Raw genomic sequence first — 56,719 nt, 5'->3', positions numbered from 1 at the left:
CCGGGCGCTCCTGCAAGGCGCGGGCAATCAGGCTGGTGCTGCCAACGACGACGATGCTCATGGCTGATCCCAGAAGAACGAGTGCATGCTCAACCGGCGCCGCCAACCGAGCGGCAACAGGTGATAGCGTTCGCCCAGTGAGTAGCCGAAATACTTCCCGGCGGTTCGCAATAGAATTGGCACCAACGCCAGCGGCTGCTTGCGCTGCAGGGCGGCAGCAATCTCGCTTTTGACAAAACGCATGCCTTCGCCGGACGCCGCCAGCCGGGCCCTGCTCAGTTCGCTGTCCATGGCGATCAGGGTGCCGATATCGAAATAACGTTTGAGCTCCTGGACAATGCTGTAGTCGTGACTGTGAATCGCACGTGCGGCAGGTTGGTATACCCGCGCGTAGCCGCCTTTGAGCAAGCGCGCGGCAACCGCCATGTCTTCGCCCAGGGGTAAGTGTTCGGGAAAACCGCCGACTTTTTCCAACGCCTCGCGCCGGTAGGCGGCAAAAGAATTGGAGCAGAACACCGCCTTGATCCCGGTATGAGCGATATCGGCCAGCGTGGTGCGCTCTGCGCGGGCCGGGTAATTGAACTCACGGGCAAAACGTTCGGCCTCGGTTGCCTCGACACGCGGCAACTGACGCCCATACACCAACGCTACCTGCGGGTCGGCGAAAGGCTGCAGTAATTGCGCCAGCCAGTCGCTGCCCTGCGGGCAGGCATCCTGCGTCAGGTACACCAGGTAGTCGCTATCGGCACATAACTGCGCCGCCAGATTGCGGGTCTTGCCGTGCCCGAACTCACGGCGCTGGATGCTCTGGACGTTGTAACCGCTACCCAGCACCAACGAGACGGTTTCGTCGGTCGAAGCCGAGTCAACAAACAGCACCCGTTGGGGCGCATGTTCCAATGCCGCCAGCGCAGGCAACAATGCGCGCAAGTGCTCGGCGGCATTGAGGGTCAGAATCACGATACTGGTGCGCTCGACCAGTGAGACAAGGGCCTGTTGGTCATCAGAATGCATTAGCACCTCCGAAACCGCCGAACATGGTCTTGAACACGATCCACAGGTCCAGTTCCGGCGACCAGTTCTCGATGTACTGCACGTCGTAGACAAAACGTTCGGTCAGTGACTCTTCCGTAAACGTGTTGCCGCGCAGGCCATTGACCTGGGCCCAGCCGGTAATGCCGGGGCGCACCTTATAACGTTCGACGAAATCCACAATAACGGTTTCATAGGTCCGATCGCCGGCCATGACCCCGGGAGGGTGCGGCCGAGGGCCGATGACCGACATATGGCCGAGCAATACATTTATAAACTGCGGAAACTCATCGAGGCTGGTACGCCGCAAGAAATTGCCCACGCGTGTGACCCGACTGTCCGTGCGCTGTGTCAGGTTGATGGCCTTGCTGGCGGAGTCGGCGTCAAAACGCATACTGCGGAATTTGTAGATATCGAACATACAGTTGCGCAAGCCGTAGCGTTTCTGGGTAAACAACACCGGGCCGGGCGACTCGAGACGGATTAGCGCCGCGATAATCAAACCCAATGGCAGGAACAGTGTCAGCACACAAAAAGCGAAGGTGATATCGAAAACACGCTTGATCAGCCGTGCTTCGATCGGCAGCGGATTCATCCCCAGCAACAGCATATTGCCCGGCCCCTGTGTCGGCCGATTGACGAACGCGTGCCCCAGCACTGGCTCGTCCGGCGCCAGATAGACATTGCCCAGTTGTCCGCGCAGACGTGTGGCCAGCGAGCTGACCCGGTCACCGGCCTGATTGGGTAGAGCGATGACGACTCCATCCACGTCCGCCGGCAATTGCTCAAGTTGCGCGGTGCCTCCGGCCAGCATTGGAAACGGCAGGTTGCTGCAATCGATCCGGGACTGGCGATCATCGATGAACCCGATAACCTCGATCCCCGACTCGTGCTCGGTCATGTAGCGCGAAATAGCCACGCCCTGTTCGCCGGCTCCGACAATCACCAGACGCACCTTGCGATCCCAGCCTCGCGTCAGTTTATCGACGACCCACCCTGCGAGTAGCCACAACAGCACCAGTGCCAAGGTGAGCTCCAAGTACATCACCGCCGGGAGCAGCGGTAAGTTGCCAACCCACATGAACAGCACGATAAACAGCGTCACTAGCACGCTGCCGAGCACCGCATAGACGATGCGCAGTGCTCGAACGTCATGCTTGGCGAAACCCTTGTAACCCCGTACCGGCAGCAAACTCATGCTGCACACCAGAGCCAGCCCGACCAGCCAGACACCAGGCCAGTGAGCACCGTTGAGCAACCAGTACTGGCTGGCCAGAAGCAACGTTGCCAGAGCCCCGCCACAGGCCCGGGCCAGGCGCACCAATAAGATCTCAAGACCATCCAGGGCCGCCGCTTCGAAACGTCGCGTCGGTTTTCCCCGGGCTCGGGCACAAGTGTCCCCCTCCTTCTGGGCTACGCCCAGAAGCGGTTCCGATACTGTCATTGCATCCTCCCCAGCCCCGTAAACTACGGGTATGGCCTACGAAGATCAGGAGTCGAGAGGTCCGAACGGACCGGGTCGTTGTTCAACCTGCGGCGCAGTAAATGTGTCGCTCTCAAGCTCCATCCGCTCACGCACGAGTACAGGCCCGAACAACTCCGAATAGCGCTCGAAATTGTTACGATACCAATCGACCAGCAGCGGGATGTCTGTATGCAGGCTGTGCCGTGGCGACCAGCCCATGGCCTGGAGCTTTTCCCACGAGACCGAGTAGCGGCCATCGTTGAAAGGACGATCCGGCACAAAATCGACCAACTCGGACGAGTCCTTGCCAAAGGCGTTGCTGATCAACTCGGCTACCTCCAGGTTGGTGTATTCCTCGGTGGTGCCGATGTTGTAGACCTCGCCCACCACACCGTGCTCGGCAACGAATACCACCGCTTCGGCGAAGTCCACGGCACTGAGGTAGTGGCGTCGATAGCTGCCATTTCCGTGCAAGGGCAGGCGTCTTTCGGTCAACAGGTGGCTGATGAATCGCGGAATGATTTTTTCCGGGAACTGGCGGATGCCGTAGAGGTTGTTGGCTCGAATGATCACGATGGGCTCGTGATAGGACTGGACATAGCCTTGCAGAATCATCTCTGCCGCTGCCTTGGACGACGAGTAGGGGTTGGTCGGGCGCAAGACTTCATCCTCGCTCGCCGCACCACTCATGATCTGACCGTAAACCTCGTCGGTGCTGACATGAATGATCTTTTTTACCTTTTCCTGACGGCAAGCCTCCACCAGGCTGTGGGTCCCGAGGACATTGGTCCGGGTAAACTCCAGGGAGTTGCCAAAAGAGTTGTCGACATGGCTTTCGGCAGCCGCGTGAATGACCAGATCGGCCCCCTTCACGACACGCCGACACAAATCGAGATCTGTCACATCGCCAACCAGCAGCTGGACGCGATTGGAAAAAACGTGATGGGAGATATTCCTGAAATCCCCGGCATACGTCATCTTGTCAAGGACCACTACCTTCGAACTCGGAAAACGCCGACACACCTCATCAACAATATGCGACCCAGCAAAGCCCGCCCCGCCTGTAATGACTATTTTGCGCATAACCCGAATCTCCCCGATCACAGGACCGTTTAAGAATTCAACGTTTTAGACCCAGCCATAAGCCCCTTCTGGATACTGCGCAAACGGGGGCATGTCTCCACGCTTACTACTGCATTGACTGCCACACCAAAGGGCGGCACTTCAATATCAAAATACCATCACCAACGCTTCTGAACTTTAGCTGCTCGCTATTGATTCGCCAGTTGCACCATGGTTATTTTTTTTAAAAAATTGCAGTAATCCCAGCAACATCAAAAGGCCGGCAACATTTGAACCAAGGTATATCTGGGCCAGGGTGACAAGTGACAGACGGTCACGCCAGAAGTAAGCCAAAACCACCAGTACCAGCAGGATGGAGCCATGGTAGAACACGTTACTGACCGGAGCGCGAAGGGCCAGAAGGCCCAGTTGCACAGGCGCGGCACAGGCGACAGCTAACAGGCCGAGGGCCAGGAATACCAGCGCGGGAGCACCTGCGGTAAAGGGTTCGCCATACAGCTGACGCAGCAATGTGCCACCTTCAAAGGTGACCACCAGTAACAACACCAGAGAGGGAATCAGAAATAGCAACGCACGCCTGAACACATACGCCACAAAATCGCGTCCCTGCGCCTCTTTATAGTGCGCAATGAAGCGTGGGCGAAAATAATTGGTCAGGGCAATGAGCAGCGGATTGATCAGGTTGGTCAGCGCAACACAGGCGGCGTAGAGCCCGGCCTGGCCTTGTCCGCCACCTAGCAGCGCCAGCCATGGATACAATTGGACACTGGCCACATGGCAAAGTCCGCCACCCACCAGCCAGGCGCCATAGCCAAAAAACTCACGCAAGCTCTTGCAGAGTTTCCCCGGGCCAATGGCCACAAAGCGCTCTTGTGCCATCGGCAGGAACACAACAAATGCGATCCCGGAGACTGCGCCGATGGTCCAGAAAACGTTGTTGGCGTTCAGTCGATCGCTGGCCAGCAGCCAGCCCAGCAACACCAGTTGGCCAGCAGCCGTGAGCAGGTCAAGCAACAAGGCCGAAACAGAGCGGCCGATGACATAGAAATGCCGACGCAGAAACTCGCGCAGCACCAAACAGCAAACCGCAACCGGCAAGGCCGGCCAGAGCTCGGCCAGTATTCCCGTGCCGAGAACATGAAACAGCGTCAGGCCCAGCGCAACCACCAGACCCAGCAATAGCGTACCCAGCAAGGCCGCCGGAAACAGTTGCGCCTGCTCACCTTCCTGACGCGCTCGAAAATAGGTGTAGGGGGTAGCGATCAGCGTATCGCCCAGGGAAATAATCAAAAAGCAGAAGGTATAACCCAAGGCATATGCGCCCAGTGCCTCCTGCGAAACCCATCGACCGAGTGCCAGACCTGTAAGAAAGCTGGCCAGGCTTTGCGCGGCCTGCCCCCCGATCACCCACAGGATGTCGTACACACGACCGAACCGGCGACTCACTGAGCGAATGCTTTGCATAGACCCGACCCCAAGAAGAGCTATTCCATCCCCGAACAACATCAAAAAAAGATGCTGGCCCAGTGACAGTAACTCCCACTCAGAATGAATAGCTCCTCAGGCCCAGATTGGCAAACCATGCACGGCGCAAAACAGCCGAACGGTCAGTTTCTGAGTTTGAAAACCGAGTGGATACCGACTGTGGGCTACATGACTGCCCAAGAAGCACACCGAGACATCAGCCTACCCGCCTGATCAACCGCACATACACCGCTATATTGATCAACAACACCAGGGCGCCCAGGCCCAGTTGGATCTGCGGGGTCAGCCCTGCGGGATAAATCAACGTCAGGATGTAGTGCTCGATAAAACCGCCGCCATAACCGTCTTGCCCGGCGAGGTGTCGGAACAGGTTTTCCCAGCGGGTCAGCGGGCAGGGCAGGTGGAAGACTTCAACGGCGACGCCCCATGCGGCGGCGGGCAGGTGCAGCCAGATGACGGGGCGCCACTTGAGGGCCAGCAGTCCGCCAAACAGCACGAACAGGATAAAGGACAGGTGAAACAGCACCAGGCTGTCGGCGGCTAGGCGATAAAGCATCATGAGTTCCGTTTGCAGTGCAATTATTCGATCACGCAGGGCATGGATCAGGCGAGTGCAAGCGAATGATATCAATATGATATTATTGTTCGCCGGCCGCTACTCGTCGAGCAGTGGTTGAAGCAATCATCAGACAAGGAAGCCGCAATGGCTCACGAAGTTAGCGTCAATTTTCACCAGAAAGTCGTCCTGAGCAAAGATATTGAAGTCGAGGTCAAGGCTGACGGCGCAAGGCTTGGGAAGATCCTGATCAGCAAGGGCAATATTGAATGGGTGCCTGCTGGTAATAGTGTCAACAAGCACCGTCTGAGCTGGAAGCAGTTTGCCGCACTGATGGAAGATGAAGGTCAGGTTAAGAAAATCAAATAATCGTCTGTCTCTTGCGCCGTTATTAGCGCCGCGTTGTTTTGATGCTTGTGCTCGCTTGAGATAAGCGAGCCATGGCGTTCCAGCTGATAGGTAGTGACTTCAGGCATCCGCTACCTTTCTGGTCGCAGATCCTTAACGGTTGCTTACAGGCAACCCCGGCCGTTATTGTGCTGAATCCTTTTAGTCTTCAACGTCTGCGGCGTGCTGCTGCGCCGACGTCCCTGCCAACGGATCTGTTGTGATGAACGCACCGCGTACTGCTGTCGGCCCGATCAAGGCCGTGATTTTCGATATGGACGGGTTGTTGCTGGACACTGAAGGCATCTACACCGAAGTCACGCAAATCATCGCCGAACGCTACGGTCGTACCTATGACTGGAGTATCAAGCAGCACATCATCGGGCGTGGCGCCCAGGACTTGGCTGAGTACGTGGTCAAGGCCCTGGAATTGCCGATTACACCCGCAGAATTCCTGGTGATCCGCGAGCCGCTGATGAGCGCGCGCTTCCCCAAAGCCCTCGGCATGCCGGGCGCCGAAGCGCTGGTGCGGCACTTGAAGGCCCACAACATTCCGATTGCCGTGGGCACCAGTTCATCGCGTAATTCCTTTGGCCACAAGACCACCCTGCACAAGGAATGGTTCAGCCTGTTCGACACCATCGTCACCGCCGACGACCCAGAAGTTGGTGCCGCCAAGCCTGCGCCGGACATCTTCCTCACTGCTGCCCGCCGTCTGGGCATAGCGCCCGAGGATTGCCTGGTGTTTGAAGATTCGCCCTTCGGCGTCACCGCCGCCAAAGCCGCGAACATGACCGCCATCGCCGTGCCGGATGAAGCCATGGCCGACAGCAAGTACCACCACGCCGACCAGATCATCCGCCAGCTGGCGGACTTTGATCTTGCCGCTTACGGCTTGCCGCCGTTGCGCTGATCCACCTGGCTAAACCGGCATCCTTGCTGGTTTACCCACTGCACAGCACCTGTGTTCAGCCTCTGGCTTTATGGGCAGGCAGATCAAGAGCCAGCGCCAATCTGCTTTTCTGTAGGAGCGAGGGGGACGCCTAGTTCTTGCTCGCGAAGAGCCTGAGGGCACCGCGTTCATCCAGGAAGCCAGCGTCATCGTTAACGGCCATCGCGAGCAAGCTCGCTCCTACAGGTGGCATGGGATCCGCTCTTGCTTCTCACCACTCAGGTCGGCTACCAGGCCGCCGTGCTTTTGATCTTGATCTTGATCTTGATCTAAGGCGCCCCGTTAACCACGATGGCTGAACGCAGGTATTGATCCGTGGGTAAACCGGCAGGACGCCGGTTTAGCCGCGCTGGGCCAAGGATGGCCCATCGCGGCGGCCCACGGAGCAATGCCGGAGTGAGGGCATGCCGAGCCTAAGCGAGGCACCAAGTGGTGGGGCAAGAGCGCTTTGGTTACTTTGCCGCTTTTGCAAAGTGACACGCCGTAAGGGCGTAACCCTAATCCGCCCTGACCAAAATAACGGATATGTCCCCAACCCAACCCAACCCAACCCAACCCAACAAGCCAGCTCCCACATCTGATCTCTGTCAGATCAAAGAGTGCATTTCAGACCGATCAAGCACTGAACCCACCGTCAATCGTCAAACTCGCGCCAGTGATATACCCAGCTTCCGGCCCCACCAGATACGCCACAAAACTGGCAATCTCTTCTACGCGGCCATAACGCCCAACCGCCATGAGCCCGATCAGGCTCTCGGCAAAATCACCGTTGGCCGGGTTCATATCAGTATCCACCGGGCCCGGCTGCACGTTGTTGATGGTAATCCCCCGAGGCCCCAGGTCTCGCGCCAGGCCTTTGGTCAAGCCCACCAGCGCCGCCTTGCTCATGGCATACGGACCACCACCGGCAAATGGCATGCGCTCGGCGTTGGTGCTGCCGATGTTGATGATGCGGCCACCTTCGCCCATATGCTTGGCTGCTTCCTGAGTGGCGATAAACACGCTGCGCACGTTGATGGCCAGGGTCTGGTCAAAGTCTTCCAGTTTGAAGTCTTCCAGCGGCCCCACTGCCAGTACGCCGGCGTTGTTCACCAGGATATCCAGGCGCCCGAATGCTTCGACGGTAGCGCTGACCGCATTGCGAATGGCTGTGGCATCGGCGCTGTCAGCATGTATCGCCAGGGCTTTGCCGCCGTCGCTGATCACGCTGTTTTGCAAGTCTTGGGCCTTGGCCGCAGAGCTGACGTAGGTGAAGGCAACTGCTGCGCCTTGCGCCGCGAGGCGTTTGACGATGGCGGCACCGATGCCTCGGGAACCGCCCTGGATCAAGGCGACTTTGCCGCTGAGGTTTTGTGTGGTCATGTTGATCTCCCAATTATTCAAGGCGGGGCTGCCTTGGTGTTGGCGCCGAGTATCGACCACACAACCCTGCCTCGGTAGCCCGTGATTGTTATAGTCTGTGTAAACCAAAAGTTTAGAATGTGATGATATGGAAAGCTTTGGCAGTATCGAATGCTTCGTGCGCAGCGCTGAAGGCGGCAGCTTTGCCGAAGCCGCCCGGCACCTGAGCCTGACCCCGGCTGCCGTCGGCAAAAGCGTTGCCAAGCTGGAAGCGCGCCTGGGCGTGCGCTTGTTCCAGCGCAGCACCCGGCGCTTGACCCTGACCGAAGCCGGCAAGTTGTTTCTGGAAGAGGTCAGCAGCAGCCTCACCATCATCCAAAACGCCGTGGCCAACCTGGCCAGCGCCGAAGGACGGCCGGTGGGCACGCTCAAGGTCAGCATGGGCACCGTGTTCGGTAACCGCTATGTGATGCCGTTGCTGGCGGAGTTTCTGAAACGTTTTCCCGATATCAGCCCGGATTGGCATTTCGACAATCGCCAGGTGGACCTGATCGGCCAAGGCTTCGACGCCGCCATTGGCGGTGGTTTTGACCTGCCTCAAGGGGTGGTCGCGCGCAAATTGACCCCGGCTCACCGGATTTTGGTGGCCTCCCCGGATTACCTGGCGCGACGCCTGCCGGTACTGTCGCCCGAGGACCTGGCACGGTGCAACGGCATCCTGATTCGCTCGCCACAAACCGGGCGAGTGCGTTCCTGGCAACTGACCAGTCGCAGTCACGAGCACCGGCCATTGGTGCTCAAGCCGCGAATGACCATGAGTGACTCCGAAGCCGCCTGCTGCGCCAGCGCCCAAGGCCTTGGCATTGCCTTGGTGAGCATGCCGATGGCGGTGCCATTCCTCGACAGCGGCGAGTTGCAACGAGTCCTGCCGGACTGGTACGTCGACGACGGCAACATCTCTCTCTACTACGCCGAACACAAACTGCTGCCCGGCAAGACCCGGGCCTTCGTCGACTTCATCATCGAGCAATTTGCCGAACAGCAACTGGGGCAGCGGTTCAGCGCGGTGTGAGGTGCCCACTGCCGGGACGTGTTGTCCACTTCTGTTCTAAGCTGATACAGGCCGATATGGCCTGCGACTTGAGAGACGGATCATGTCTAAATCACGCGCGTTGCTAGTGTTTACCAGCCTGGCGTTGATCGCAGGTTCCCCGGCGCTGCTGGCCGATCCGGGCAACGGGAACGGTAGCGGCAAGGGTAATGCCCACGGCAACAAGGGTAACCAGGGCCAGGGCGCAGGTAAAAAGGGTGGTGACGCCTATTACGGTGGGCCGCAGATTGACATCGGTGGTGTGCGAGTGATTCTGGGAGATAGCCGGGAGTATTGGCGGGGTGGTTCTTCCTTGCCGCCGGGTATCCAGAAAAACCTCGCCCGTGGCAAGCCGTTGCCGCCGGGCATTGCCAAAAAACTCGACGGGCGCCTGCTCGGGCGCTTGCCCCGTTACGAGGGTTACGAATGGCAGCAGGCCGGTACGGACTTGATCCTGGTGACCATCGCCACCGGGATCATTTATGAGGTCCTGAACAACGTTCTGGACTGATCCCGAGCTTGAAGCTTGCACCATCACAAATGTGAGGCGGGTTTCACCCCTTGCTGATGATATTCCCCGCGTGCAACCCGCATTCCTTTTGGGTTGCTTCTTCCCACCACCAACGGCCTTCGCGCTCGTGCTGGTTCGGCAACACCGGGCGGGTGCAAGGCTCGCAGCCGATGCTGATAAAGCCGCGCTCGTGCAGGCTGTTGTACGGTAATTCCAGCATGCGGATGTAGCCCCAGATCTCCTCGCTGGTCATTTGTGCCAGCGGGTTGAATTTGTACAGGGTACGTTCCGGGGTGGAGAAGGCCGTGTCGATTTCCAGCGCGGCCACTTGGCTGCGGGTGCCGGGGCTCTGGTCGCGGCGCTGGCCGGTGGCCCAGGCGCTGACGCTGGAGAGCTTGCGGCGCAGCGGCTCGATCTTGCGCACGCCGCAGCACTCGCCATGGCCGTCCTTGTAGAAGCTGAATAGGCCCTTTTCCTTGACGAAAGGTTCCAGCTTGCTTTGGTCCGGGGAGATCAATTCGATATCGATTTTGTAGAAATCCCGCACCTGCTCGATAAACCGGTAGGTCTCCGGGTGCAGGCGGCCGGTGTCGAGGCTGAACACCTTGACGTTTTTGTTCAGCTTCCAGGCCATGTCCACCAGCACCACGTCCTCGGCACCGCTGAAAGAGATCCACAAGTCGTCGCCGAACTGGCTGAACGCCAGTTTGAGGATGTCCTGGGCGGATTTTTTGGCATAAGTCGCGGCGAGTTCAGCGACGTCGAAGGCTTGGTTCATCAGGACGGTTCCTACAGGTCAGTGGCGCTGAGCGCTCTATAGGAGGCGATGGTAACAAAATCTGCTCTGCGTTGCGGCGGCGAGCATGAATCGCTAGAGTTCGGCAGTCCTTTTTGTGCTCGCTCAACTTAATAATATCAATGGGAGTGTCTTGTGGAAATTGCCTGTCTCGACCTGGAAGGGGTACTGGTTCCGGAAATCTGGATCGCCTTCGCCGAAAAAACCGGTATTGAATCCCTGCGGGCCACCACCCGGGACATTCCCGACTACGACGTGCTGATGAAGCAACGCCTGCGGATTCTCGACGAGCACGGCCTCAAACTCTCCGACATCCAGGAAGTGATCACCACCCTCAAGCCGCTGGACGGCGCCATTGACTTCGTCAACTGGCTGCGCGAGCGCTTCCAGGTAGTGATTCTGTCGGATACGTTCTATGAGTTTTCCCAGCCGCTGATGCGCCAGTTGGGCTTCCCGACCTTGCTCTGCCATCGGTTGATTACTGACGAGAATGATCGGGTGGTGAGTTACCAGCTGCGTCAGAAAGATCCCAAGCGTCAGTCGGTGTTGGCCTTCAAGAGCCTGTACTACCGAGTGATTGCTGCCGGGGATTCCTACAACGACACCACCATGCTGGGTGAGGCCGACCAGGGCATCCTGTTTCACGCACCGGAGAATGTGATTCGAGAGTTCCCGCAGTTTCCGGCGGTGCATACGTTTGAGGATTTGAAGCGGGAATTCATCAAGGCGTCGAATCGGCCGTTGAGCCTGTGATTCTCTGGTGATGGGAAGCGAATAGACCTACGAACTTTGTAGGCTTCAATTTTGTGTCGAGGGGGCAAGCCCCCTCGCCACAGGGTATTTGGTTACAGCCCTTCCAGGGTTTCCAGCAACACCCGCACCTTGGTCATCGACTCTTGATACTCCGCCTGCCACTCGGAGTCGGCGACAATCCCGCCACCGCCCCAGCAACACACCTGACCATCCTTGACCAACAAGCTGCGAATGGCGATGGAGCTGTCCATCTCTCCGCGCACGTCCAGGTACAACAATGAGCCGCAGTACAGCCCGCGCCGGGTCGGTTCCAGTTCGTCAATAATCTGCATCGCGCGAATCTTCGGCGCGCCGGTGATCGAGCCGCCGGGGAAGCTGCCGGCGATCAGGTCCAGGGCGTCCTTATCAATCGCCAATTCGCCAGTGACGCTGCTGACCAGGTGGTGAACGTTGGGATAACTTTCCAGGCTGAACAACTCTGGCACCTTCACCGAGCCAGTGCGGCAGGTGCGGCCCAGATCGTTGCGCAGCAGGTCGACGATCATCAGGTTTTCTGCACGATCCTTGGCGCTGGCCAGGAGCTCGGTGGCGTTGGCGGCGTCTTCGCTGGGTGTCAGCCCGCGCGGGCGCGTGCCCTTGATCGGCCGGGTTTCTACCTGGCGTTCGCTGACTTTGACGAAACGCTCGGGCGACAAGCTCAGTACCGCGCCATCGTCCGGCAGGCTCTGGAACCCCGAAAACGGCGTCGGACAGGCTTCGCGCAGAGCGCAATAAGCCACCCACGGATCGCCGATGCAAGGCGCGCGAAAGCGTTGGGCGAAGTTGACCTGATAGCAGTCGCCAGCCTGGATGTAGTCCTGGATGCGGGCCAGGGCCTGTTCGTACTCTTCGGCGGTCAGGTCCGGGGTCATTGCGCCGTGCAGTTTGAAGGTGGCGGGCGCACTGACGGCGGGTTGGCTGAATAGTGTCGTCAGGCGTTGCCGCTCGCTTTCGCTGAGTTTGGGGTGAAACACCAACTGGCTGGTAAGCGCCTGATGGTCGCTGATCAATGCCCAGGCATACAGGCCAAAGCGCGCATCGGGCAGGCGCAGATCATCCACGGCCTGATGCGGCAGCTGTTCCAGGTGGCGGCCAAAGTCGTAGCTCAGGTAACCAATCAGTCCGCCGGCAAACGGCAGTTCATAAGGGGCGGGCAGGGAGGCTTCACCCAGTAGTGTCAGGTTCTCCCGCAGCCGTTGCAGGAAATCGCTGCCGCCTTCATCCGGCCAGACCGCCAATGTCGCTTCCGGCCAGGCACTGAGCAAATCATAGCGGCCACGCTCGGCACTCGGCCGGCCACTGTCCAGCAGCACCGCACCGGGGGCATGTCGAATCGCCGCGAAATACTCGGCAGGGTTGGCCCGGTAGGGCAGCGGGTGTACGGAACAGGTCAACATGCTGTGTGGATCAGCCTTGGGGGGTAGCTCCAAGCTCCAAGCTTCAAGCCACGAGTTAAATGACACAGCTGCTCTTTCTTGCAGCTTGCAGCTTGCCGCTTGTAGCTGCCTTTATCCTTCCACCGCCGGAATATGCCCAAACAGCTCCTGCGCAAACTTCACTCGTTCTTCAGGCGTTTCCGTCACGCCGGCCGCCTTCAGCTCTTCCAGTCGTGCTTCCACTGCGTGGGTACGCAAGGTCAGGCCGCAGTCGTTGGCGATCTGGATATTCAGCCCCGGTCGGGCATTGAGTTCCAGGATCAACGGACCTTTTTCCTGGTCCAGTACCATGTCCACGCCGATATACCCCAGCCCGCATAGCTCATAGCAGCCTGCCGCGAGCTTCATGAAGCCGTCCCAGTTGGGCAACTGCACGCCATCCACCGCGTTGGTGGTGTCGGGGTGTTTGGTGATGATGTTGTTCAGCCAGGTACCGCGCAGGGTCAGGCCGGTGGCCAAGTCTACGCCGACGCCGATGGCGCCCTGGTGCAGGTTGGCCTTGCCGCCGGACTGACGGGTCGGCAGGCGCAGCATGGCCATCACCGGGTAGCCCATCAGCACGATGATGCGGATGTCTGGCACGCCTTCGTAGCTGATGCTTTTGAAAATCTGGTCTGGGACCACCCGGTATTCGATCAGCGCGCGATCGCGGTGGCCGCCCAGGGAATACAGGCCGGTGAGGATGCTGGAAATCTGGTGTTCGATTTCTTCATGGCTGATGATCTTGCCGGACACCGTGCGATAACGGCCTTCAAAGCGGTCGGCAATCACCAGGATGCCGTCACCGCCGGCGCCCTGGGCCGGCTTGATCACGAAGTCGCTGCGCCCGCCGATGATCTCGTCGAGTTTGTCGATTTCCTTCTCGGTGGAGATCACCCCGTATAGCTCCGGTACATGAATGCCGGCGGCGATGGCCCGTTCCTTGGTGATGATTTTGTCATCGACGATGGGATACAGGCTGCGCTTGTTGTACTTGAGCACGTAGTCGGCGTTACGCCGGTTGATGCCCATGATGCCCCGCGCTTCCAGGGCCTTCCAGGTCTTCCAGAAGCCGAACATTACGAGTCAGCCTTGATGAAGGCCTTGAAACGCACCAGTTCGGTCAGGCGGTAGCCGCGATAACGACCCATGGCCAGCATAAAGCCCACCAGGATCAGCAGGATCGCCGGGAAGGTGAAGACGAAGTAGATCAACTCCGGCACGCTCATGATCAGGTGCGCCAGGGACGCGGCAAACAGCGTGCCGATCGCCACTTTCATGGCATGGCCGCCACCGCGCTCTTCCCAGGTAATAGACAGGCGTTCGATGGTCATGGTCAGGATCACCATCGGGAACAGCGCAACCGACAGCCCGCGTTCCAGGCCCAGCTTATGGCTGAACAGGCTGATGGCCGCGATCAGCACCACCACGAAGGTCAGCACCACCGACAACCTGGGCAGCATCTGCAGCTTCAAGTGTTCCAGGTACGACCTGAGGGATAACCCCAGCGCGGTAATAATGGTGAACAACACGATACCGAAGCCCAACTGCGTCTCACGGAACGCCAGGGCAATCAGCACCGGCGTAAACGTGCCCAGGGTCTGCAGGCCAATCAGGTTGCGCAGGATTAGGATCACCAGCACGCCAATCGGGATCATCACCATGATCATGAAGGTCTGCTGGGTTTGCAGCGGCAGGCCGTAGAGCGAGTATTCGAGGAAGTTGGCGTCAGTGTTTTCGTCGGTCAGCTTGGCCAGGCGAATGGCGTTCATTTCGCTGTTGTTCAGGCTGAAGGTCACCATGGCCTTCTTGCCGCCGTCGACGGTGATCAGGTTTTCGTCACCGGTCCACCACAGCAGGCGGTCAGAGGGCAGGCCTTGTTCGCCGGTGTCCGGGTTGAAGTACAGCCAGTCATTGCCATTGAAGCTGCGCAGCCACAGTTCCGGGGTTTGCGGCTGGTCGGCGACGAGGCGGATGGTGTGGACCTTTTCCACCGGCACGTGGGCGATGGACAGCAGCAGTTCGACAATCTTGGCTTTGTGCGGCGTCGAGGGGTCGCCCGCGAGCAGCAGCTTGACGTTGTCGTCGCTGAGGTTATTGGTGCGCTTGATGGCTTCGCTGATAAAGGTTTCGACGTCCGCCGAGTGCTGGCGGATTGGCGCAAGCAGGGCTTCGGCGGCGATTTTTTCCGGGCCTTCGACGGCGATGCTGTCGCGGAAAGTCGGGCCCTTGACCTTGATCTTCTCGCCGCTGTAGCGCTTGGTCAGCACCAGGCGGTAGTAGAGGGTCTGGTTACCCTTGGCGCGCCGCGCCGACCAGGTGACCTTGCGATTGCCGTCGACGCGATTGACGCTTACTCCGTAGTTATTGGAGATGAAGCTTTCATTGAGGCTGACGTAATCGCGGCTCAGGGGCGGCACGAACATCTGGATTTTCACCGGGTCCTTGGCGTTGGCGACGAACTCGACCTTGGCGTCGATGTTCCACAGGTCGTCGGTGGCATCTTCGGTCACCGGGATGCCCAGGACGAAAATCTGATAGGCCGTGATCGAAATGCCCAGCACCACCAGGACAGCGATCAGGATTTTCAGGTGCAGATTAAGAGCGCGCATTGGGATTACTCGGCGGTATGAGCGTCGGTGGCGCAGGCAGGTTTGCCCGCCGCGTATTTAAGACTGGGGTCGACCAGCGCATCAAAGCGTTTCAAGGCTTCGGAGCCGATCAGCAGTGGATATTGGAAAGCGCTGCGGTCAGTCAAGTTCACTTCGATGCTGCGTAAAGCGGTGCCCATGCAGATGTCCAGGGCAATCACTGGACGGGCGGTGTAGTTTTTGTCCTCATCGGGGTCGTAATCGCCGGCGCGGCGCTTGATCTTGCTGACGCGGGCCAGAGGACGTTCGATGGGGTGGGAGTGAGCGGTATCGATGGCGAGGTAGAAACGCACCCAGGATTCACCGTTGCGCTTGAAACGCTTGATGTCGCGGGCACTCAGGGAGGCGGTCTTGGCGCCGGTGTCGAGCTTGGCGGCGACTTCCAGGTCAATGCCGGCCAGTTTGGCGTATTCATTGAGGCCATACACGGTCTTCTCGGCGGCAGAGCCAAGGCCCGGAATAAACAGTAGGCAAAACAATAGGGGGAAGGGCTTGAGTCTCATAAATCCTGAGGCGGTCAGTGCGATGTTTGATTCAAGGCGACTGGCATTGCTGCGCAAGCTCCCTCGTGCGCCTTTTCATCTTTGGATGTCAGGCAAATACGGCGGGCATTCTAGCATGAAGGTTTTCTGACGCCAGCGCTGGCAGGCGGCCATGCCCTGATAAAGAGTAAGGAGGGTTATTAGACGATTGTCGACAATGTTTATTTAATCTTTGACTATTTTGGGTTGATTGGCTAGTTTTTGCGGCATTGCTTTTAAAGGTGTCGACAATATGCTGGATCAGCTGGAAATTCCGGTCGCGGCGCAGGACGATTCCCAGACCATGTCGGAGAACGTCTTCCGGCGAATCCAGGCCGCCATCGTCAAGGGCGAAATCGCCCCCGGCAGCAAGATCTCCGAGCCGGAGCTGGCGCGCACTTACGGTATCAGCCGTGGCCCGCTACGCGAGGCGATTCACCGCTTGGAAGGCCAGCGCCTGCTGGTGCGCATCCCCCACGTGGGTGCGCGGGTGGTTTCCCTCAGCCAGGCCGAACTGGTGGAACTCTACGAAATCCGCGAGTCCCTGGAAGGCATGGCTTGCCGGCTGGCTGCCGAGCGCATGACCGACGAAGAGATCGAGGAACTACGCCAGGTACTGCACACCCACGAGCGCGATGCGGCGTTCCAGGCTGGCGTCGGCTACTACCAGCAGGAAGGTGACTTCGACTTCCATTACCGGATAATTCAAGGCGCCGGCAATCGCACCCTGACCCAAATGTTGTGCGGCGAGCTGTATCAGTTGGTGCGCATGTACCGCATCCAGTTTTCCGCTACCCCCAATCGTCCACGCCAGGCCTTTGCCGAGCATCACCGGATACTTGACGCGATTGCCGATCGCGACGGTGAACTGGCCGAGTTGTTGATGCGTCGTCATATCGGCGCGTCCAAACGCAATATCGCGCGTCATTTCCCGGACAGCGCCCACCAGACAGCCACTCCACGAGGTGAGTCATGAGTTCCAACAACAAGAGCACTCCAGGCCAGCGCTTTCGCGATGCCGTCGCCAGCGAGCATCCGCTGCAAGTCGTTGGTGCGATCAACGCCAACCATGCCTTGCTGGCCAAGCGCGCCGGGTTCAAGGCGATTTACCTGTCCGGTGGCGGGGTGGCCGCAGGCTCCCTCGGCGTGCCGGACCTGGGCATTACCAGCCTGGATGACGTGCTGACCGACGTGCGCCGAATCACCGATGTCTGCGATCTGCCGCTGTTGGTGGATGTCGACACGGGTTTCGGCTCTTCGGCGTTCAACGTGGCGCGCACCGTCAAGTCGATGATCAAGTTCGGCGCGGCGGCGATCCATATTGAAGACCAGGTGGGCGCCAAGCGTTGCGGTCATCGCCCTAATAAAGAAATCGTCTCCCTGCAGGAAATGGTCGACCGCATCAAGGCCGCGGTCGACGCTCGCACCGATGACAGCTTCGTGATCATGGCCCGCACCGACGCCCTGGCCGTCGAAGGCCTGGAATCAGCCCTGGAACGTGCCGCCGCGTGCATCGAGGCCGGCGCCGACATGGTCTTCCCTGAAGCCATCACCGAACTGGACATGTACAAGCTGTTCGCCGCCCGCGTGAAGGCGCCGATCCTTGCCAACATCACCGAATTCGGCGCCACCCCGCTGTACACCGTCGAACAGTTGAAATCTGCCGATGTTTCCCTGGTGCTGTACCCGCTGTCGGCATTCCGGGCCATGAACAAGGCCGCCGAAAACGTCTACACCGCGATCCGTCGCGACGGCACCCAGCAGAACGTGATCGACACCATGCAAACCCGCATGGAGCTTTACGATCGCATCGACTACCACACCTTCGAGCAGAAGCTCGACGCGCTGTTTGCCGCCAAGAAGTAATGGTCCAAGCGCTTTTTCAGTAAAGAGCCTAATAAATACAAGATTGGAGATAACCATGGCTGAAGCAAAAGTATTGAGTGGCGCTGGCCTGCGTGGCCAGATCGCCGGGCAGACCGCACTGTCCACCGTGGGCCAGGCCGGCGCCGGCCTGACCTATCGCGGCTACGACGTGCGCGAACTGGCCGCCGACGCGCAGTTTGAAGAAGTCGCCTACCTGCTGCTGTACGGTGAACTGCCGACCAAAGCCGAACTTGCTGCCTACAGCGCCAAGTTGGGCAAGCTGCGTGACCTGCCGCAAGCGCTGAAAGAGGTGCTGGAACGTATCCCCGCCGACGCCCACCCAATGGACGTGATGCGCACCGGTTGCTCGTTCCTGGGCAATATCGAGCCGGAGAAAGACTTCAGCGTGCAGCACGACATCACCGACCGCCTGCTGGCCGCGTTCCCGGCGATCATGTGCTACTGGTATCGCTTCAGCCACGAGGGTTTACGCACCAACTGCGTGACGGATGAGGCCTCCATCGGCGGCCACCTCCTGCACTTGTTGCATGACAAGAAGCCGAGCGAGTTGCACGTCAAGGTCATGAACGTCTCGCTGATTCTCTACGCCGAGCACGAATTCAACGCCTCCACCTTCACCGCACGGGTCTGTGCCTCGACCCTGTCGGACCTGTATTCCTGCGTCACCGCCGCCATTGGCTCCCTGCGCGGCCCGCTGCACGGCGGCGCCAACGAAGCGGCGATGGAGATGATCGAGCGTTTCTCTTCACCGCAAGAAGCCGTCGAAGGCACCCTCGGCATGCTGGCGCGCAAGGACAAGATCATGGGCTTTGGCCACGCGATCTATAAAGACAACGACCCGCGCAATGAAGTGATCAAGGGCTGGTCGAAAAAACTCGCTGACGAGGTAGGCGACACGGTGTTGTTCCCGGTTTCCGAAGCTATCGACAAGACCATGTGGGAACAGAAGAAACTGTTCCCCAACGCCGACTTCTACCATGCTTCGGCGTACCACTTCATGGGTATCCCGACCAAGATGTTCACGCCGATTTTCGTCTGCTCGCGCCTGACTGGCTGGGCGGCTCATGTGTTCGAACAGCGTGCCAACAACCGCATCATCCGTCCGAGCGCCGAATACACTGGCGTCGAACAGCGCAAGTTCGTGCCAATCGAACGTCGCTGAGCAGTGGAAACCTGGAAGCGCTGGTTTTTCGGTTTGGAACCGGCCTTCTGTAGGAGCGAGCTTGCTCGCGAAGATCGTGAGAGCGATGCGTTCATTCAGGACGCCCGCGTCATCATTAACGACCATCGCGAGCAAGCTCGCTCCTACAGGGAGCCGTGTTCATCTAGGCCAATGCCACAGGTTCACGCTGTACACCTTACCGTGACCGAGTCCTACCCATGAACACTGAACACCGCAAACCACTGCCCGGCAGCCGACTGGAATACTACGACGCCCAAGCGGCCGTCGATGCAATCACCCCCGGCGCCTACGCCACCTTGCCGTACACCTCCCGTGTGCTGGCAGAAAACCTCGTGCGCCGCTGCGACCCGGCGACCCTCAACGCGTCCCTCGGCCAACTGATCGACCGCAAGCGCGACCTCGACTTCCCGTGGTTCCCGGCCCGCGTGGTCTGCCACGACATTCTCGGCCAGACCGCCCTGGTGGACCTCGCCGGCCTGCGTGACGCCATTGCCCTGCAAGGCGGCGACCCGGCCCAGGTCAACCCGGTGGTGCCGACCCAATTGATCGTCGACCACTCCCTGGCCGTGGAAAGTGGCGGTTTCGACCCGGACGCTTTTGAGAAAAACCGCACCATCGAAGACCGCCGCAACGAGGACCGTTTCCACTTTATCGAGTGGACCAAAAAAGCCTTCAAGAACGTCGACGTGATCCCGCCGGGCAACGGCATCATGCATCAGATCAACCTGGAGAAAATGTCTCCGGTGATCCAGGTGCGTGACGGCGTGGCCTTCCCCGATACGTGCGTCGGCACCGACAGCCACACCCCTCACGTGGACGCCCTGGGCGTGATCGCCATCGGCGTTGGTGGCCTGGAAGCCGAGAGCGTGATGCTCGGCCGCGCCTCGTGGATGCGCCTGCCGGAAAGCGTCGGCGTGGAGCTGACGGGCAAGCTGCAACCGGGCATCACCGCCACCGACATGGTGCTGGCGTTGACCGAGTTCCTGCGTCAGCAAAAAGTCGTCGGCGCCTGGCTGGAGTTCTTCGGTGAAGGTGCGTCGAAGCTGACCCTGGGCGACCGCGCCACCATCTCCAACATGGCTCCGGAATACGGCGCCACGGCGGCGATGTTCTACATCGACCAGCAAACCATCGCTTACCTGAAACTCACTGGCCGTGAAGACGAACAAGTCACCCTGGTGGAGCAGTACGCCCGCCACACCGGCTTGTGGGCCGACAGCCTCAAAGGCGCGCAATACGAGCGCGGGCTGACCTTTGACCTGTCCTCCGTCGTGCGCAACATGGCCGGCCCGAGTAACCCTCACGCTCGTGTCGCCACCAGCGACCTGGCGGCCAAGGGCATCTCCGGGCAGTGGGACGATGTGCCAGGGCAAATGCCCGACGGCGCGGTGATCATTGCCGCTATCACCAGTTGCACCAACACCAGCAACCCGCGCAACGTGATTGCCGCAGGCCTGCTGGCGCGCAACGCCAATAAATTGGGCCTGGAGCGCAAGGCGTGGGTCAAGTCGTCCCTGGCGCCGGGCTCCAAAACGGTGGCCATGTACCTCGACGAAGCCGGGTTGACCACGGAGCTTGAGCAACTGGGTTTTGGTGTAGTGGGATTTGCCTGCACCACCTGCAACGGTATGTCCGGCGCGCTGGACCCGGTGATCCAGCAAGAGATCATCGACCGTGACCTGTACGCCACCGCCGTATTGTCGGGTAACCGCAACTTTGACGGACGGATTCACCCGTACGCCAAGCAGGCATTTCTCGCTTCTCCGCCGCTGGTAGTCGCCTACGCCATTGCTGGCACCATCCGTTTTGACATCGAAAAGGACGTGCTGGGCCTGGACGCCAATGGCCAGGAAATCCGCCTGAAAGACATCTGGCCCAGCGACGAAGAAATCGACGCGGTGGTCAAGGCGTCGGTCAAGCCGGAGCAGTTCCGCCAGGTCTATATTCCGATGTTCGCCATCCACGAAGACACCGGTCCGAAAGTCGAGCCGCTGTATGACTGGCGCCCGCAAAGCACCTATATCCGCCGCCCGCCGTACTGGGAAGGCGCGCTGGCCGGTGCCCGTCCGCTCAAGGGCATGCGCCCGCTGGCGGTGCTGCCGGACAACATCACCACCGATCATCTGTCGCCGTCCAACGCCATCATGTTGGACAGCGCCGCTGGCGAATACCTGGCGAAAATGGGCTTGCCGGAAGTCGACTTCAACTCTTACGCAACCCACCGTGGCGACCACCTGACCGCCCAGCGCGCCACCTTCGCCAACCCGAAGTTGTTCAATGAAATGGTCGTCGAGAACGGCAAAGTCAAACAGGGCTCACTGACGCGCCTGGAGCCGGAAGGCAAGGTCACGCGGATGTGGGAAGCGATCGAAATCTACATGGAACGCAAGCAGCCGCTGATCATCATTGCAGGCCAAGACTATGGCCAGGGTTCGTCCCGGGACTGGGCAGCCAAAGGCGTGCGCCTGGCCGGTGTCGAGGCGATTGCCGCCGAAGGTTTCGAGCGTATCCACCGTACCAACCTGGTGGGCATGGGCGTGTTGCCGCTGGAGTTTTTCCCCGGCACTGACCGCAAGACGCTGGGTATTGATGGCAGCGAAACCTATGACGTGATCGGCGAGCGCACCCCGCGCGCCACGCTGACGTTGGTGATCAACCGCAAAAATGGCGAACGCGTCGAGGTGCCGGTGACTTGCCGCCTCGACACCGCTGAAGAAGTGTCGATCTACGAGGCGGGTGGCGTATTGCAACGTTTTGCCCAGGACTTCCTGGAATCGGCAGTGACCGCCTGACAACTGTGGCCGGGGTTTATACCCCGGCCCATGAGGAAAACCATGGCACACGTACCTCAGATCAAAATCCCCGCCACCTACATGCGTGGCGGCACCAGCAAGGGTGTATTTTTCAGCCTCAAGGACCTGCCCGAATCGGCCCAGGTGCCCGGCGCGGCCCGCGATGCCTTGCTGCTGCGAGTGATCGGCAGCCCAGACCCTTACGACAAGCAAATCGACGGCATGGGCGGCGCCACGTCCAGCACCAGCAAAACCGTGATCCTCGCCAAAAGCACCCGTGCTGATCACGATGTGGATTACCTGTTCGGCCAGGTTTCCATCGACAAGCCTTTCGTCGACTGGAGCGGCAACTGCGGCAACCTGTCGGCGGCGGTGGGTTCCTTCGCCATCAGCAGCGGCCTGATGGACGCCGCACGCACTCCCCACAACGGCGTGGCCGTGGTGCGGATTTGGCAGGCCAATATCGCCAAGACCATTATCGCCCATGTGCCGATCACCAACGGCGCGGTGCAGGAAACCGGTGACTTTGAACTGGACGGCGTGACCTTCCCTGCGGCTGAAGTGCAGCTGGAGTTCATGGACCCAGCGGCGGAAGAAGAGGGCGGTGGTGGGTCGATGTTCCCTACCGGCAACCTGATCGACGACCTGGAAGTGCCCGGTGTCGGTACCTTCAAGGCCACACTGATCAACGCCGGGATTCCCACCATCTTCATCAACGCCCAGGACCTGGGCTACACCGGTACCGAGTTGCAGGGCGCGATCAATAGCGATCCGAAAGCCTTGGCGATGTTCGAGACCATTCGTGCCCACGGTGCGTTGCGTATGGGCTTGATCCAACATCTGGACGAAGCGGCCAAACGTCAGCACACGCCGAAGGTGGCGTTTGTGGCGCGACCTGCGGACTATGTGGCGTCCAGCGGCAAGGCGATTGCAGCGGGCGATGTCGATCTGCTGGTGCGGGCGCTGTCCATGGGCAAGTTGCACCACGCGATGATGGGCACCGCAGCGGTGGCCATTGGCACGGCGGCGGCGATTTCCGGGACTTTGGTCAACCTTGCAGCGGGTGGTGTGGAACGCAGCGCCGTGCGCTTTGGACATCCGTCGGGTACCTTGCGCGTTGGCGCTGAAGCCAGCCAGATCAACGGCGAATGGGTCGTGAAAAAAGCCATCATGAGCCGCAGTGCGCGGGTGTTGATGGAAGGCTTCGTCCGTGTCCCAGGCGATGCTTTCTAAACTTTAATCACGCCTAATCAGAGTGAGTTGAACATGAGCGCCAACGTCGACCAGAACAACCGCCCCGACTACGACCAGGTCCTGCAGGACATCGCCGACTACGTCTTGAACTTCAAGATCGATTCCCGTGATGCCCTGGACACCGCCCGCAACTGCCTGATGGATACCCTCGGTTGCGGCCTGTTGGCCCTGCGTTTCCCGGAATGCACCAAGCACCTGGGACCTATCGTCGAGGGCACGGTGGTACCGTTTGGCGCTCGCGTACCGGGCACCTCGTTTCGCCTGGACCCGGTCAAGGCCGCCTGGGACATCGGTTGCATCGTGCGCTGGCTTGACTACAACGACACCTGGCTCGCCGCCGAATGGGGGCATCCATCCGATAACCTTGGCGGCATCCTTGCGGTGGCCGATCACCTTTCGCAAAAACGTGTGGCGCAAGGTGACGTACCGCTGACCGTGCGGGCGGTGCTGGACGCGATGATCATGGCCCATGAAATCCAGGGTGTGATCGCCCTGGAAAACTCCTTCAACCGCGTCGGCCTCGACCACGTGCTGCTGGTGAAAATCGCCTCCACTGCCGTCACCGCCAAGCTGATGGGCGCCAACCGCGAGCAACTGCTGTCGGCGCTGTCCCAGGCCTTTGTCGATGGCCAGGCCTTGCGCACTTATCGCCATGCGCCGAACGCTGGGTCGCGCAAGTCCTGGGCGGCGGGCGACGCATCAAGTCGCGGTGTGCGCCTGGCGGACATTGCCATGCGCGGTGAGATGGGTATTCCCGGTGTATTGAGCGCGCCGCAGTGGGGCTTTTACGACGTGCTGTTCAGCCATACCAACAAGGACCTGGCGCTCAAGCCCGAAGACAAGCGCGCCTTCAGCCTGTCCCAGCCCTACGGCACCTACGTGATGGAAAACGTGTTGTTCAAGATCAGCTTCCCGGCCGAGTTCCATGCCCAGACGGCCTGTGAAGCGGCGGTGACCTTGCACCCGCTGGTCAAAAAACGCCTGCACGAGATCGACCGAATCGTCATCACCACCCACGAGTCGGCGATTCGCATCATCTCCAAGGTCGGTCAACTGGCCAACGCCGCCGACCGCGACCACTGTATCCAGTACATGACTGCCGTTCCCCTGGCGTTTGGCAACCTGGTGGCCGAGCAGTACGAAGATGATTTCCACGCCGCCCATCCGATCATCGATGAACTGCGCGAGAAGATGGAGATTGTCGAAGACCCCCGCTACAGCCTGGATTATCTCGCGCCCGACAAGCGTTCGATTGCCAATGCCTTGCAGGTGTTCTTCAAGGACGGCTCCAGCACCGAACAAGTGGTGGTGGAATACCCGATTGGCCATCGCCGTCGTCGGGTGGATGGAATTCCGTTGCTGGAAGACAAGTTCAAGGCCAACCTGGCGACGCGGTTTACCGCCCAACGCAGCGCCGAGATTTTTGCCTTGTGCAAGGATCAGGTGAGGCTTGAAGCGACGCCGGTAAACCGGTTTGTGGACCTGTTCGTGATCTGACCCCTGACCATTCCCACGCGCTGCGTGGGAATGGCGTGGATGTTATTCAAACCGCAAAATCACCCTTCGATTGTGTTTGCTCTTCTTCTCGATTTTCTCGCAATACACCCGGCCGATTTCCTCGGTGTTGATCACATGGGTGCCGCCACACGGCTGGATATCGATTCCGGCAATTTCAATCACTCGCACCGCGCCCTGGATCACGGGTGGCGCCACGGCTTGAGTGCGGGTGATCTGCAGTAATGTCGAGTACTCCGAGGCCGCCATCGACAGTGTCTTGACCTCGTGGGCCTGTTCGATCAGTGCGTTGAGGTCGCGGGTGATGGTGTCTTTATCGAGGGTCATTTCCGGCAGGTCGAAATCCAGGCGGCCCTTGTCAGCGCTGATGCTGCAACCGGTCACCGGCGCATCGATGATCGAACACAACAGGTGCAGGCATGTGTGCATTTTCATGTGTTGGTAGCGCCGTTCCCAGTCCAGGCTGGCATCTATCTCCACTCCGGCGCTCAACTGCTCGGGGCGATGCTCCACCTGATGCCAGATGATCGAGCGCAGCACCGGATCGCGTACCGTCCCAGTGACGTCCACCCGCGTGCCGTCCGGCAGAGTGAAGTAGCCGGTGTCTCCCGGTTGCCCTCCGCCGGTGGGATAGAACAGCGTGTGTTCCAGGGCGATGCCGTGTTCACTCACAGCGATCACCCGGGCACTGAAGGCGTTCTGGTAGGGCGCGCTGTCGAACAGCGCCAGGGTTTCCATTGTGTGCACGGACATGTTCAACCTCCGACGATCAGTGGGCTGACTTGCAGCAGGTGCCGAACCATTGCGCTCAAGCCAGGGGGGGAAAGCAGGGTGATCTCAAACTCGGGCCCGCACACTTTCAGGTTCAGTGGCAGGCGTGGCGGGTGCGCAGGTGTCTCGAGGGTGTGCAGGCGAAACTGCAGGTGATGGCGCTCCTTGATCGTGGGCTCCAGCATCAGGCCGGGCAGGGGGTGAAAGTCGGCGTCCAGCACCGTGACCTTGTGGCTGGCGTTGACTTCGCCCACCACGTGCAGGCGTTCGTCCAGGGCGAAGGCACCGAGATAATTGCTGTGGTCCGACTCATCGTTTTTTTGCAGTTGGATCTGGTTGACCACCTTGACCTTGGTGTCCGCCGGCACGTCCTGGGTGATGACGCATGAGGGGCTGATAAACACGTTGTCGCCGATCAGCACATAGCCGAGCACCCGCGCTCCGGAACCGACCTCGACGTTGTTGCCCAGGCGTGGATGGCGCTTACCGTCAGGGTTGTTGGCGATGCCCCGGGCGCCGAGGGTCACGCCGCAGAGGATGTAGCAGTCGTTGCCGATCTCGCAGGTCTCGCCAATGACCGTGCCGTAGCCGTGGTCGAGCACAAAACGCCGGCCGATCCGCGCTGCCGGGTGGATCTCGGCGCCGGAAAGGATCTTGCCCTGGTTGCTCAGCGTCAGTGCAATGGCTGAAAACACGCCGTTGGACTGGTCGGGGAAATTCCACACCAGGTGCGCCAACCGGTAGTACAGCACCGCCTTGAACGAGGCGTAGGACTCCAGGATCAGTTCACTGCGACCACGGGACGCAGGGTCGCGCCAGGCGTAGGCGATCAAGTCCTCGGCCACCGCCTGCGCCGCCGTCTGGATCAGCGGCGCCAGATGGTCTTGCAACTGCTGCATCTGCGTCGGCGTGAGGGTCTTGATGAGGTGGGTGAACAACTCATCGTGCAGCTGTTGCATGTCGATAAAGCTTCCCATGGATGGCACCCCCCGTAATTTTGTTATTCGAAACAGGGCAGATAACTGTCGGCACTGTCGTAGACCATGGTCAGTACGACGGTGTCGGTAGGCAGTTCCGGCGCGAGCTTGGCGATGGCCACCATGTTGGCCGCCGACGACAGCCCCAGGCTGATGGCGTCGGTGCGCATGATGCGTTTGATCATCTCCAGGCATTCTTCCCGCGAGACCTTGAGCATGCCGTCAATCACCGCCAGGTTGAGAATGCTCGGGATCAAACCGATGGACAGGCCCTGGATATGGTGCGGGGCGTGGCGGTCGTTGAGCAGGTCGCACTCCTCCGGTTCCACCCCCATCACTCGAATCGCCGGCCAGGTGGTCTTGAGGGTTTCGCCGATACCGGTGATATGGCCGCCGGTGCCGATGCCGCTGACGAAGTAGTCCACCCGCAGTTCGCCAAAGGCGCGGATGATTTCCCGGGCGGTGGTGTCGCGGTGGGTTTGCGGGTTGGCGCCGTTACGCTGCTGGTTGAGCATCACGTAGCTGGGGTTTTCCAGTTGCAGTTCCATGCACTTTTCGCCGTGGGAGTTGTTACCCAGGCGGCTATCCGACAGCACCACCTTGGCGCCATACAGGCGCAGCAGTTTTTGCTTTTCCGGGCTGTAGTTGTCGGGAATCACCAGCACCACTTTGTAGCCCAGCACATTGCCGGCCATCACCAGGCCAATCCCGGTGTTGCCACCGCTGGGCTCGATGATGGTTTGCCCCGAACCACGGTTCAGGATGCCCCGGCGTTCCGCGTCGAGGATCATCCCCAGGGCGATGCGCGCCTTGTGACTGCCTCCTGGGTTGAGGGATTCAAGCTTGGCGTAGACCTCAATGCCGAGGTCTTCGGAAAACTGTTCCAGACGCACGATGGGCGTATGGCCAATGGCGTCGAGTATCGAGTTATGCAACATCAGATAGGAGCCCATGGCCGGTAGTCAGTACAAAGGCATGTCGGGTTCGACGTCGCGAACCCAATGTTTCATGCCGCCCTCCAGCACGCGGGTGTTGGTGAAGCCGGCGGCCAGCAAGGTGCTGGCTGCCTGCTCAGCCCTGATCCCGGCGTAGCAGATCAGATAGTGGGTGTTGTCCCGGCTCAGGCTGTCGAGCTGGCCGTCGAGTTCGGCCAGGGGAATGTGGACCACACCGGGTAATTTGCAGACTTCCAGTTCGCTGGCATCGCGTACGTCCAACAGCACGTCGGCGCTGCGCTGTTGTTCCAGCAGTTGCTTGAGCATGCGCGGTTTGATGTAGCGCTCTTCGGCAAGTGTTGGGGCGGCGCTCACCGCGTCGGCACATGCGGCGGCTGCCGGTTGCTCACTGTGGCGTAGCTCGGAGCAGCACGGGCAATCGGCACGGCGCTTGAAGCGAATTTCGCTGAATTTCATCGCCAGGGCATCAAAGCGCATCAGCCTGCCCGACAAAGGCTCACCAATACCAATCAGCAGCTTGATCGCCTCGGTGGCCTGGATCATCCCGACCACGCCAGGCAGCACGCCAATCACCCCACCAGCGCTGCAGTTGGGCGCCAGTTCGGCCGGTGGCGCATGGGGGAACAGGCAGCGATAGCACGGCCCGCCCTGGTAGTTGAGCACGCTGATCTGCCCGTCGAAACGGTAGATGGCGCCGTACACCAACGGCTTGCCCAACTGCACGCAGGCGTCGTTGATCAGGTAGCGGGTTTCAAAGTTGTCGGTGCCGTCGATCACTAGGTCATAGGCACCGACCAGCTCCATAGCGTTGTCGGCGTTGAGCGCGGTGTTGTGGGCGTTGATCTGGATGTGGCGGTTGAGGTCCTGCAAGCGCTGCTTGGCAGATTCGACCTTGGGCATGCCCAGCGTGCTGTTGCCGTGGACGATCTGGCGTTGCAGGTTGCTGCTTTCCACCACGTCGAAATCCACCAGCCCCAGGGTGCCGATGCCGGCCGCTGCCAGGTACAGGCTGATGGGTGAGCCCAGGCCGCCGGTGCCGATGATCAGCACCTTGGCCTTTTTCAGGTTTAGTTGGCCTTTACGACCGACGCCGGGCAGGGTGATGTGGCGCACGTAACGCTGCACTTCTTCATTGCTCAGTGGGTCGATGTCCATGCCGCCGGAGGTGGCGAGTATGACTTCGATCTCAGTGGATTTGACCAGCTTGTCATCGGGCTCAAGCAACTCTCCATTGGCGGTGTAGAGGAAATGTTCCTTGAGCTGATCGTTCTTGTGCTTCAGGTGTTCGTGCAGTTGTGGATAGCGTTCACACAGACTTTCAATGACTTCGCGCAATGTCGATCCGGCACCCTCAAGGGTCGATCCTGGCAACTTGGCCACGCGGACCAGAATGTCGGGGAAAGAGACAGCGTTCATGTACAACTCCGTTTGCAGGTCGTTGAAGGGGTTGCGGGCGAAGCGGTTGCCGTCCCAGGCAAACAGCTTGGAACCCTGGGCCTTGCCCTGGCGGACATCCACCACCAGGTAGCTGACGGGATAGATAGGTTCTCCCATGAACAGGGCCTTGTCCTGGTCCTCGTCGCTGAAGTAGGCACCGACATCTGGGTGGGAGTGGTAGATCACGACCACCGGGTTATTGCTGTGAAAAGCCTTGTTCATCATCAGCGTGTTGGCCACCGAAAAGGTGTAGCCGTTGGCTGCGCTGCGTGGGTAAACCTGGGGATTCTTGCGGTGCAGTTCATTCTGGATATTGCTGCCCAGGTATACGCTGCCGTCGGCGAAGACGAAGCCGCAGCACTCATCGGGATACGTGCTGGCGGCGTGGGCGTAGATTTGTTCCAGGGCGTTGGGGCGGAGGACGTCCATGTTTCTCTCGCGTTGGTGGAAGGTCAATTTTTCTTGGCCAGGAGCTTTTCTATCGGCAGCTTGGTGATCGCAAAGCCGACCAGCAGGATCGCCGAGTACAGCATCAAGTCCTTGGAGATTTCCACGCCTTCGTACCAGGCGCCGATGATCACGGCGAACACCGGGAAGATGATGAAGACAAAGGACAGGATGATCGGGCTCAGGCGCTTGAGCAGCATGAAATAGACGATAAACCCGCCGACCGAGGCCACCAGCCCGAGGTAGAACAGCGCGCTCCAGGAGCGCAGGGTGATGTCGTCGAAGGTCGGGGTTTCAAACCACAGGCCTGCGACAAATAGCATCAACCCGGCGATGCCAATGGGCAGGGTGTTGTAGGTGATAACACTGATGGCGCTGCCTTTTTGCTTGGTGATGACGTAGCACAAGGCATGCATGATCGCCGCGGTCAGAATCGCCAGCACGCCAAAGAGCTCGGCATGGTCCAGGTGCAGGCCCTGGCTCTTGATGATCATGTACAAGCTGGCGAAACCGATGCCGATCCCGACCACTTGGGAAAAGTAGATGCGCTCACGTAGAAACAGCGCTGAGAAGATCAGGATAAATACCGGCATGCAGCTGAACAGTAGGGCTGTAAGGCCGGAGGAGACATGCATCTCGCCGTAGTTGAGCAGGTAATAGGGAATGCTGAAGTAGGAAAGGGTCACGAACACGAAGAACCAGCGGCTTTCTCGCGGGAACAGGATCGGCTCGCGCCGCACCCAGGCGAAACACAGGAACAGCGGGAAGGCGATCAGGAAGCGCAGGCCCGCCGACGTCAGCGGCGGCACGCTTTCCACGGCAATCTTGATCCCCAGCCAGGTGGTGCCCCAACTCAGGCAGACAATGAGAAACATCACGCTGGTAATCAAACCCGCCAGCCACTGCTTGTGAGTTTTTGTTTTTTCAGCGTTTTCTAGAACGGCGGACATTGGCATCGTGACATTGCTTCCCTGTGACGGAATTGACCTCTATATTGAGAGCCTTAATCCGGTGATTGAACCCGTAAAAGCACACTATTAGGGCGAATGATGGCTGTCAAAACAAATATTGACATGGTGTCAATTATGCGAGAAGGGCTGTCCAGCGGTCAGGGCGTGAAGTACAAACGCCTGTCCGATGTCATGGAGCGCGGCATTCTTGAAGGCTTGATCGAGCCGGGGCGAAAACTGCCGCCCCATCGGGTGCTTTCCGACAATCTCGGGGTAACCATCGGCACCATCAGCCGAGCCTATGGCGAACTGGAACGTCTCGGGCTGGTAGTGGCGCGGGTCGGTGACGGAACCTTCGTGCGCAAGCGTGGGATGGAGCGTCAGCGCGATGAAGGCTTTCGCAACTTCAGCGACGAGCCGCGCCAGTACTTCGACATGAGCCGCAACATGCATATCCCTGGGCAGGAAACGGCATTCCTGGCGCAGAGCTTTCAAAGCCTGGCGGGCAATGCCAAGTTTCTGCAGGACATCAGCGCCTACACCCCGGATGCCGGGTTGCCCCGCTATCGTGCCGCTGGTGCGCGCTGGCTGATCCAGCAGCAATTCACTCCGATTCCCGAGCAGGTGATCTGCGTCAACGGCGGCCAGCATGGCTTGCTGTGCGCGATGATGGCCTTGTTGCGGGCCGGCGATACGGTGGTCACTGAGCAGTTGACCTATCCTGGGCTGATCACCGCCGCGCGAATGCTCGGGGTACGCTTGATCGGCTTGGAAATGGATGAAGAAGGCTTGCTGCCCGGGGCGCTGGATGACGTCTGTCGCAACCACCGGATATCGGCGTTGTACTGCACACCGACCATCCAGAATCCGACCACGGCGGTACTGTCAGTCGCCCGCCGGGAGGCGCTGGTGAAGGTGTGCCGTGAACACAACCTGCTGATCCTCGAAGACGAAGCCCATGGCGTACTGGTGGAAGACCGTCCGCCCCCCCTCAGCCATTTCGCCCCGGAACGTACGATCCTGATCAGTAGCCTGAGCAAGGCGGTGTCGGCGGGATTGCGGGTTGGTTACGTGCATGCACCGCCGGCGCTGGTCAGTCGCATCTCCGCCGCTTTGCGCTCCACCTGCTGGATGGCTACGCCGGTGACCCTGGAATTGGCGACCCAATGGATCGAAAACGGTACGGCGGACCATTTGCTGCGCCAGCAGATCAGCGAGATCAGCCGGCGCAAGGCCCTGGTCGAAGATCTGTTGGTCGGCTTGGAATACCGCACCCATCTCAACAGCCCGCACTTCTGGATCGAAGTCCCTGAGCCGTGGCGAGCGTCGGAAATAGAGGCCGAGCTCAAGCAGAACAATTACCTGATTGCCACCGCCGAGGCATTTGCTGTCGGGCAGACGGCGGTGCCGCAGTTTATTCGGGCGAGTATCTGCAATACATCGGGGGATGATCAGTTGTTGCGTGATGGGTTTGATGCGCTGGCGACGGCGTTGGGGCAGGGCGGTGGGCGGTTTTGTCTGTGAGCTACCTGTGGCGAGGGTGCAAGCCCCCTCGCCACAGGTAGTTCAGGCAATGAACATCACTTGAACCGCCGCTCAACCCCTTTTTCCACCAAAATTTTCGCCGAAATCTCTTCCACCGAAAAATGCGTGGAATTAATGTGCGCAATATTCTCCCTGCGGAACAAATTTTCCACTTCGCGCACTTCGAACTCGCACTGTGCGTAGCTTGAATAGCGGCTGTTGGGCTTGCGCTCGTTGCGGATGGCGGTGAGGCGGTCCGGGTCGATGGTCAGGCCGAATAGCTTGTGCTGATGGGCGCGCAGGGCAGCCGGCAGTTGCAGGTGCTCCATGTCATCTTCGGTCAGCGGGTAGTTGGCCGCGCGAATGCCGAATTGCATGGCCATGTACAAGCAGGTGGGCGTTTTGCCGCAGCGGGACACGCCCACCAGGATCAGGTCGGCCTTGTCGTAGTAGTGGGTGCGGGCGCCATCGTCGTTGTCGAGGGCGAAGTTCACTGCCTCGATCCGCTCCATATAGTTGGTGTTGTGGCCAATGGAATGGGACTTGCCCACCGAGTATGAGGAATCTTCACTCAACTCCTGCTCCAGCGGCGCCAGGAAGGTGGAGAAGATGTCGATCATGAAACCATTGGAGGTTGCTAGGATCTCACGAATGTCCTGATTGACGATGGTGTCAAAAATGATCGGGCGAAAGCCGTCTTTTTCGGCGGCAAGATTGATTTGTTGTACCATAGCCCGCGCTTTATCCACGCTATCGATATAGGGACGCGTGAATTTGGCGAAGGTAATGTTTTCGAACTGCGCCAACAGGCTTTGCCCCAGGGTTTCGGCTGTGATGCCGGTGCCGTCGGAGATAAAGAAAGCAGATCGTTTCATTTGAGCCTTGGGCCTTAAGCTGATGACGAATCTTGGATATGATAGGCGCGACTTTGCCGGCACCCAGTGGCCCGCATTCTCACTTATTTTCCAGGTCCAGGCCACAAGCGCAGGTGTTTGCTCCTATTGAGCCGCCGGCGTCCTGAGCTTTTCCAACATAGTTAGTGGAGAGATCACCTTGGTAGAGTACGTAGTTTCCCTCGATAAGCTCGGTGTCCATGATGTAGAGCATGTGGGGGGCAAGAACGCATCCCTGGGCGAGATGATTAGTAATCTTGCGGGCGCTGGTGTTTCAGTGCCCGGTGGCTTTGCCACCACCGCCCAGGCTTACCGTGATTTCCTCGAATTGAGTGGCCTCAACGATCAAATTCACGCGGCCCTCGATGCGTTGGACGTCGATGACATCAATGCCCTGGCCAAGACCGGCGCCCAGATCCGTCAGTGGATCATGGAAGCCGAGTTCCCCGAGAAGCTCAACGCCGAGATCCGCACTGCCTTCGCCACGCTGTCGGCGGGCAACCCGGACATGGCCGTCGCCGTGCGCTCCTCGGCCACCGCCGAAGACCTGCCCGACGCCTCGTTCGCCGGTCAGCAAGAGACCTTCCTGAACATTCGTGGTGTGGAAAACGTTATCCGAGCGGCCAAGGAAGTCTTCGCTTCGCTGTTCAACGACCGCGCCATTTCCTACCGTGTACACCAGGGTTTCGACCACAAGCTGGTGGCCTTGTCTGTCGGTGTACAGCGCATGGTGCGTTCGGAAACCGGTACTGCCGGCGTGATGTTCACCCTGGACACCGAATCAGGCTTCCGTGGCGTGGTATTCATCACCGGCGCCTACGGCCTGGGAGAAACCGTCGTACAAGGTGCGGTCAATCCGGATGAGTTCTACGTCCACAAGCACACGCTTGAAGCCGGTCGCCCTGCGATCCTGCGCCGCAACCTGGGCAGCAAGGCCATCAAGATGATCTACGGCGACGAGGCCAAGGCCGGTCGCTCGGTGAAAACCGTTGATGTCGACAAGGCCGAACGCGAGCGTTTCTGTCTGACCGACGCCGAAGTCAACGAACTGGCCAAGCAGGCGATAATCATCGAGAAGCACTACAAGTGCGCGATGGATATCGAATGGGCCAAGGACGGCGACGACGGTAAGCTGTACATCGTTCAGGCTCGCCCTGAAACCGTGAAGAGCCGCACCTCGGCCAACGTCATGGAGCGCTACCTGCTGAAAGAAACCGGCACCGTGCTGGTTGAAGGCCGTGCCATCGGCCAGCGCATCGGCGCTGGCAAGGTGCGGATCATCAAGGACGTGTCCGAGATGGACAAGGTCCAGCCAGGTGACGTGCTGGTCTCGGACATGACCGACCCGGACTGGGAGCCGGTGATGAAACGCGCCAGCGCCATCGTCACCAACCGCGGCGGGCGTACCTGCCACGCGGCGATCATCGCTCGTGAGCTGGGGATTCCAGCCGTAGTGGGTTGCGGCAATGCCACCCAACTGTTGAAAGACGGCCAGGGCGTTACCGTGTCCTGCGCCGAAGGCGATACCGGTTTCATCTTTGAAGGTGAATTGGGCTTCGACATCAAGCAAAACTCTATTGACGCCATGCCTGATCTGCCGTTCAAGATCATGATGAACGTCGGTAACCCGGACCGTGCTTTCGATTTTGCCCAGTTGCCGAACGCCGGTGTGGGCCTGGCCCGCCTGGAATTCATCATCAACCGGATGATCGGCGTGCACCCCAAGGCGCTGCTGAACTACGACGGCTTGCCGCAAGACATCAAGGACAGCGTCGACAAGCGCATCGCCGGCTACAACGACCCGGTAGGCTTCTACGTCGAGAAACTGGTGGAAGGCATCAGCACCCTGGCGGCGGCGTTCCACCCGAAAAAGGTCATCGTGCGCCTGTCGGACTTCAAGTCCAACGAATACGCCAACCTGATCGGCGGCAAGCTCTACGAGCCGGAAGAAGAAAACCCGATGCTGGGCTTTCGTGGCGCCTCGCGTTACATCAGCGAAGCCTTCCGTGACTGCTTCGAACTCGAATGCCGCGCCCTCAAGCGTGTGCGCAACGAGATGGGCCTGACCAACGTCGAGATCATGGTGCCGTTCGTGCGGACCTTGGGCGAAGCGAGCCAGGTGATCGACTTGCTGGCCGAAAATGGCCTGTCCCGTGGCGAAAATGGCCTGCGCGTGATCATGATGTGCGAGCTACCGTCCAATGCCATCCTGGCTGAAGAGTTCCTGGAATTCTTCGACGGTTTCTCCATCGGCTCCAACGACCTGACCCAGTTGACCCTGGGCCTGGACCGCGACTCCGGGATTATCGCCCACCTGTTCGACGAGCGTAATCCTGCGGTCAAGAAGCTGCTGGCCAACGCCATCCAAGCCTGCAACAAGGCCGGCAAGTACATCGGCATCTGCGGCCAAGGCCCTTCCGATCACCCCGACCTGGCCAAATGGCTGATGGAACAGGGCATCGAGAGCGTCTCGCTGAACCCCGATTCCGTGCTGGAAACCTGGTTCTTCCTGGCTGAAGGTCAAGCGCCGGCGTAAGCCGTAACATCAAAAGTGCCGGTCAATCGTAAGGGTTGGCCGGCATTTCTCATTCTGTACAGGGCGGAAATCCATCTGGACGCCGCCCTTTTTTGTGCAAGAGCATTATGCAAAGCAGCAGCAACCTGTTTCCCGTCGCCTTGATCAGCGCTGAGCGTCGTGGCGACCTGAGTGAAGATGTTTATCGTCTTAAACCCGGCAATAGCCCTGATGGCACCGTCGAGTTGGCCGTGACTCGCCTGGGCTTGGCCGATGCTCCGGAAAGCCGCGGCGTGCCGGTGGTTCTATTACATGGCAGCTTCTCCAACCGGCGTTTCTGGTATTCGCCCAAGGGCATTGGCCTTGGGGCTTATCTGGCGCGGCAGGGGTTCGATGTGTGGATACCGGAAATGCGCGGCCATGGCCTTTCGCGGCGCAATCAGGATTACGCCAAGAACCGCGTGGCCGACTATGCTCGTTACGATTTACCGGCCATTGCCGCGTTTGTTCGTGAACAAAGCGCGCAGATTCCGCACTGGATCGGCCATTCCCTGGGCGGGACGACCTTGGCGGCGGCATTGGGCGGTCATTACCTGGGAGCGCCGGCAGTGGCCTCTGTAGCGTTGTTTGGCTGCCAGGTCAGTCGGACTTATTGGCCATTGAAAATTCCTCCGGTGGAGTGGGGCGGGCGGTTCATTTTGAAGCGTTTTGCTCAGCTCTCCGGCTCACGTCTCAAGCGCGGCCCTGAAGACGAGCCCATCGGCCTGGCCCTGGAAAGCATGCGTTGGCACGGTTTATTCGGGCGCTTTGGCGACGCCGAGCGCGATTGGTGGAAAGGTTTGGCCGATGTGGACGTGCCGGTGCTTGCGGTAAGTGCTGCCGGCGATCATCAGGACCCGGCCTGGGCCTGCCGCAAGCTGTTCGAGCAAATGGGCTCCGAGCACCGTCAGTATCTGTGCCTGGGGCGCAAGCAAGGCTTTGCCGATGACTTCGGCCATGTGCAGATGCTGGTCAGCAAGGCGGCGCAGGCGCAGGTTTGGCCGCTGGTGCAGCGCTGGTTGAATGACCCGCTGGCACCGTTGGTCGCCGTGCAGCCCGAGGCGGTCGTGACAGTTTAAGGCAGAGGCTCTAACGGGGGCGTTTCGCTCGTCCGCGCTTACGGCTAAGATATGACGTCTTGTGCGGTTCCGGTCACATTCAGTCGTTGAGTGCGTGTTGTGTTCTTCGGCGGCGGGTCTGATCATTGCCGGCTTCAGGCTTAAAGATTCGTCGCTACGGTGCGTTTTCCTGATGTAACAGTGGATGTTCGACACCTTCTTTCCCCGACAGGAGCTTCTCGATGAACCATTACCTTACCCCCGATCTGTGCGATGCCTACCCGGAACTGGTACAGGTGGTCGAGCCGATGTTCAGCAATTTCGGCGGCCGGGACTCCTTTGGTGGCGAGATCGTCACCATCAAGTGCTTCGAAGACAACTCCCTGGTCAAGGAACAGGCCGAGCTCAACGGCGCTGGCAAGGTGCTGGTGGTCGACGGCGGCGGTTCCCTGCGTCGGGCGTTGCTGGGCGACATGATAGCTGAGAAGGCCGCGAAAAACGGCTGGGAAGGGCTGCTGATCTACGGTTGCATCCGTGACGTCGACGTCATCGCCCAGACCGATCTGGGCGTGCAGGCCCTGGCCAGCCACCCGATGAAGACCGACAAGCGCGGTATTGGCGATCTGAACGTGGCCGTGACCTTTGCCGGTGTGACCTTCCGTCCGGGTGAATATGTCTACGCCGACAATAATGGCGTGATTGTTTCGCCCAGCCCGCTGAAAATGCCTGAATAAATTGCTGTAGCCGACAGGGGTGAGGATGTTCGAGGAAGAAAACGCGCAGTGGGGGCTGGTGCACGCCCTGGTGCTGGACGGTAAAGGCGGTGCGCGTTCGATTGCCCGGACTGAGCTCGACGAACTGCAATTGCAGCCGCAGGAGAGCCTGTGGCTGCATTGGGATCGCAGCCATCCGCAGACCCAGACCTGGTTGCGCAAATCCAGTGGCTTGAGCGAATTCGCCTGTGACCTGCTGCTGGAGGAGAACACCCGTCCACGGCTGTTGCCGCTGTCGGATGCCGAATTGCTGCTGTTCCTGCGAGGGATCAATCTCAACCCTGGGGCTGAACCGGAAGACATGGTCTCGGTGCGAATCTTTGCCTCAAGGACGCGGGTCATCTCCCTGCGTTTACGTCCCTTGCGTGCAACCGATGAACTGTTGGTGCAGTTGGCGGATGGCAAAGGTCCGAAAACAGCCTCTGAATTGATCCTTTGTATGGCGCAGTACCTGACCAACAAAGTTCAGGACCTGGTCAGCGACCTCTCGGAAGTCGTCGACGCCGAAGAAGAAAAACTGGATACCGACGAACGGTACGCTCCCGAACATGGCAGCATTTTGCAAATCCGTCGGCGGGCCGCGGGGCTCAAGCGTTTCCTCGCGCCCCAGCGGGATATTTTCGCTCAGATGACACGCATCAAACTGCCCTGGTTCGTAGACGATGACGGCGACTACTGGAACGAATTGAACAACAGCCTGACCCGTTACCTGGAAGAGCTGGAGTTGACCCGGGAGCGCGTAGGGCTTGTGCTTGAGGCCGAAGGCCGACGCTTGAGCGTGCGTATGAGCCGCACCATGTACCGCTTCGGGATTATCACCGGAATCTTCCTGCCGATGAGTTTTCTCACCGGGCTTCTGGGGATTAACGTTGGGGGTATCCCGTTCTCTTCCAGCCCTTACGGGTTCCTGATTGCCTGCCTGATGATGATCTCGGTGGCGTTGGGGCAGTGGTGGTTGTTCCGGCGTTTACGTTGGGTCTGACCTGAATGAGACCTGAACGGGGCAAGAGGTCATGTGACCCGAAGAATTTTACCCTCGTCTTTTAATTCACTTGCGAGAGGTCCCTATGCACGATCCGTTCGAACAGTCTTTGCGTGACATGCTTAACGCTTCGCCGCCCAACCGTGACGACGATGCCTGCCTTGGTCGCGTACTGAAAACCGCCAACCGTCAAGTCGGTGCGGGAGACCTGTTCGGTTTGCTTGGCCGTTGGTTGCCGGCATTGATGATGGCCCTGAACAACGGTTCGGCCCATGTTTCCCCGGTTTCCCGTCGTAAACCTATTGCTCGCACTGCTGATAAGGCTGATTGAATATGGAACTTGATCTCTGGACTCAGAGTCTGGTAACTGCAATGACTGCGTTGTGGACCAAGGTGGCGAATTTTATTCCCAACCTGTTTGGCGCGCTGGTACTCGTGCTGTTGGGTTTTGTCGTGGCCAAGCTGCTCGACACCCTGCTCTCCAAACTGTTGGCCAAACTGGGCCTTGATCGCCTGATGGGTGGCACCGGCCTGACCAAGTTATTGGGGCGTGCCGGGCTCAAAGTGCCTATCTCGACACTGGTCGGCAAGATCGTTTATTGGTTCGTGCTGCTGATTTTTCTGGTTTCTGCAGCGCAATCCCTTGGACTTGAGCGAGTTTCAGCTACGCTCGATATGCTGGCGCTGTATTTGCCGAAGGTATTCGGTGGCGCGCTGGTGTTGCTGGTGGGGGTTTTGCTGGCGCAACTGGCCAATGGGCTGGTGCGCGGTGCGGCTGAAGGCGTCGGTCTGGATTACGCCAGCGGTCTGGGGCGAATCGCTCAGGGGCTGGTGATCATCATCAGTATTTCAGTCGCGATCAGCCAGTTGGAGGTCAAGACTGACCTGCTTAACCATGTGATTGTGATTGTTTTGATTACCGTTGGTCTGGCTGTTGCGCTGGCCATGGGGTTGGGAAGCCGGGAAATTGCCGGTCAGATTCTTGCGGGAATTTATGTGCGTGAGTTGTATCAGGTTGGGCAGCACGTGCGTGTGGGCGAGGTCGAAGGGCAGATCGAAGAGATCGGCACGGTAAAAACTACAGTGCTGACCGATGATGGCGAACTAGTGTCGTTGTCCAATCGAGTTTTGCTGGAGCAGCAGGTAAGTAGCCGCTAACCCGGTAATCCCTGCTAATGTACGCCGCCGCAATCCTGGCTATCCAGGCTGTGGCGGACATTGACCTGACTGTCGGCACGACTTGTTTTGAATAAAGCCCAAACGCTGTCCACGCGCTATGACCCACGTGAGCTCTCTGATGAGGAGTTGGTCGCGCGCTCGCACACGGAGCTGTTTCACGTAACACGCGCGTACGAAGAATTGATGCGCAGGTATCAACGCACGCTGTTCAACGTTTGTTCAAGATATTTGGGGAACGATCGTGATGCGGATGATGTCTGTCAGGAAGTGATGTTGAAGGTGTTGTATGGCTTGAAGAACTTCGAGGGTAAATCGAAGTTCAAAACCTGGCTCTATAGCATCACGTACAACGAATGCATCACGCAGTATCGTAAGGAACGGCGAAAGCGTCGCTTGATGGACGCCTTGAGTCTGGACCCCCTTGAGGAAGCGTCTGAAGAAAAGGCGCCGACACCTGAGGAGAAGGGCGGGCTTGATCGCTGGTTGGTGTATGTGAATCCGATTGACCGGGAAATTTTGGTGCTGCGATTTGTCGCAGAACTGGAATTTCAGGAAATTGCTGACATCATGCATATGGGCTTGAGTGCTACAAAAATGCGTTACAAACGTGCTCTTGATAAATTACGTGAGAAATTTGCGGACAGTACTGAAACTTAGTGCGAGGCAAATATCTCTTACGTGTAGGCAAGTTCTGATAGACTTGTCGCCGAGTTGTCCCCCGGTATGTGGGACTGCTTTACAATCACCAGATGGGGATTTAACGGATGAAACTGAAAAACACCTTGGGCTTGGCCATTGGTTCTCTTATTGCCGCTACTTCTTTCGGCGTTCTGGCACAAGGCCAAGGCGCAGTTGAAGGCGAGCTGTTCTACAAGAAGCAGTACAACGATAGCGTCAAGCACATCGAAGACGGCTTCAATCCTGGCGCTCGCATCGGTTACTTCCTGACCGACGACCTGTCGTTGAACTTGTCCTACGACAAGACCAACCACACCCGTTCGAACGACGGTACTGGCAACCAGAAGATCAAAGGTGATACCGGCAGCCTGTTGGCTACTTACCACTTCGGTCAGGCTGGCGTCGACTCCCTGCGTCCATACGTAGAAGGTGGTTTCGGTCACCAGAGCCGTGGCAACGTCAAAGCTGACGGCCACAGCGGTCGCGATCAGTCGACTCTGGCTATCGTTGGTACCGGTGTGAAGTACTACTTCACCAACAACCTGTTCGCACGTGCAGGCGTTGAAGCTGACCACAACCTGGACAACGGCAAGTGGGATTACTCCGCACTGGTCGGCCTGGGCGTCAACTTCGGCGGTAACGCTGGCGCAGCAGCACCAGCTCCTACCCCAGCTCCAGCTCCAGAGCCAGTTCCAGAGCCAGAAGCTCCGGTTGCTCAGGTTGTTCGTGTTGAGCTGGACGTGAAGTTCGACTTCGACAAGTCGGTTGTTAAGCCTAACAGCTACGGCGACGTGAAAAACCTCGCTGACTTCATGAAGCAGTACCCACAAACCACTACCGTTGTTGAAGGTCACACTGACTCCGTCGGTCCTGACGCTTACAACCAGAAGCTGTCCCAGCGTCGTGCTGACGCTGTTAAGCAAGTTCTGGTCAAAGACGGTATTGACGCTGGCCGTGTAAGCTCGGTTGGTTACGGCGAATCCCGCCCAGTTGCTGATAACGCAACTGAAGCAGGCCGTGCTGTTAACCGTCGCGTAGAAGCATCGGTTGAAGCTCAAGCAGCTCAGTAATTACTGAGTTGTAGAAAAAAACCCGGCTTAGGCCGGGTTTTTTTTGCCTGAAATTTGGCTCAGGCGCTTGCCAGCAAGGCAGCTTCAACCGCTGTTGCCGCGACTGCACCAATCACCAGAATCGCCGGGCTCTTCAAGGCAAACGCCCTGGCGTCATCATGCATACAGGCCAGGCTGCTGCGGCACTCCCGCTGCTGCGGCAACGAAGCATTTTCAATCATTGCCACCGGCATATCGGCAGCCATGCCACTTTCCAGTAACTGCTGCCGGATTTCCTCCAGTTTTGCCACGCCCATATAGACCACCAGCGTCGTACCGCTTTCGGCCAGTGCTCGCCAGTTGAGGCTGCTGTCGTCCTGTGTGTGGGCGGTGACCAGGGTCACGCCGCGACTGACCCCACGCAATGTCAGCGGAATATCACAGTTGGTCGCCCCTGCCAGCCCGGCAGTAATGCCGTTGACCAGTTCCACCTCGACACCGCGCTCCCTGAGCCATAACGCTTCTTCGCCACCGCGCCCGAATATGCACGGATCGCCACCCTTGAGCCGCACCACGCACTTGCCCTGACGGGCATAACGCAGCATCAGGCGATGGATAAAATCCTGCGGTGTGGAGCGGCATCCGCCACGCTTGCCGACGGTGATCACCCGCACGTCGGGGCAGTGTTCAAGCACCGCCGGGTTGACCAAATCATCAATCAGCACCACATCGGCCTCGTGCAGAGCCCGTACCGCCTTGAGGGTCAACAGCTCCGGATCACCGGGGCCAGCGCCCACCAACCAGACTTTTGCGTTCATGTTTATTGCCCTCACACACTGATTGCGATTGGCTGCTTGTTGCTGGCCAATAGTCGTTTGATTTCCGGTACACAGGAGCCGCATTGCGTGCCGCAGCCCAATTCCTGTTTCAGGCCATTCAGGTCAAGGCCCTGGGCGATGCCGGTGCACACGGTGTTTTCACTGACGTTTTTGCAGTTGCACAGAATTTTATTGGCGGTAGAGCTTCCTGTGGCATTGCCCGGTGGCGCGCTCAATGGCGCCAGCAGCCAGCGACGCAGTTGCTCATCGGCCCGGCCTTCCAGCCACAGGCTTTGCAACCAGTGTCGGGCGAGGGTTTCGCCGGCCAGGCGAATTGCGGTAATCCGGCCCTTCTCGATTTTCACGCGCTTGCCGATAGAGCGTCGTGGGTCGTCATAGGCCATGACCGGGCCGTCATTGAGGCCCAGCAGTTGATCGATACGCTTGAGCAACTGCAGGTCTGGCGCCTCGCTATGGGCTGCCCGGATCAGCAGCGCTGGCCGTTCGCGACCAGTCAGGCTCAGGCTGACGTAGGCAAAGTCTTCGCATAGCGGGCGCAAGGCTTCAAAGTGTTGCTGGACGTCACCCTCGATCAGCGCGAACAACTGCCAAGGCAATTGCACGGCTTCCAGGCGTACCCCGCTGTGCTTGAGTTCCGGTTGTTTCGACAAGGGGTCGAACGCCGGTTGGGTCAGGGCGTTGACGCCGCCCTTGAGAAAACGATCGCCCCAGTGCATCGGCAGGAAAGCCTGGCCGGGACGCACACTGTCATCACGGGTCACGGCCATAATCACGCTGCCGCGACGGCTCTTAAGGTTGATCAGGTCACCTTCCAGGAGCCGATGCCGGCGCAACTCATCGGGGTGCAGACTCAGCAAGGCTTCGCTGACATGGCCGAACAACTGCGCAGCGGTGCCGGTGCGGCTCATACCATGCCATTGATCCCGCAGACGGCCGGTGATCAGGGTCAGGGGAAAGCGCGCGTCGCGCTGCTCCTTGGCGGCGCGGTAGGGATCGGCGACAAAATGCGCACGACCACTTTCGGTCGGAAAAACGCCATCGGTATACAGCCGTGGTGTGCCCGTTTGCGCATTGGCCGGGAACGGCCATTGCTGGGGCCCGATCTGGTCGAGCAGGGCATGGCTTATACCTGACAAATCCAGGTCGCGGTCGTGGGTCAGCACCTTGTATTCATCAAAGATCTGCGCCGGTTGTTCAAAGGAAAACAGGCTTGGCAAACCTGGGCGCAAACGTCGTTCCAGACGCTGAGCAAAATCCACGGTAATTGCCCAGTCGGGCCGTGACTCGCCCGGTGGGACAATGGCTTGGCGCACGTGGGAAATACGTCGCTCGGAGTTGGTCACCGTGCCCTCTTTCTCCCCCCAACTGGCGGCCGGCAATAACAGGTCGGCGAAAGGTGCGGTTTCCGTGGTGCGGAAGGCTTCCTGCAAGACCACGAACGGGCACGCGGCCAGTGCCTGGCGCACGGCGTTCTGGTCTGGCAGGGATTGTGCGGGGTTGGTGCAGGCGATCCACAAGGCTTTGATCTTGCCGGCCTGCACTTGTTCGAACAGTTCGATGGCGGTCAAACCGGTGCTGGCGGGCAGTTGCTCCACGCCCCAGTAGGCGGCCACTTGCGCTCGGTGTTCAGGGTTGGCCGCTTCGCGATGCCCTGGCAGCAAGTTCGACAGGCTGCCGGTTTCCCTTCCGCCCATGGCATTGGGCTGGCCGGTCAGGGAAAACGGCCCACAGCCTGGACGGCCGATCGTGCCAGTGGCCAGGTGCAGGTTGATCAGGGCGCTGTTCTTTGCGCTGCCGGCGGTGGACTGGTTGAGCCCCATGCACCACAACGACAGAAAGCTGGATGAGGTGCCGACCCATTCGGCGCATTGGCGTAATTGCTCGACGCTGATCCCGCACAGTTGCGTGACCATTTGCGGCGTGTAGTCATGCACCAGTCTTTTCAATTCTGCCAAGCCGTCGGTATGGGCCTGAATAAAGTCACGATCGACCCACTCTTCCCACAGCAGCAGGTGCAAAATCCCATGGAACAGGGCGACATCGGTACCGGGCAGGATCGCCAAGTGCAGATCCGCCAGGTCACAGGTGTCGGTGCGCCGGGGATCGATGACCACCACTTTCATGTCTGGACGACGGGCTTTGGCTTCCTCCAGCCGTCGGAACAACACCGGATGGGCGTAGGCCATGTTACTGCCCACGATCAGTACGCAATCGCTGGACTCCAGGTCTTCGTAGCTGCACGGCGGCGCATCGGCCCCCAGGCTGCGTTTGTAACCGACCACCGCCGACGACATGCATAGCCTGGAATTACTGTCGATATTGTTGGTGCCTACCAGCGCCCGGGCCAGTTTGTTGAAACTGTAGTAGTCCTCGGTCAGCAATTGCCCGGAGATGTAGAACGCCACGCTGTCGGGGCCGTGCTCGGCGATGGTTTCGGCGAACACGTTGGCCGCATGTTCCAGGGCGGTGTCCCAGTCGGTGCGGCTGCGGGCCAGGCCTTTGCCCAGGCGCAGTTCCGGGTACAACGCGCGCGCCGCCAGGTCGCCGGTCAGGTGTAGGCTGGCGCCCTTGCTGCACAGCTTTCCGAAGTTGGCCGGGTGCGTCGGATCGCCACTGACCCCGAGAATACGCTCGCCATCATGCTCGATCAGCACGCCGCAACCGACTCCGCAATAACAGCAGGTCGAGGCGGTGGTCTGGCGGTTCATCAACCGGCTTCCCGCAGTGCCAGCATCACCCGGCCGTTTTCGACCCGGGCGTGATGATGGTGGGCGCAGCCGATGTCCGGGGCCTGAGCTTCACCGGACGCCAGGTCGATCTGCCAGTTGTGCAGCGGGCAGGCCACGCGTTTGCCGTAGATCAAACCCTGGGACAGCGGGCCGCCCTTGTGCGGGCAGCGGTCGTCAAGGGCGAAGACTTCGTCGTCACTGGTACGAAAAATCGCGATCTCGCCTTTCGGTCCTTTGATGATGCGCGAGCCGAGGGCGTTGATTTCTTCGAGGGCGCAGATATCCAGCCAGTTCATGCCAGTACCTCCAGCTGTTTGACGGAGATGGTGTCGAATTCCTTTTTCAGTAACGGCTGTTCCAGGCGTTCTTTCCACGGGTCCTGTTCGAACGACAGGGAGAACTGCAGGCGTTCGTTAAGGGCCTGGCGCCGTGCCGGGTCTTCCAGTAAGGCTTTCTTGATGTGCTCCATGCCGACTCGTTGCAGGTAGTGCACGGTGCGCTCCAGGTAGAAGGCCTCTTCACGGTACAGCTGCAGGAACGCGCCGTTGTATTCGCGCACTTCTTCGGCAGTTTTCAGCTTGACGAAGAACTCGGCGACTTCTGTCTTGATCCCGCCGTTGCCGCCGATGTACATCTCCCAACCGGAATCGACACCGATGATTCCCACATCCTTGATCCCCGCTTCCGAGCAGTTGCGCGGGCAGCCGGAGACCGCCAGCTTGACCTTGTGGGGCGACCACATGTTGAACAGGTCATGTTCCAGCTCGATGCCCAGTTGTGTCGAATTTTGTGTGCCGAAGCGGCAGAACTCACTGCCGACGCAGGTCTTCACGGTGCGGATGGATTTGCCGTAGGCGTGCCCGGACGGCATATCGAGGTCTTTCCAGACCCCCGGCAAGTCCTGCTTCTTGATGCCCAGCAAATCGATGCGCTGCCCGCCGGTGACCTTGACCATCGGCACGTTGTACTTGTCGGCCACATCAGCGATACGGCGCAGTTCGGAGGGATTGGTCACACCGCCCCACATCCTCGGGACTACTGAGTAGGTGCCGTCTTTCTGAATGTTGGCGTGGGCCCGTTCGTTGATCAGCCTTGATTGCGGGTCGTCCTTGGCTTCGCCTGGCCAGGTGGAGATCAGGTAGTAGTTCAGCGCCGGGCGGCAAGTTGCGCAGCCGTTGGGGGTGCGCCAGTTCAGGTAGCTCATGGTGCCAGCGATGGTCAGCAGGTGCTGGTCGCGGATGGCCTGGCGGATCTGCCCGTGGTTGTGGTCGCTGCAGCCGCAGATGGCTTTTTCGCTTTTCGGTTTGACGTCGGCCGCGCCGCCCACGGTGTTGATCAGGATCTGTTCCACCAATCCTGCACAGGAACCGCAGGAGCTGGCGGCCTTGGTGTGCTTCTTGACGTCATCGACGCTGAACAGCCCGTGTTCCTGAATGGCCTTGACGATGGTGCCCTTGCACACGCCGTTGCAACCGCAGACTTCGGCGCTGTCGGCCATGCTCATGGCTTTGTCCTGGCCTTGGTGGCCTACATCACCGATGGCATGCTCCATTAAAGAAGAACCGCCAAACATCAGGTGGTCGCGAATCTCGCCAATGGCGTGGTTCTCACGGATCTGCCGGAAATACCAGCCGCCGTCTGCGGTGTCGCCGTACAGGCACGCGCCAACGAGGATGTCGTCCTTGATCACCAGCTTCTTGTAGACGCCGCCAATGGGGTCGGAAAGGGTGATGGTTTCCGTGCCTTCGCCGCCCATGAAGTCCCCGGCGGAAAACAGGTCGATACCGGTGACTTTCAGTTTGGTCGAGGTCACCGAGCCCTGATAGCGAGCAAAGCCCAGCTGTGCGAGATGGTTGGCGCAGACCTTGGCTTGTTCGAACAGCGGCGCCACCAGGCCATAGGCAATCCCGCGATGGCTGGCGCACTCGCCGATGGCGTAGATGCGCGGGTCGTAGGTTTGCAGGGTGTCGTTGACCAGAATCCCGCGGTTGCAGGGGATGCCGGATTTTTCCGCGAGTTCGGTATTGGGACGGATGCCAGCGGCCATCACCACCAGGTCGGCGGGGATCACGTCGCCATTCTTGAACTGCACCGAGCCGACCCGACCGTTGCCTGCGTCGTGCAGGGCGGTGGTTTGTTCGCACAGACGGAACACCAGGCCACGGCTTTCCAGTTCGGTTTGCAGCAGTTGGCCGCTGGTCTTGTCCAGTTGCCGTTCCAGCAGCCATTCGCCGATATGCACCACCGTGACGTGCATGCCCCGCAGCATCAGGCCGTTGGCCGCTTCCAGACCCAGCAGGCCGCCGCCGATCACCACCGCGTGCTTGTGGGTCTTGGCGGTGTTGATCATCACTTGGGTGTCGGCGATGTCGCGGTAGCCGATCACACCCTGCAGGGTGTTGCCTGGGATTGGCAGGATAAAAGGCGTCGAACCGGTGGCGATCAGCAGGCGGTCGTACTCGGCTTCGCTGCCGTCCTCGGCGATGACTCTGCGTTTGACCCGGTCGATCTGCACCACTTTGCGGTTGAGCAACAGCTTGATGTTGTTGTCCAGGTACCAGCTCAGGTCGTTGAGCACGATCTCCTCGAAGGTCTGCTCTCCGGCCAGCACCGGCGACAGCAGGATGCGGTTGTAGTTGGTGTGGGGCTCGGCGCCAAAGACGGTGATGTCGTACAGCTCGCTGCTCAGCTTGAGCAATTCTTCAAGGGTGCGAACCCCGGCCATGCCGTTGCCGATCATCACCAGTTTGAGTTTCTTCATGTCGTTCTCCGCAGGCTCGACAAATCACGCGCAAACAAAAAAAGGCGTCCCCGCTAGTTAGCTAGCGAGGACGCCTTTGTCCTGGTCCCGTTCTCTCGGGAAGCGCAGTCTTCGTCGTTGAAGGCTGGGCTGTATGTGTGTTGTTGAGGAAGGTAATGCAGTGGTTGTGCCAAGTGGCGTGAAGCACGTATTTATTGGCTTTCGACGTTTTTTATCGATGTCGGCCTGCACCCATTCAAGGCGAGCCGCCCGTTAGTGGTGCAACAGCCAGTACAGCAGCACCAGATTGATCAAGAGCGACACCAGCGCCAGCGTTCGCCAGACCTTCAGCGGCTCTCGCTCCAGCAGCGGTTTGGGCCGGATGCTCAACTCACGACGGTCGGCCTGCTCCAGCACCAGCAACCACTCTTCGGCGGTTTCGTAGCGTTGTTCGGGTTGCGCTGCTACGGCTTGTTCCAGGCTTTGTTGCATCCACTCGGGCAGGTCCGGCCGATAACGACTGGCACTGACAGGTGTGGTGAATTTTGGCCGTTGAAAGGCTTCGATTTCACCATAGGGATAATGCCCAGTGAGCAGGTAATACAAGGTCACGCCAATGCTGTACAAGTCCTGCTGTGGGGTAGGACGGTCGCCGTTGAAGGCCTCGGGGGCGATGAAACTCGGTGTGCCCGGCAACAGGTGCGCGCGATCCTCGGAAAGTCCGGGACAGTAGGCCAGGCCAAAATCCAGCACGCGCAGTTCGCCGTCCTCTCCCAGCAGCAGGTTTTGCGGCTTGATGTCGCGATGCAAGATCTGCCTTCGGTGCAACTGGCCGACGGCCCGCAGCAGGCGTTCGGCCAGGGACTGCCATTGCGCCAGTGGCAGCGGGCCGTGCTGCTTGAACAGTTCGGCGAGGGTTTGGCCTGCGTATTCACGCATCACGTAGTACAAATGCTGACGCCCGCTGGCTGAATGCACTTCAGGAAACGCCCGCCCGGCCACCCGGCGCAAAAACCATTCCTCCGCCAGCAAGGCTTGCGCAGCTTGCAGGTCATCATCATGGCTGACCGGCAGGGTCTTCAGCAGCCAAGCCTGTTGCTGGGCATCACGCACCCTATAGAGCAGGGACTGCCGGCTCTGCCCCTGCACCGCTTCCACCTGCCAGCCTTCGAAGTGTTGCCCCGGTTTCAACGCGGGGGGCAATGGCCACTGCTGCAACTGCACCAGAGCGTCGCCGAGGGTGGCGGCGCCGAGTTGGTCGATACGCACCAGCATCGCACTGGCATTATCCTGGCTGCCGGCCAGATGAGCTGAGTTGACCAGGGTATTCACGGCCAGGTCCAGGTCCGTTTGTTCCCGCAGGATTGCGCTGATGGCGTGATCTCCCAGGGAGGCCCAGACGCCATCGCTGAGCAGCAGGAAGCATTCGCCCTCGCGCAGTTCTGCGTCGAGGAAATCCACCACCAAGTGTTGATCCAGGCCCAGGGCGCGCTTGAGCACATGCTGCATGCCCGGTTGCTCCCAGACGTGCTCTTCGCTGATGCGCAGCAATTGGTCATCGAGCCAGCGGTAGACCCGGCAGTCGCCGACATGGGCCAGGGTAAAACGCTGCCCGCGAAATACCAGGGCGCTGAGGGTGGTCAGCAGTGGCAGGCCGCCACCGTTGGCCTGCAACCAGCGGTTTTGCGCCAGCAGCAGGCGGTCCAGGGACTGGGCCACGCCCCAGGTTTGCGGCGTGGCGTAATAATCCAGGGCCAGGGCCTGCAAGGTCGAGCGCGCGGCCAGGCCGCCGTCGGCGCACTGGCTGACGCCGTCGGCAATGGCGCACAAATAGCCTTTGCTGGCGGCCAGCTCAGGGGCCGGGGTAACCAGGCGCAGGGCGTCCTGGTTTTCCGACCGTGGGCCGATGGCGCTGGCCTGGGCGAAACTCAGTTGCAGGCTCATCAGACTCGCGCAGCGGTGACCGCCGCCGAACCCCAGGTGGTTCTCCAGCGACGCTTGACGCCGTACAGGCCGAACCAGGCCAACACACCCAGGCTGGCGAACAGCCAAAGCGCAAGCTGATAGCTGCCGGTGCTTTGTTTGATTGCGCCCATGCCCGCCGCTAGGGCAAAGCCGCCGATGCCGCCGGCCATGCCGATCAGACCGGTCATCACGCCGATCTCACGACGAAAGCGCTGGGGCACCAGTTGGAACACCGCGCCGTTGCCAGCGCCGAGGCCAAGCATGGTACAGACGAACAGAGCGAGGGCTGCGTAGGAACTCGGCAGATTGAAGCCCACCGCCGCGATGCAAATCGCCGCCACGCCGTACATGCCGAGCAGGGTGCGAATCCCGCCGAAACGATCCGCCAACGCACCTCCCAAGGGGCGCATCAGGCTGCCGCCAAACACGCAGGCGGCGGTGTAATAGCCAGCGGTCACCGGGCTCAAGCCGTATTGATCGTTGAAGTAGCCGGGCAGGGCGCTGGCCAGGCCGATAAAGCCGCCGAAGGTCACGCTATAGAAGAACATGAACCACCAACTGTCGCGGTCGCCCAGCGCCTTGAAATAGTCGGCCATGGATTTGGCTTTCGGTCGATCAGGCGCGTTGCGGGCCAGCCAGGCGAAGATGATCAGCGTTAGGATCAGCGGGATCAACGCGAAGCCAAATACATTGCTCCAGCCAAACGCAGCCGCCAGCACCGGTGCCAGCAAGGCGGCAAACACTGTGCCCGAGTTGCCCGCACCGGCAATGCCCAAGGCCTTGCCCTGATGCTCGGCGGGGTACCACTGGGAGGCCAGGGGCAGGGCGACGGCGAAAGAGGCGCCGGCCATGCCCAGGAACAGCCCCAGCAGCAGGGCTTGTTCATAGCTGTGAATGCCCAGTTTCCAAGCGGCGAACAGCGCGCAGATGACAATTACCTGGCCGATCAGGCCGGCGGTCTTGGGCGAGAGCTTGTCTGCCAGCATGCCCATCAGGAATCGCAATATGGCGCCGGCCAGGATCGGCGTCGCCACCACCAGGCCGCGCTGCTGGGTGGTCAGTTGCAGGTCGGTGGCGATCTGCACCGCCAACGGGCCCAGCAGGTACCAGACCATGAAACTCAGGTCGAAATACAGGAACGCGGCAAACAAGGTCGGGGTGTGACCGGATTTCCAGAAGCTTGATTTCATCACGCACCTCAGCGGTAAGGGGTCTTGTAAGAAGGCCTTGTGATGGAGCAGCTGGTTAGAGTCGCCCCACCGGCCCCGGGCTATGGGGCCAAAACGAAAAAACGCCGCCACCGGGGTCCGCGTGGGCAAACCGGGTGGGCGACGTCTTTGTCGTAGAGGGGGCAACCGCCGTTGGTTACCTGTGGTGATTACATAGCAAGAGCTGAGCCAATGTTGGTGTGAGGTCAGCCCAACAACTCACTCATGGCAATAATCTGCTCGGCCACTTGAATCAGCTTCTGCTGCCGGCTCATGGCCTGGCGGCGCATCAGGGTGTAGGCCTCTTCTTCATTGCAGTCCTTCATTTTCATCAACAGGCCCTTGGCCAGTTCGATGCGCTTGCGTTCCGCCAGTTGCTGGTCACGGGCCTGCAACTGTGCGCGCAAGGCCTGGTCGCTCTCGAAACGAGCCATCGCCACGTCGAGGATCGGTTGCAGGCGCTGGGCCTGGATGCCTTCGACGATATAGGCGCTGACCCCGGACTTGATCGCCTGACGCATAACGTCTGGGTCGTGCTCGTCGGTAAACATCACGATGGGGCGCGGCTGGTCGCGGCTGACCAGCACCACTTGCTCCATCACATCGCGGCCCGGTGACTCGGTATCGATCAGAATCACATCCGGGCGCACCGTTTCGACCCGTGCCGGCAGGTCGATGGTCAGACCGGACTCGTCGATGACTTCAAAACCGGCTTCAGTCAGCGCCGCCTTGAGGCGTCCGACTTTGCGCGGGGTGTCGTTGATCAGCAGGATACGCAGCATAAAGTCCGGCTCCTGTCAGCGTCGAGCAAGCTGGGCGGTGTTGTCGACCATGGCATGCAGGCGGAAACTGCGGGCATAGCCGGCCGGGTCCGAGCCATCCCAGACCTTGCCGTCGATCAGTTGGCTGCTGCGCATTTCTGTATCCCCGGCCGTAATACCCGCCGCCGTGGCGGCTTCACGATAGAGCGCCAACTGCTGCACCTGACGGGCGATAACCAGGTAATTAGGGTCTTCGCGCAACAAGCCCCAGCGACGAAATTGGGTCATGAACCACATGCCATCGGACAGATAGGGCAGGTTGACCTCGCCACCTGCGTGAAAGCGCAGGGCGTGGGCATCCTGCCAATGGTTGCCCAGACCGTCGTCGTAGTTACCCAGCAAGCGCGGTTCGATGCAATCGAGCGGTGCGTCCAGGTATTCACGGGCACTTAGCAAGTGCGCGGTAGAGCGGCGGTTTTCAGGGCTTTGTTCGATAAAGCGACTGGCTTCCAGAATAGCCATCACCAATACGCGGGCGGTGTTGGGGTATTGCTCGACAAAGGCCTTGGTGCAGCCGAGGACTTTTTCCGGATGATCCGGCCAGATCGCCTGGGTGGTGGCCAGGGTAAAGCCCTGGTTCTGTTTTACCGCACTGGCGCACCAGGGTTCGCCCACGCAAAAACCGTCAATCCGTCCGGCTTGCAGGTGCGCGACCATTTGCGGCGGCGGTACCACCACACTATTGACGTCCCGCAGCGGATGAATACCTTGGCTGGCGAGCCAGTAATACAGCCACATGGCGTGTGTGCCTGTGGGAAAGGTCTGGGCGAAGGTGAGTTTTGTTCGGCTTTGGTGCACGTGGCGATCCAGTGCCTCAGGACTGGTCACCCCTTGTTGTTGCAAACCGTGGGACAGGTTGATGCTCTGGCCGTTCTGGTTCAGCCCCATCAACACGGCCATGTCGGTGGGCGCCACACCGCCGATGCCCAGGTGCACGGCATAGATCAGTCCATACAGGCTGTGGGCCGCGTCCAGTTCGCCGCTGACCAGTTTGTCCCGCAGATTGGCCCAGGATGACTGGCGCTTGAGGTTCAGCGTCAGTCCATAAGGCTGGGCGAAACCCTGAGTTGCGGCAACGACTACCGAGGCGCAGTCGCTCAAGGCCATGAAACCCAGGTTGAGGCTGCTCTTTTCCGGAGCATCGCTGCCGTTGACCCAGGCCAGTGGATCGCTCTTCTGGCTGTTGTCGACCGAATCATTCATCAACATCTACCTTTCATGACCTTCTTTCTCAAAAAAAGCGCCGTTCCTGCGGGCAGCTTGTGCAAGCAGCTCACGGGTAACGACGCCTTTGTCCTTGAGCCCGTTCCGTCGTTGGTGCGGGCTGCGATGAATAACGCAAAGCAAGGCACATGCCACGGGGCATGTTCGGGGAGGTGCTTGATCAACTTCCCATCAAGATTGCAGGTCGGGGGCCTTTCACTATGGCCGCTCCCTAATGCCAGGCTGCTCAGGAACCCCCGCGTGTACCTCGATCACTTTGCAGCAAAGATCTACAGCCGGCCCTCGGGTCGGTTTCCCTGATGTACCGCCTGACCGTATGCCTCGACCTGCGGCGGTGGTTGCTCTGCTGCCTGCTGATGCTGGGCAGTGCGCCTGCCTTGGGCGAGGTTTATCAGGCGCATGACGAAAGCCTGCAGGCTTTTTTTACCGAGTTGTCAGTGCCCTTGGGCCAACCCATCGTTGTCAGCAAGAAGGCGTCTGGCAAGCGAATCACCGGGCAGTACGATTTCGATCCTGTGCAACGCACCCTTGAGGAGGTTGCCCTGCAGCAAGGGTTGATCTGGTACAGCGACGGTCAGGTGCTCTATCTCTACGACGCCAGCGAGGCAAAAAGCTCGGTGGTCAGCCTGCGGCACATCTCGGTCGACATGTTGCGTGCGTTCATGCGGCGGTCGGGTCTCAGCGAGGCGCGTTATCCCCTTCGTGAGGGGGGCACACGGATGTTTTATGTTTCCGGGCCACCCAACTACGTCGATCAGGTGCTGCGCCTGGCCCAGCTGATGGACAGGCAGCGTGCCGAGTTGCGTATGGGGCCTCAGAAGATCGGCGTGGTTCAGGTGCTTAATACCCATGTCGCCGATCGTCAGTACGACATGGGAAGTGAACAGGTCACCGTGCCGGGAATGGCCACGATGATCGGAAAACTGCTGGCAGCCGAGCAGAAGAATGTCGCCCCAGGTCGTTCGCGGCAGTCAGGGTTGCTGGCCGACAAAAACATTTCAGTGATGGCTTACCCGGACACCAACAGCCTGCTGATCAAGGGGATGCCTGCGCAAGTGCGCTTTTTAGAGAGTCTGGTGGCGGAACTGGACGTGCCCAAGCGTCCGGTTGAGGTGTCGCTATGGCTGGTGGACGTGGATCGACATGAATTCGAGCAAATGGGCATGGCCCCGGACAGTGATGGCAAGGGGCCGGACACGTCGCGGCAAGTGAGTCGCGTGCTGGCGCCCGTTGAGGACCGCGCTTTCATGGCGCGGGTTCAGGCCCTGGAGCGTCGTCGGCGAGCAAGGGTGGTGGCGTTGCCGGTGATTCTGACCCAGGAGAATGTGCCGGCGGTTTTCCATGACAACCAGACCCTTTATCTGCCCCGATCTACTGAGGACAGCGATGAGTGGCAGCCGATCAACCATGGCACACAGGTCAGCGTCCTGCCGCGTTTCGCCGAGGCGAACGAAATCGAGATGCTGCTCACCATTGAGGATGGCCGCCAGATAGGAAAGGTCGGTGGTCGCAATGGGGCATCGGCGGCGGTTGGGCGTGTAGGTATCAATACCGTCGTCCGTGTGGCCCAGGGCAAGCGCCTGTTGCTGGGCAGTTTTCGGCGTGATGGCGAGGCTGCAGAGCGTAGTGCCATGTTCGGTCGCTACGACGGGCCAATGGCCAACAGTGTGCGTCTGTTTTTGATCCAGGCCCAGGCCGTGGGTGACGAACTTAAGACCGCGACCGGGCAGGGGAATCCGCCGCCGCTGACGGCTGCTCAATACGAGCACGTACAAGGCGCCTTCACTCGCTTGTCCGAGTAATGAAATCAGGCGCGTTTTTTAATGAGTTTTTGAGCCACGTTGAAGAGCTGTGCAACCTCGTTCACCAATGACAGGTGCACCCGCAGAGGCCTTCTGTGCGCTCGCACCCAAGAAGGTCTAGCGGGGTTGTGTGCTGCTTGTATCGAAGCGTCTTACAGGTTGTGTCCAGAACTTCTTGAGTTTATGGGTTTTTGCCTACGGTGTTCCAAGGGGCAGGTTTCTATAGTCGCGCCATCCCTGGTGGGGCAATGCTGAAATTAAGGAGCCGTGAATGTCAGTAGGCAGCTACAGAGGTTTGAATGGTCGGCGTGGTTGATGGTTTGACGTCCGTCTCTTTGGCTTTTGGGCACTGGACGCTACAGGGTGATGGCAGGCTGACAGGCGAGGGCTCGGATATTCAATTGCCTCCCAAGGAATGGCATGTATTGCGCCTGTTGCTCGCCTCGGCGGGCGTGCTGGTCACCAAGGATCGTTTGCTGGAACTGGTCTGGCCCCATGGCGAAGTCGCTGAGGAGTCCCTGACCCGCTGTATCTATTCGTTGCGCAAGCACCTCAAGGACAACAAGGGATTTATCACGACGGTATATGGCAAGGGCTATCGCTTCAGCTGTCCGGTAGTGATGGTCGACGTGCCTGGCCAAACACGTGCTGGTCCTGGCATCGCCATTTACGTGTGCTCTGCCTGTGGACAGGAGAGTAATTGGGGCGGTCTGACATGAAGAGGGCCTGGAGCAAGGTGATGCTGCTGGTTGCTCTGGCCGTGTCGAGTCAGGCTAAGGCTTACTGCTGGACCGAAGCTGCGAGCCAATATGATATAGAACCGGAGTTGTTGCAGGCCATTGCTGCCGTAGAGTCCGGTTATCGAGCCGAGGCCATGAATTACAGCAACAACAATGGCACCCGTGATATTGGCCTGATGCAGATCAACAGCATTCATCTACCGCGCCTGCTCAAGCAAGGCATCACCGAACAGCGGTTACTGGGTGAGCCCTGCCTGTCGGTAGAAGTGGCGGCCTCCATTCTCGCTGACTTCATCAAGCAGTTTGGCTACAACTGGACGGCGGTGGGCTCCTACAACGTCGATGCCGGGGAGGGGGCTCATCGGGAGGAGTTGCGGCTTCGTTATGCGCAAAAAATCTGGACGCGCTACGAAGAGTTGATGGCCGCGCGTAACGGATGATCGTGCTACCTGTGCGCCACGCCTCGCGCGCGCGCCGTCCCCCCGGCTATAATCGGCGCCACCTTCCGCCGTCATCCGAGTCAAACCCGCCCATGTATACCCTGGCCCGTCAGCTGTTGTTCAAACTTTCTCCGGAAACCTCCCACGATCTGTCCCTGGACATGATCGGTGCCGGTGGCCGCCTGGGGCTCAATGGCCTGGTGTGCAAGGCGCCGACGAAGATGCCGGTCTCGGTGATGGGGCTCGACTTCCCCAACCCGGTAGGGCTGGCTGCAGGCCTGGACAAGAACGGTACGGCCATCGACGGCTTTGCCCAGTTGGGGTTTGGTTTCGTCGAAGTCGGCACCGTCACTCCTCGGCCGCAGCCGGGTAACCCCAAACCACGAATTTTCCGCCTGCCGGAGGCCGAGGCGATCATCAATCGCATGGGCTTCAATAACCTTGGCGTTGATCACCTGCTGTCGCGGGTTCAAGCCGCGAAGTACAAGGGTATCCTGGGTATCAACATCGGCAAGAACTTCGATACGCCCGTGGAGCGTGCCGTGGATGACTACCTGATCTGCCTGGACAAGGTTTACGCCCATGCCAGCTATGTCACGGTCAATGTCAGTTCACCCAATACTCCGGGCCTGCGCAGCCTGCAATTCGGTGACACTCTCAAGCAACTGCTCGAAGCCTTGCGCCAGCGTCAGGAAGACCTGGCCGTGCGTCATGGCAAACGGGTGCCATTGGCGATCAAGATCGCTCCGGACATGAGTGACGAAGAAACCGTACTGGTGGCCCAGGCCCTGCTGGAATCGGGGATGGACGCGGTGATCGCCACCAACACCACCCTGAGCCGCGTCGGTGTCGAAGGCCTTGCCCACGGTGATGAGGCCGGTGGGCTTTCCGGGGCGCCGGTGCGCGACCAAAGTACCCATATCGTCAAGGTGCTGGCGGCCGAACTGGCGGGGCGTTTGCCGATCATTGCTGTCGGCGGCATCACCGAAGGCAAGCACGCCGCTGAGAAAATTGCTGCTGGCGCGAGCCTGGTGCAGCTGTATTCCGGTTTTATCTACAAGGGGCCGGCGCTGATTCGCCAGTCGGTGGATGCGATCGCAGCATTGCCACGAAGCTAAAGGCATAAAAAAGGGCTCCTCGAAGGAGCCCTTGGGCCGAAGCCCGCCGCCCTGATGGGGCGTGCGTGGTTAAGTCGTTACATATTCAAGGTGGTGTCGGAATTAAGTGCCCTGATTAGCCGACGGCGTGAAGTTCGTTGAGTCTGTGGATCCCCGC

Annotated in this window: 51 protein-coding genes (2 of these 51 running past the window's edge); 24 read left to right on the top strand and 27 right to left on the bottom strand. The window is 59.6% G+C overall.

Going from position 1 to position 56,719, the window contains the following annotated elements; translation table 11 throughout:
* From ACZRKZ_RS22805 to ACZRKZ_RS22780, 6 genes are all read right to left on the bottom strand, one after another.
* Positions 1–61, bottom strand: the 5' end (the start) of a protein-coding gene (locus ACZRKZ_RS22805) for an NAD-dependent epimerase/dehydratase family protein (protein WP_463982811.1). The gene continues 779 nt to the left of window position 1, outside the view; the window shows 61 of its 840 coding nt (coding positions 1–61); it begins with the start codon at positions 59–61; its stop codon lies beyond the left edge, outside the window.
* Positions 58–1,014 carry a glycosyltransferase family 2 protein gene (locus ACZRKZ_RS22800; RefSeq protein WP_463969878.1) on the bottom strand — a complete coding sequence of 319 codons (957 nt, stop codon included), beginning with the start codon at positions 1,012–1,014 and terminating at the stop codon, positions 58–60. Before ACZRKZ_RS22800 ends, ACZRKZ_RS22805 begins: the two co-directional genes overlap by 4 nt.
* A complete protein-coding gene (locus tag ACZRKZ_RS22795; protein WP_463982810.1) occupies positions 1,004–2,476 on the bottom strand; it encodes an exopolysaccharide biosynthesis polyprenyl glycosylphosphotransferase in 1,473 nt (490 codons plus the stop codon). The genes ACZRKZ_RS22800 and ACZRKZ_RS22795 overlap by 11 nt, the downstream gene beginning before the upstream one ends.
* A 45-nt stretch (positions 2,477–2,521) precedes the next feature.
* Complete coding sequence (locus ACZRKZ_RS22790) at positions 2,522–3,580, bottom strand: GDP-mannose 4,6-dehydratase (protein ID WP_463982809.1); 1,059 nt, start codon at positions 3,578–3,580, stop codon at positions 2,522–2,524.
* A gap of 177 nt (positions 3,581–3,757) precedes the next feature.
* Positions 3,758–5,044, bottom strand: coding sequence for a lipopolysaccharide biosynthesis protein (locus tag ACZRKZ_RS22785; protein ID WP_463982808.1), 1,287 nt, complete (start codon positions 5,042–5,044; stop codon positions 3,758–3,760).
* A 217-nt stretch (positions 5,045–5,261) separates the two neighbouring features.
* Positions 5,262–5,621, bottom strand: coding sequence for a DUF2784 domain-containing protein (locus ACZRKZ_RS22780; protein WP_463969882.1), 360 nt, complete (start codon positions 5,619–5,621; stop codon positions 5,262–5,264).
* Positions 5,622–5,768: 147 nt separating this feature from the next.
* Between ACZRKZ_RS22780 and ACZRKZ_RS22775 the strand changes: the two genes are divergently transcribed.
* Together ACZRKZ_RS22775 and ACZRKZ_RS22770 are read left to right on the top strand one after the other, a co-directional pair.
* Entirely contained in the window at positions 5,769–5,990 is a 222-nt protein-coding gene (locus ACZRKZ_RS22775) for a hypothetical protein (RefSeq protein WP_149412055.1), read from the top strand.
* A gap of 241 nt (positions 5,991–6,231) precedes the next feature.
* Complete coding sequence (locus ACZRKZ_RS22770; protein WP_463969884.1) at positions 6,232–6,921, top strand: HAD-IA family hydrolase; 690 nt, start codon at positions 6,232–6,234, stop codon at positions 6,919–6,921.
* Positions 6,922–7,575: 654 nt separating this feature from the next.
* On the opposite strand, the gene ACZRKZ_RS22765 is transcribed toward ACZRKZ_RS22770, so the two are convergent.
* A complete protein-coding gene (locus ACZRKZ_RS22765; RefSeq protein WP_463982807.1) occupies positions 7,576–8,322 on the bottom strand; it encodes a 3-oxoacyl-ACP reductase family protein in 747 nt (248 codons plus the stop codon).
* A gap of 127 nt (positions 8,323–8,449) precedes the next feature.
* Between ACZRKZ_RS22765 and ACZRKZ_RS22760 the strand changes: the two genes are divergently transcribed.
* Positions 8,450–9,373, top strand: coding sequence for a LysR family transcriptional regulator (locus tag ACZRKZ_RS22760; RefSeq protein WP_463982806.1), 924 nt, complete (start codon positions 8,450–8,452; stop codon positions 9,371–9,373).
* 82 nt (positions 9,374–9,455) lie between these two features.
* A complete protein-coding gene (locus ACZRKZ_RS22755; RefSeq protein WP_463982805.1) occupies positions 9,456–9,902 on the top strand; it encodes an anti-virulence regulator CigR family protein in 447 nt (148 codons plus the stop codon).
* A gap of 43 nt (positions 9,903–9,945) precedes the next feature.
* Here the strand turns inward: ACZRKZ_RS22755 and ACZRKZ_RS22750 are convergent, their stop codons facing one another.
* A complete protein-coding gene (locus ACZRKZ_RS22750; protein WP_463982804.1) occupies positions 9,946–10,680 on the bottom strand; it encodes a phosphoadenylyl-sulfate reductase in 735 nt (244 codons plus the stop codon).
* Positions 10,681–10,833: 153 nt separating this feature from the next.
* Between ACZRKZ_RS22750 and thrH the strand changes: the two genes are divergently transcribed.
* Positions 10,834–11,451: a bifunctional phosphoserine phosphatase/homoserine phosphotransferase ThrH gene (thrH, locus tag ACZRKZ_RS22745; protein WP_463969889.1), complete on the top strand. Its 618-nt coding sequence runs from the start codon at positions 10,834–10,836 to the stop codon at positions 11,449–11,451.
* 92 nt (positions 11,452–11,543) lie between these two features.
* Here the strand turns inward: thrH and pabB are convergent, their stop codons facing one another.
* From pabB to rloA, 4 genes are all read right to left on the bottom strand, one after another.
* Positions 11,544–12,887, bottom strand: a complete 1,344-nt coding sequence (gene pabB, locus ACZRKZ_RS22740) for an aminodeoxychorismate synthase component I (RefSeq protein WP_463982803.1) — start codon at positions 12,885–12,887, stop codon at positions 11,544–11,546.
* 111 nt (positions 12,888–12,998) lie between these two features.
* Complete coding sequence (locus ACZRKZ_RS22735) at positions 12,999–13,985, bottom strand: alpha-L-glutamate ligase-like protein (protein WP_463982802.1); 987 nt, start codon at positions 13,983–13,985, stop codon at positions 12,999–13,001.
* A complete protein-coding gene (gene rloB / locus ACZRKZ_RS22730; protein ID WP_149412047.1) occupies positions 13,985–15,517 on the bottom strand; it encodes an osmotic stress tolerance membrane protein RloB in 1,533 nt (510 codons plus the stop codon). The genes ACZRKZ_RS22735 and rloB overlap by 1 nt, the downstream gene beginning before the upstream one ends.
* A gap of 5 nt (positions 15,518–15,522) precedes the next feature.
* Positions 15,523–16,059 carry a retropepsin-like aspartic peptidase RloA gene (rloA, locus tag ACZRKZ_RS22725; protein WP_149412046.1) on the bottom strand — a complete coding sequence of 179 codons (537 nt, stop codon included), beginning with the start codon at positions 16,057–16,059 and terminating at the stop codon, positions 15,523–15,525.
* A 271-nt stretch (positions 16,060–16,330) separates the two neighbouring features.
* On the opposite strand from rloA, the gene ACZRKZ_RS22720 reads away from it, so the two are divergent.
* The 6 genes from ACZRKZ_RS22720 to prpD all read left to right on the top strand — a co-directional run bounded on the left by ACZRKZ_RS22720 (position 16,331) and on the right by prpD (position 24,690).
* On the top strand, positions 16,331–17,053 hold the full coding sequence (locus ACZRKZ_RS22720; protein ID WP_463969893.1) for a GntR family transcriptional regulator: 723 nt from the start codon (positions 16,331–16,333) through the stop codon (positions 17,051–17,053).
* A complete protein-coding gene (prpB, locus tag ACZRKZ_RS22715) occupies positions 17,050–17,943 on the top strand; it encodes a methylisocitrate lyase (protein ID WP_133101695.1) in 894 nt (297 codons plus the stop codon). Before ACZRKZ_RS22720 ends, prpB begins: the two co-directional genes overlap by 4 nt.
* A gap of 55 nt (positions 17,944–17,998) precedes the next feature.
* Positions 17,999–19,126 (top strand): bifunctional 2-methylcitrate synthase/citrate synthase, encoded by a 1,128-nt coding sequence (gene prpC, locus ACZRKZ_RS22710; RefSeq protein WP_463982801.1) that lies wholly within the window; start codon positions 17,999–18,001, stop codon positions 19,124–19,126.
* A 218-nt stretch (positions 19,127–19,344) separates the two neighbouring features.
* Positions 19,345–21,939 (top strand): Fe/S-dependent 2-methylisocitrate dehydratase AcnD, encoded by a 2,595-nt coding sequence (acnD, locus tag ACZRKZ_RS22705; protein ID WP_463982800.1) that lies wholly within the window; start codon positions 19,345–19,347, stop codon positions 21,937–21,939.
* A gap of 42 nt (positions 21,940–21,981) precedes the next feature.
* On the top strand, positions 21,982–23,172 hold the full coding sequence (prpF, locus tag ACZRKZ_RS22700; protein ID WP_463982799.1) for a 2-methylaconitate cis-trans isomerase PrpF: 1,191 nt from the start codon (positions 21,982–21,984) through the stop codon (positions 23,170–23,172).
* A gap of 33 nt (positions 23,173–23,205) precedes the next feature.
* Positions 23,206–24,690 carry a 2-methylcitrate dehydratase gene (prpD, locus tag ACZRKZ_RS22695; RefSeq protein WP_463982798.1) on the top strand — a complete coding sequence of 495 codons (1,485 nt, stop codon included), beginning with the start codon at positions 23,206–23,208 and terminating at the stop codon, positions 24,688–24,690.
* 42 nt (positions 24,691–24,732) lie between these two features.
* Here prpD and ACZRKZ_RS22690 read toward each other — a convergent pair whose 3' ends face one another.
* The 5 genes from ACZRKZ_RS22690 to ACZRKZ_RS22670 are packed head-to-tail and all read right to left on the bottom strand — an operon-like array spanning position 24,733 to position 30,195.
* Complete coding sequence (locus ACZRKZ_RS22690) at positions 24,733–25,461, bottom strand: alanyl-tRNA editing protein (protein ID WP_463982797.1); 729 nt, start codon at positions 25,459–25,461, stop codon at positions 24,733–24,735.
* A gap of 2 nt (positions 25,462–25,463) precedes the next feature.
* Entirely contained in the window at positions 25,464–26,456 is a 993-nt protein-coding gene (locus ACZRKZ_RS22685; protein ID WP_463982796.1) for a serine O-acetyltransferase, read from the bottom strand.
* Positions 26,457–26,479: 23 nt separating this feature from the next.
* Positions 26,480–27,394, bottom strand: a complete 915-nt coding sequence (locus tag ACZRKZ_RS22680; RefSeq protein ID WP_463982829.1) for a PLP-dependent cysteine synthase family protein — start codon at positions 27,392–27,394, stop codon at positions 26,480–26,482.
* Between the two features lie 24 nt (positions 27,395–27,418).
* On the bottom strand, positions 27,419–29,278 hold the full coding sequence (gene moeB, locus ACZRKZ_RS22675; protein ID WP_463982795.1) for a molybdopterin-synthase adenylyltransferase MoeB: 1,860 nt from the start codon (positions 29,276–29,278) through the stop codon (positions 27,419–27,421).
* A gap of 23 nt (positions 29,279–29,301) precedes the next feature.
* Positions 29,302–30,195, bottom strand: a complete 894-nt coding sequence (locus tag ACZRKZ_RS22670; RefSeq protein WP_463969982.1) for a DMT family transporter — start codon at positions 30,193–30,195, stop codon at positions 29,302–29,304.
* 150 nt (positions 30,196–30,345) lie between these two features.
* Between ACZRKZ_RS22670 and ACZRKZ_RS22665 the strand changes: the two genes are divergently transcribed.
* On the top strand, positions 30,346–31,770 hold the full coding sequence (locus ACZRKZ_RS22665; RefSeq protein ID WP_463969900.1) for an aminotransferase-like domain-containing protein: 1,425 nt from the start codon (positions 30,346–30,348) through the stop codon (positions 31,768–31,770).
* Between the two features lie 56 nt (positions 31,771–31,826).
* Here the strand turns inward: ACZRKZ_RS22665 and ppsR are convergent, their stop codons facing one another.
* Positions 31,827–32,645 carry a posphoenolpyruvate synthetase regulatory kinase/phosphorylase PpsR gene (gene ppsR / locus ACZRKZ_RS22660; protein ID WP_463969901.1) on the bottom strand — a complete coding sequence of 273 codons (819 nt, stop codon included), beginning with the start codon at positions 32,643–32,645 and terminating at the stop codon, positions 31,827–31,829.
* A gap of 178 nt (positions 32,646–32,823) precedes the next feature.
* Here ppsR and ppsA point away from each other — a divergent pair, with 178 nt between their 5' ends.
* The 8 genes from ppsA to ACZRKZ_RS22620 all read left to right on the top strand — a co-directional run bounded on the left by ppsA (position 32,824) and on the right by ACZRKZ_RS22620 (position 40,957).
* On the top strand, positions 32,824–35,199 hold the full coding sequence (gene ppsA, locus ACZRKZ_RS22655) for a phosphoenolpyruvate synthase (protein WP_463982794.1): 2,376 nt from the start codon (positions 32,824–32,826) through the stop codon (positions 35,197–35,199).
* A gap of 107 nt (positions 35,200–35,306) precedes the next feature.
* On the top strand, positions 35,307–36,296 hold the full coding sequence (locus ACZRKZ_RS22650; RefSeq protein WP_463982793.1) for an alpha/beta fold hydrolase: 990 nt from the start codon (positions 35,307–35,309) through the stop codon (positions 36,294–36,296).
* Positions 36,297–36,517: 221 nt separating this feature from the next.
* Positions 36,518–37,009: a ribonuclease E activity regulator RraA gene (rraA, locus tag ACZRKZ_RS22645; protein ID WP_133101682.1), complete on the top strand. Its 492-nt coding sequence runs from the start codon at positions 36,518–36,520 to the stop codon at positions 37,007–37,009.
* Between the two features lie 25 nt (positions 37,010–37,034).
* On the top strand, positions 37,035–38,030 hold the full coding sequence (locus ACZRKZ_RS22640; RefSeq protein WP_133101681.1) for a zinc transporter ZntB: 996 nt from the start codon (positions 37,035–37,037) through the stop codon (positions 38,028–38,030).
* A gap of 85 nt (positions 38,031–38,115) precedes the next feature.
* Positions 38,116–38,361, top strand: a complete 246-nt coding sequence (locus tag ACZRKZ_RS22635; protein WP_133101680.1) for a CrfX protein — start codon at positions 38,116–38,118, stop codon at positions 38,359–38,361.
* Positions 38,362–38,363: 2 nt separating this feature from the next.
* Positions 38,364–39,188 carry a mechanosensitive ion channel family protein gene (locus ACZRKZ_RS22630; RefSeq protein WP_463969904.1) on the top strand — a complete coding sequence of 275 codons (825 nt, stop codon included), beginning with the start codon at positions 38,364–38,366 and terminating at the stop codon, positions 39,186–39,188.
* An 87-nt stretch (positions 39,189–39,275) separates the two neighbouring features.
* Positions 39,276–39,866: an RNA polymerase sigma factor SigX gene (sigX, locus tag ACZRKZ_RS22625; protein ID WP_463969905.1), complete on the top strand. Its 591-nt coding sequence runs from the start codon at positions 39,276–39,278 to the stop codon at positions 39,864–39,866.
* 107 nt (positions 39,867–39,973) lie between these two features.
* Complete coding sequence (locus ACZRKZ_RS22620; RefSeq protein WP_149412030.1) at positions 39,974–40,957, top strand: OmpA family protein; 984 nt, start codon at positions 39,974–39,976, stop codon at positions 40,955–40,957.
* A 59-nt stretch (positions 40,958–41,016) separates the two neighbouring features.
* Here ACZRKZ_RS22620 and cobA read toward each other — a convergent pair whose 3' ends face one another.
* From cobA to ACZRKZ_RS22580, 8 genes are all read right to left on the bottom strand, one after another.
* The gene (cobA, locus tag ACZRKZ_RS22615) at positions 41,017–41,754 is read right to left on the bottom strand and encodes a uroporphyrinogen-III C-methyltransferase (RefSeq protein WP_463982792.1); all 738 of its coding nucleotides are present in this window, start codon (positions 41,752–41,754) and stop codon (positions 41,017–41,019) included.
* Between the two features lie 11 nt (positions 41,755–41,765).
* A complete protein-coding gene (locus ACZRKZ_RS22610; protein ID WP_463982791.1) occupies positions 41,766–44,483 on the bottom strand; it encodes a nitrate reductase in 2,718 nt (905 codons plus the stop codon).
* Positions 44,483–44,800, bottom strand: a complete 318-nt coding sequence (gene nirD, locus ACZRKZ_RS22605; RefSeq protein ID WP_133101674.1) for a nitrite reductase small subunit NirD — start codon at positions 44,798–44,800, stop codon at positions 44,483–44,485. Before nirD ends, ACZRKZ_RS22610 begins: the two co-directional genes overlap by 1 nt.
* Positions 44,797–47,265 (bottom strand): nitrite reductase large subunit NirB, encoded by a 2,469-nt coding sequence (nirB, locus tag ACZRKZ_RS22600; RefSeq protein WP_463982790.1) that lies wholly within the window; start codon positions 47,263–47,265, stop codon positions 44,797–44,799. Before nirB ends, nirD begins: the two co-directional genes overlap by 4 nt.
* Before the next feature lie 252 nt (positions 47,266–47,517).
* Entirely contained in the window at positions 47,518–49,188 is a 1,671-nt protein-coding gene (locus ACZRKZ_RS22595) for a protein kinase domain-containing protein (RefSeq protein ID WP_463982789.1), read from the bottom strand.
* On the bottom strand, positions 49,188–50,399 hold the full coding sequence (locus ACZRKZ_RS22590; RefSeq protein WP_463982788.1) for a nitrate/nitrite transporter: 1,212 nt from the start codon (positions 50,397–50,399) through the stop codon (positions 49,188–49,190). The genes ACZRKZ_RS22595 and ACZRKZ_RS22590 overlap by 1 nt, the downstream gene beginning before the upstream one ends.
* Before the next feature lie 224 nt (positions 50,400–50,623).
* On the bottom strand, positions 50,624–51,199 hold the full coding sequence (locus ACZRKZ_RS22585) for an ANTAR domain-containing response regulator (RefSeq protein WP_149412024.1): 576 nt from the start codon (positions 51,197–51,199) through the stop codon (positions 50,624–50,626).
* Positions 51,200–51,214: 15 nt separating this feature from the next.
* On the bottom strand, positions 51,215–52,441 hold the full coding sequence (locus tag ACZRKZ_RS22580) for a CmpA/NrtA family ABC transporter substrate-binding protein (protein ID WP_463982787.1): 1,227 nt from the start codon (positions 52,439–52,441) through the stop codon (positions 51,215–51,217).
* 320 nt (positions 52,442–52,761) lie between these two features.
* On the opposite strand from ACZRKZ_RS22580, the gene sctC reads away from it, so the two are divergent.
* From sctC to ACZRKZ_RS22560, 4 genes are all read left to right on the top strand, one after another.
* Complete coding sequence (gene sctC, locus ACZRKZ_RS22575; protein WP_463982786.1) at positions 52,762–54,264, top strand: type III secretion system outer membrane ring subunit SctC; 1,503 nt, start codon at positions 52,762–52,764, stop codon at positions 54,262–54,264.
* Positions 54,265–54,563: 299 nt separating this feature from the next.
* Complete coding sequence (locus ACZRKZ_RS22570; RefSeq protein WP_463982785.1) at positions 54,564–54,983, top strand: winged helix-turn-helix domain-containing protein; 420 nt, start codon at positions 54,564–54,566, stop codon at positions 54,981–54,983.
* Positions 54,980–55,444, top strand: coding sequence for a transglycosylase SLT domain-containing protein (locus ACZRKZ_RS22565; RefSeq protein ID WP_463982784.1), 465 nt, complete (start codon positions 54,980–54,982; stop codon positions 55,442–55,444). The genes ACZRKZ_RS22570 and ACZRKZ_RS22565 overlap by 4 nt, the downstream gene beginning before the upstream one ends.
* Positions 55,445–55,536: 92 nt before the next feature.
* A complete protein-coding gene (locus tag ACZRKZ_RS22560; RefSeq protein ID WP_463969915.1) occupies positions 55,537–56,562 on the top strand; it encodes a quinone-dependent dihydroorotate dehydrogenase in 1,026 nt (341 codons plus the stop codon).
* A 115-nt stretch (positions 56,563–56,677) separates the two neighbouring features.
* Here ACZRKZ_RS22560 and rmf read toward each other — a convergent pair whose 3' ends face one another.
* A protein-coding gene (gene rmf / locus ACZRKZ_RS22555; RefSeq protein WP_002553055.1) for a ribosome modulation factor crosses the window boundary here: on the bottom strand, positions 56,678–56,719 show its end. 174 nt of this gene lie beyond the right edge of the window; only the last 42 of its 216 coding nucleotides appear in the window; the start codon falls outside the window, past its right edge; it ends in the stop codon at positions 56,678–56,680.

The sequence above is a fragment of the Pseudomonas sp. c313 genome, from assembly GCF_055407145.1.
Note: the sequence above shows the minus strand (reverse complement) of the source record. Positions and strands in the feature narration are given on the sequence as shown.

What these genes read in the sequence shown, in the direction of transcription:
- prpB (WP_133101695.1), top strand. Translation starts at nt 17,050, where the DNA reads ATGAGTTCCAACAACAAGAGCACTCCAGGCCAGCGCTTTCGCGATGCC.
- ACZRKZ_RS22735 (WP_463982802.1), bottom strand. Translation starts at nt 13,985, where the DNA reads ATGTTCGGCTTCTGGAAGACCTGGAAGGCCCTGGAAGCGCGGGGCATC.
- ACZRKZ_RS22785 (WP_463982808.1), bottom strand. Translation starts at nt 5,044, where the DNA reads ATGCAAAGCATTCGCTCAGTGAGTCGCCGGTTCGGTCGTGTGTACGAC.
- ACZRKZ_RS22560 (WP_463969915.1), top strand. Translation starts at nt 55,537, where the DNA reads ATGTATACCCTGGCCCGTCAGCTGTTGTTCAAACTTTCTCCGGAAACC.
- ACZRKZ_RS22585 (WP_149412024.1), bottom strand. Translation starts at nt 51,199, where the DNA reads ATGCTGCGTATCCTGCTGATCAACGACACCCCGCGCAAAGTCGGACGC.
- ACZRKZ_RS22590 (WP_463982788.1), bottom strand. Translation starts at nt 50,399, where the DNA reads ATGAAATCAAGCTTCTGGAAATCCGGTCACACCCCGACCTTGTTTGCC.
- ACZRKZ_RS22755 (WP_463982805.1), top strand. Translation starts at nt 9,456, where the DNA reads ATGTCTAAATCACGCGCGTTGCTAGTGTTTACCAGCCTGGCGTTGATC.
- ACZRKZ_RS22640 (WP_133101681.1), top strand. Translation starts at nt 37,035, where the DNA reads ATGTTCGAGGAAGAAAACGCGCAGTGGGGGCTGGTGCACGCCCTGGTG.
- nirB (WP_463982790.1), bottom strand. Translation starts at nt 47,265, where the DNA reads ATGAAGAAACTCAAACTGGTGATGATCGGCAACGGCATGGCCGGGGTT.
- ACZRKZ_RS22620 (WP_149412030.1), top strand. Translation starts at nt 39,974, where the DNA reads ATGAAACTGAAAAACACCTTGGGCTTGGCCATTGGTTCTCTTATTGCC.
- ACZRKZ_RS22565 (WP_463982784.1), top strand. Translation starts at nt 54,980, where the DNA reads ATGAAGAGGGCCTGGAGCAAGGTGATGCTGCTGGTTGCTCTGGCCGTG.
- ACZRKZ_RS22795 (WP_463982810.1), bottom strand. Translation starts at nt 2,476, where the DNA reads ATGACAGTATCGGAACCGCTTCTGGGCGTAGCCCAGAAGGAGGGGGAC.
- ACZRKZ_RS22790 (WP_463982809.1), bottom strand. Translation starts at nt 3,580, where the DNA reads ATGCGCAAAATAGTCATTACAGGCGGGGCGGGCTTTGCTGGGTCGCAT.
- ACZRKZ_RS22720 (WP_463969893.1), top strand. Translation starts at nt 16,331, where the DNA reads ATGCTGGATCAGCTGGAAATTCCGGTCGCGGCGCAGGACGATTCCCAG.
- ACZRKZ_RS22630 (WP_463969904.1), top strand. Translation starts at nt 38,364, where the DNA reads ATGGAACTTGATCTCTGGACTCAGAGTCTGGTAACTGCAATGACTGCG.
- ACZRKZ_RS22800 (WP_463969878.1), bottom strand. Translation starts at nt 1,014, where the DNA reads ATGCATTCTGATGACCAACAGGCCCTTGTCTCACTGGTCGAGCGCACC.
- prpD (WP_463982798.1), top strand. Translation starts at nt 23,206, where the DNA reads ATGAGCGCCAACGTCGACCAGAACAACCGCCCCGACTACGACCAGGTC.
- rloB (WP_149412047.1), bottom strand. Translation starts at nt 15,517, where the DNA reads ATGCGCGCTCTTAATCTGCACCTGAAAATCCTGATCGCTGTCCTGGTG.
- ppsR (WP_463969901.1), bottom strand. Translation starts at nt 32,645, where the DNA reads ATGAAACGATCTGCTTTCTTTATCTCCGACGGCACCGGCATCACAGCC.
- ACZRKZ_RS22760 (WP_463982806.1), top strand. Translation starts at nt 8,450, where the DNA reads ATGGAAAGCTTTGGCAGTATCGAATGCTTCGTGCGCAGCGCTGAAGGC.
- ACZRKZ_RS22765 (WP_463982807.1), bottom strand. Translation starts at nt 8,322, where the DNA reads ATGACCACACAAAACCTCAGCGGCAAAGTCGCCTTGATCCAGGGCGGT.
- moeB (WP_463982795.1), bottom strand. Translation starts at nt 29,278, where the DNA reads ATGGACGTCCTCCGCCCCAACGCCCTGGAACAAATCTACGCCCACGCC.
- rloA (WP_149412046.1), bottom strand. Translation starts at nt 16,059, where the DNA reads ATGAGACTCAAGCCCTTCCCCCTATTGTTTTGCCTACTGTTTATTCCG.
- pabB (WP_463982803.1), bottom strand. Translation starts at nt 12,887, where the DNA reads ATGTTGACCTGTTCCGTACACCCGCTGCCCTACCGGGCCAACCCTGCC.
- ACZRKZ_RS22580 (WP_463982787.1), bottom strand. Translation starts at nt 52,441, where the DNA reads ATGAATGATTCGGTCGACAACAGCCAGAAGAGCGATCCACTGGCCTGG.
- ACZRKZ_RS22635 (WP_133101680.1), top strand. Translation starts at nt 38,116, where the DNA reads ATGCACGATCCGTTCGAACAGTCTTTGCGTGACATGCTTAACGCTTCG.
- prpF (WP_463982799.1), top strand. Translation starts at nt 21,982, where the DNA reads ATGGCACACGTACCTCAGATCAAAATCCCCGCCACCTACATGCGTGGC.
- ACZRKZ_RS22570 (WP_463982785.1), top strand. Translation starts at nt 54,564, where the DNA reads ATGGTCGGCGTGGTTGATGGTTTGACGTCCGTCTCTTTGGCTTTTGGG.
- ACZRKZ_RS22750 (WP_463982804.1), bottom strand. Translation starts at nt 10,680, where the DNA reads ATGAACCAAGCCTTCGACGTCGCTGAACTCGCCGCGACTTATGCCAAA.
- ACZRKZ_RS22770 (WP_463969884.1), top strand. Translation starts at nt 6,232, where the DNA reads ATGAACGCACCGCGTACTGCTGTCGGCCCGATCAAGGCCGTGATTTTC.
- ACZRKZ_RS22775 (WP_149412055.1), top strand. Translation starts at nt 5,769, where the DNA reads ATGGCTCACGAAGTTAGCGTCAATTTTCACCAGAAAGTCGTCCTGAGC.
- ACZRKZ_RS22680 (WP_463982829.1), bottom strand. Translation starts at nt 27,394, where the DNA reads ATGTTGCATAACTCGATACTCGACGCCATTGGCCATACGCCCATCGTG.
- ACZRKZ_RS22595 (WP_463982789.1), bottom strand. Translation starts at nt 49,188, where the DNA reads ATGAGCCTGCAACTGAGTTTCGCCCAGGCCAGCGCCATCGGCCCACGG.
- acnD (WP_463982800.1), top strand. Translation starts at nt 19,345, where the DNA reads ATGAACACTGAACACCGCAAACCACTGCCCGGCAGCCGACTGGAATAC.
- ACZRKZ_RS22665 (WP_463969900.1), top strand. Translation starts at nt 30,346, where the DNA reads ATGGCTGTCAAAACAAATATTGACATGGTGTCAATTATGCGAGAAGGG.
- prpC (WP_463982801.1), top strand. Translation starts at nt 17,999, where the DNA reads ATGGCTGAAGCAAAAGTATTGAGTGGCGCTGGCCTGCGTGGCCAGATC.
- nirD (WP_133101674.1), bottom strand. Translation starts at nt 44,800, where the DNA reads ATGAACTGGCTGGATATCTGCGCCCTCGAAGAAATCAACGCCCTCGGC.
- rraA (WP_133101682.1), top strand. Translation starts at nt 36,518, where the DNA reads ATGAACCATTACCTTACCCCCGATCTGTGCGATGCCTACCCGGAACTG.
- ACZRKZ_RS22650 (WP_463982793.1), top strand. Translation starts at nt 35,307, where the DNA reads ATGCAAAGCAGCAGCAACCTGTTTCCCGTCGCCTTGATCAGCGCTGAG.
- ACZRKZ_RS22685 (WP_463982796.1), bottom strand. Translation starts at nt 26,456, where the DNA reads ATGGGAAGCTTTATCGACATGCAACAGCTGCACGATGAGTTGTTCACC.
- cobA (WP_463982792.1), bottom strand. Translation starts at nt 41,754, where the DNA reads ATGAACGCAAAAGTCTGGTTGGTGGGCGCTGGCCCCGGTGATCCGGAG.
- ACZRKZ_RS22780 (WP_463969882.1), bottom strand. Translation starts at nt 5,621, where the DNA reads ATGCTTTATCGCCTAGCCGCCGACAGCCTGGTGCTGTTTCACCTGTCC.
- ACZRKZ_RS22690 (WP_463982797.1), bottom strand. Translation starts at nt 25,461, where the DNA reads ATGTCCGTGCACACAATGGAAACCCTGGCGCTGTTCGACAGCGCGCCC.
- sctC (WP_463982786.1), top strand. Translation starts at nt 52,762, where the DNA reads ATGTACCGCCTGACCGTATGCCTCGACCTGCGGCGGTGGTTGCTCTGC.
- ACZRKZ_RS22610 (WP_463982791.1), bottom strand. Translation starts at nt 44,483, where the DNA reads ATGAACCGCCAGACCACCGCCTCGACCTGCTGTTATTGCGGAGTCGGT.